This is a genomic window from Streptomyces sp. NPDC050535 (assembly GCF_044457665.1).
Lineage (GTDB): Bacteria > Actinomycetota > Actinomycetes > Streptomycetales > Streptomycetaceae > Streptomyces.
This window is the reverse complement of record NZ_JBITHE010000003.1, coordinates 396546-453601: the sequence shown is the minus strand read 5'-3', so window position 1 is coordinate 453601 and position 57056 is coordinate 396546. Positions and strand designations below refer to the sequence as shown.

Here is a 57056-nt window from a genome sequence, read left to right as displayed (position 1 = left end):
CGACCGTCTGCGTGCCAACGGCGCGTACCTCGTCCCGGCCGCCGCTCCGCCGCGCGCCGGCGGACGCCCAGGCCGCCCGGCGGTTCCCCCGAGGCCCCGTGATAGCTTGCCGAGGCCAGTCGAACCCATGTACGTGGGTCAGGGAATCCGGTGTGAACCCGGAACTGACGCGCAGCGGTGAGGGTGACGGGCGGGGCATCGGCCACTGGACCGCGTGAGGTCCGGGAAGGCGCCTCGTCCGGGTGATCCCGAGTCCGAAGACCTGCTGGCGGCCTCCGCGGTCCTGAGGGCGCGGGGGAGCACCGTACGACCGGGCTCCGCGCTTGAGTCCTCGACGACAAGGGATCGCCTTCCGTGCCTTTCGCGCGCCTTGCCCGCCACGCTGCCCTGCTGACCTCGGGGGCACTGCTCCTGACCGGCTGCGGATCCGGTTCGTCCGGCACCACTGCCGACAAGGGCGCCGTCACACTCGACAACTGCGGGCAGGCGGTGCGCGTGGACACGCCGCCGCGGCGCGCGGTCTCCCTCAACCAGGGCACCACCGAGATCATGCTCGCGCTCGGACTCGCCGACCGGATGGCCGGGACGGCCACCTGGACCGACCCCGTGATGAAGGGGCTGGAGAGGGAGAACGCGAAGGTCGAGCGGATCTCCGACAACAACCCCTCCTTCGAACGCGTCCTGGACGCCGAACCCGACTTCGTCGCCGCCTCCTTCGTCTCCACCCTGGGCAAGGGCGGGGTGGCGACCCGCGAGCAGTTCGAGAAGCTCGGCGTGCCGACGTACGTCTCGCCCTCCGACTGCGCCGGCAAGGACAACTCCGGTGACGGGGACGGCGCGCGGCAGCGGCCGCTGACGTTGGACACCGTCTACGGCGAAGTGCGCGACCTGGCCGAGGTGTTCGGGGTGGAGGAGCGCGGCGAGAAGCTCGTCACGTCGCTCAAGAAGCGGGTGGAGACCGCCACGTCCGGCGTCGACGCCTCCGACGTCACCCTCCTGTACTGGTTCGCCAACTCCGAATCGCCCTACATGGCGGGCTGTTGCGGCGCCCCCGGTGCCATCACCCGCACACTCGGCGCACAGAACGTCTTCGACGACACCCACGACGAATGGCCCCAGATCAACTGGGAGACCGTCGCCGACCGTGACCCCGACGTCCTCGTCATCGGCGATCTGACGCGCAGGTCGCAGACTGCCGAGTCCGCCGCGAAGAAGATCGAGTTCCTGGAGTCCGACCCGGTCACCAGGAACATGTCCGCCGTCAGGCACAGGCGGTACGTCCTGCTCAGCGGCCAGGCCATGAACCCGACCATCCGCACCGTCGAGGGTGTGGAACAAGTCGCCGCGGGCCTGCGGGAGTCCGGGCTCACCGGGTGACCGTCAGAGGACTGCTGCTCGGGGCGGCCGGAGCCGCCGCGCTCTGTCTCTCCGTCGCCGTCGCGATCACCGTCGGACCCGCCGACATACGGGTCGGCGACGTCTGGTCGACGGTCGGGGCCCATCTCGGCTGGGGGAGTACGGATCTCTCACCGATCCGGGACGGCATCGTGTGGCAGCTCAGGCTGCCGCGCACGCTGCTCGCCGCCGTCTGCGGGGCCGGACTCGCCGTCTGCGGTGTGGTGATGCAGTCGCTGCTGCGCAATCCGCTCGCCGATCCCTTCGTGCTCGGGGTGTCCTCCGGGGCGTCGACGGGCGCGGTCGCCGTGGTGGTGCTGGGAGTCGGCGGCGGCGTGGTGTCGGTGTCCGCCGGTGCCTTCGTGGGCGCGGTCCTGTCCTTCGCGCTCGTACTCCTGCTCAGCCACACACTCGGCGGCACGACCGACCGCGTGGTCCTCGCGGGCGTCGCCGCCATGCAGCTCTTCTCCGCGCTCACCTCCTTCGTCATCATGACCGCTGCCGACGCCGAGACCACCCGCGGGGTGCTGTTCTGGCTGCTCGGCTCGCTCAGCGGCGCCGACTGGACGGACGTGTGGGCCGGCTTCGGCGTCCTCGTCCTCGCACTCGTGGTCTGCCTGGGGTACACCCGGACACTCGACGCCTTCGCCTTCGGGCAGGACGCGGCGGCCTCCCTCGGGGTGTCCGTCGCACGCACCCGGCTGGTGCTGCTGAGCGTCACGGCGCTGCTCACCGCCGCGCTCGTCAGCTCCTCGGGCGCGATCGGCTTCGTCGGCCTGGTCCTGCCGCACGCGGCCCGCGCGCTGGTCGGACCGGGCCACGCCCGGCTGCTGCCGGTGTCCACGCTCGCCGGAGCGGTGTTCCTGGTGTGGGTCGACACGCTCGCCCGCACCGTCCTCGACCCGCAGGAGGTGCCGGTGGGCGTGGTGACCTCGCTCATCGGGGTGCCGGTGTTCGTGCTGGTGCTCTACCGGTCGAAGGCCGCCTCGGGGGGAGCCGGATGACCGACAGGACGGCTGACAGGGGGACGACCGACGAGCGGAGGCACGCAGGCCTGCGCGCCGACCGTGTCACCCGCGCGGCCGGCGGCCGGCTCATCCTCGACGGGGTGAGTCTCGCCCCGGAGTCCGGCTCCACCGTCGGACTCCTCGGCCCCAACGGCTCCGGCAAGTCCACCCTCCTGCGCCTGCTCTCCGGTGTGCTCACCCCGGCGTCCGGCGTCGTCACGCTCGACGGCGAACCCCTCGCCGGACTGCGCCGCCGGGACATCGCCCAACGGGTCGCCGTGGTCGAGCAACAGAGCGACACCCAGGTCGAGTTGACCGTCCTCGACGTCGTACGACTCGGACGCACCCCGCACCGCCGCGCGTGGACCCCCGCCTCGGCGGACGACGAGGCCGCCGTGTGCGCGGCCCTCGAACGCACCGGGCTCGCCGAGCGCGCCCACCAGTCCTGGCACACGCTGTCGGGCGGCGAACGCCAGCGGGTGCAGATAGCCCGCGCGCTCGCCCAGGAGCCGCGCGAACTCCTTCTGGACGAGCCGACCAATCACCTCGACATCCAGCACCAACTCGACCTGCTCACCCTGATCACCGGCCTCCCGGTCACCACCGTGGTCGCCCTGCACGACCTCAACCTCGCCGCGATGTACTGCGACCGGCTCGTCGTCCTGCGCGAAGGCCGAGTCGTGGCCTGCGGCGACCCGCGCGAGGTACTCACCGAGGAGTTGATCGCCAGGGTCTACGGGGTACGGGCCGCCGTGACGTGCTCCGGGCCCGAAGAACGGCCGCACGTGCGGTACTTGGGGACGGTCGGCTGAGCACGTCCCCCGGTGGTGGGCGCCCCGGCGCTGTCCGGAATGGGGCCACCGACCTGCGCCCGGCCTCCCGCCCGCCTACGCTCACCCCGTGCTGCGTATCACCGATGTTCGAACAGGCGAGTCCACCGATGCCGTCCGCGCCCGCCGCGGTCCGGTCCGTGTCCAGGCGCATCCACTCGGGGCCGACACCTCCGCGCTGCGGGTGCTGCTGGTCGCCGACGTCCTCGCCCGGGCCCTGGAGCTCGGCGGGACACCCGCCGTCACCGCGGCCGATCCGCCCGCGGACCTCCGGGCGCGCGCCGACGCGCTCGGCATCCGCCGCGCCGACGCGGGTTCGGCAGGCGCCGGACCGGCCCTTCACGTCCTCGCGCCGGGCGACACCGTCGTGGAGGGCATCCGGGTCGAGGTCGCCCCGGTCACCGGCACGGCCGATCCGGCGCTGCTGCGTCTGCTCCTGCTCGCGACCCCGCGCCGGGAGCCCGTCGACCTCGACGCCGCCGACCTCGACGGCGCCCGCGAGACCCTCACACGCTGGCGGACGGCGGTCGCCACCTGGGCCACCCGTCCGTCCAGGCCCGTCCCCGAAGCCGTGAAGCAGGAACTGCGGGCCGCGTGGGAGGACGACCTCGACGTGCCCGCCGTACTCGACGTGCTGCGGCGTCTGGAGAGCGCCGAGGACGTGCCGTACGGCGCCCGCTTCGAGACGTACGCCTACGCGGACCGCCTTCTCGGGCTCGAGCTCACCCGCGACATCGGGTCGGTGCTGTGATCGCGCGCTCCGGGGCCGGCCCGCTGCGCAGGCTCGTCGTCCTGCGGCACGCCAAGTCCGCCTGGCCCATCGGCGTGGCCGACCACGAACGACCACTCGGACCGCGCGGCCTCCGCGACGCACCGGCCGCCGGACGTGCCCTCGCCGACGCCGGCTGCCTGCCGGACCTCGCGCTGTGCTCGACCGCTGTACGGGCCCGGCAGACAGGGGAGCTGGCCGCCGCGCAGTGGGGCACCGCGCCGCCTGTGCGTCTTGACGGGCGGCTGTACGGCGCCGACGCGGCGGAGTTGCTGGCAGTCGTTCGTGAAGTCCCGGACGAGGTGCGGACGTTGCTGGTGATCGGCCACAACCCCGGCCTCGAGGAGCTGGTGCTCGAACTGGCCGGGGACAGCCTCGATGACGCCCTGGACGACGTACGGACGAAGTTCCCGACCTCGGCCGTCGCGATCCTCGCCTGGCACGGCGGCGCGTGGAGCGAACTCGCCCCCGGCGCGGCGCTGTTGACCGACATGATCGTGCCGAGGGGCAAGCCGCAGGGCTAACCCACGTGAATCCGGGGCCTGCGCTCCGGATCCGGTTCGGCGCGGCGGAGCACCTCGCGGGTGACCGGGGCGACCTCGCCGTCGCCGAAGACGAGGAAGCGTACGAGGTGGCTCAGGGGGTTGCCCTCCGTCCAGTTGAAGTACGCGTCGGGGACCGAGCCGGTGCGCTCGCGCAACTGCATCAGGACGGCCGCGATGGTGTTGGGCACGGTCGCGCCCCTGACACGCAGCCTGCGTACACCGTGCTTCTCCTCGCCGTGCACGGTGAGTTCGGTGGTGAAGTCCGAGGAGTCGGTGACGAAGACCTCGAGGAAGAGCACCGGGTGGCCGTCGGGGATGCGGGTGTGCTCGCGCTGGCTGTGCTCCTTGGCGCGGTACTCCCGCGAGCTGTGTTCCTGCGGCTCGTTGGCGATCAGCTGGAGCCGTCCGCTCGCCGCCGCCTCGTCGATGAGGCGGCCGGCCGTCTCGTCGAACGTGACGGCGGCGGCCCGGAGTTCGAAGGCGCGGCGCACCCGGGAGGCGAACGAGGTGAGCAGGATCGCGAGGATGAAGATCCCCGCGATCTTGATGCCGTCGGGCCGCTCGATGACATTGGTGACCAGGGTGTACGCGAAGACCGCGGTGATCGCGCCGAAGCCGGCCGTGGCGCCCCGGTGGTCCCGTCTGTGCACGGCGACCGTGGAGGCGAAGGACGCGGACAGCATCAGGACCAGTACGCCGGTCGCGTAGGCACCGCTCTGGTCGTCGACGTCCGCGTTGAACCAGAGCGTGATGAAGACCGCGGCGGCCATGAAGACCAGGACCAGCGGGCGCACGGCGCGGGTCCACTCGGGAGCCATGCCGTAGCGCGGCAGATAGCGCGGCACGAGGTTGAGGAGCCCGGCGAGCGCGGAGGCGCCGGCGAACCAGAGGATCGCGATGGTCGCGATGTCGTAGACCGTGCCGAAGGCCTCACCGAGGTGCTCGTGCGCGAGATACGCGAGGGCACGGCCGTTCGCCGCACCGCCGCTCTCGAACTCGTCCTGCGGGATCAGGATCGTCGTCGCCAGGCTGGACAGCAGCAGAAAGCCGCTCATGATCACGGCGGCGGTGGTGAGGAGCTTGCGGGTGTCGCGGATCCGGCCCGTCGGCTTCTCGAACGTGTCCGTCTCGTCGCCCTTGACCTGCGGCATCACCGCCACACCGGTCTCGAAGCCGGACATGCCGAGGGCCAGCTTCGGGAAGACGAGCAGCGCCACGCCGACCATCGCGAGCGGCGAGGAGTGCTCGGCCGTCATCGCGTCCGTCCAGTCGCCGACCTTGACCGGGTTGCTCAACACCTCCCAGGCGGAGGTGGCCAGCACGACGACGTTGAGCGCCAGATAAGCCCCCACGAGCACCACGGCGATGCCGATGGCCTCCTTGAAACCCTTCAGGAAGACCGCGCCCAGCGCGGCGACCAGGACGAGCGTGATCCAGACGTTCCCACCGTGCATCCAGTGCGGGGTGAAGGGGTTCTCCACGACGTGCGCGGAGGCGTCCGCCGCCGACAGCGTGATCGTGATCATGAAGTCGGTGGCGGCGAAACCGAGCAGCACGAGGACGAAGATCTTCCCCGACCACCAGGGCAGCAGCCGCTCCAGCATCGCGATCGAGCCCTCGCCGTGCGGACTCTCGTGCGCCACCCGGCGGTACACCGGCAGCGCGCCGAGCAGGGTCAGCGCGATCAGCACGAGCGTCGCGAGCGGCGAGAGCAGTCCGGCCGCGAGAGCGGCGATCCCCGGCTGGTAGCCGAGCGTGGAGAAGTAGTCCACGCCGGTCAGACACATCACGCGCCACCACCTGTGGCCCTGGTGCTCGGCGTCCGGCGTGGCGTGCGGGCCCGGGTGCCGTGCCGACCGCTCGCTCAGGCCGTCCAGGAGCCACGCCCGCCAGCGGGGTGCGGCCGTAGAGGGTTCGGGACGGTCGGGCGCGTCCGCGTCGGAGCTGTCCACCTGAGTGCCGGTCATGCTGCGATCTCCCTGCGATCGGTCGGGCCGGCGATCCGGCGTCGGTCGAACTGTCGCCCAGGCCTGCGTCCCGCGCCTCTCGGGCAACGACGAGCGAGTATCCACCACGTACCCACGCGCACGTGCGCCGGGGGCGACCGCGCCCGGACGCCGGTGTGCTCCATGTGCGCACAGGGCGCCTACGCTGGCCCGATGCAGGACGAGTACCGCACAGTGGCCCGCCCGGGCGTGCACGAGACCGAGGTCAACCGCTCCCGTTTCCTGTGCGCCCTCTCCCCGGCCGCGACCGAGCAGGAGGCCCAGGACTTCATCGCCGCCATCCGCAAGGAGCACGCCGCCGCCACCCACAACTGCTTCGCGTACGTCATCGGAGCCGACGCCGCCGTCCAGCGGGCGAGCGACGACGGGGAGCCGGGCGGCACCGCGGGCGTCCCCATGCTCCAGATGCTGCTGCGCCGCGACATGCGTTACGTCGTCGCGGTCGTCACCCGTTACTACGGCGGGGTGAAGCTCGGCGCGGGTGGACTGATCAGGGCGTACGGAGGCTCGGTCGGTGAGGCGCTGGACACCCTGGGAACCCTCACACGTCGCAGGTTCCGGCTGGCCACCGTGACGGTCGACCACCAGCGGGCCGGCAAGGTGGAGAACGATCTGCGGTCGACGGGACGCGAGGTGCGTGACGTCCGCTACGGCGAGGCGGTCACCATCGAGATCGGGCTGCCGGACGCCGAGGTGGAGCCGTTCCGATCGTGGCTGGCCGATGTCACCGCCGGGACGGCCGGGTTGGAACTGGGCGGGGAGGCGTACGGGGACGCGTGATCCGGGGCCGGCGCTCCCGGTGACTCGGCGGATCGGTGACTCGGATGATCGGCGACCTGGCCACCTGGCGGATCGGCGACCTGGCGGATCGGGCCGGCCCTTCCGGGGCACCGGCCGCTCAAGGGGTATGGCCCGAAAAGCCGGTGGACAAATATGCGGATATCGTGCAATCGGTGCGTCCTGGGCGAGTGACGTACGGCCACGTCTCTGAGTAGGGAGTCCAAGCATGGCGAAGGCATACCTGGTGGGAAGTGGCATCGCGGCGTTGTCGGCGGCGGCGTTCCTGATCCGGGACGGGGGCTTCGCGGGCTCCGACATCGTGATCCTGGAGGAGCAGGAGCGTGAGGGCGGCAGCCTGGACGCGGCAGGCTCGCCCGAGACCGGATACACGATGCGCGGCGGGCGCATGTTCGAGGTGCACTTCGACTGCACCTACGACCTGCTCGGCTCGATCCCCTCCCTGGACGATCCGTCGAAGTCGGTCACGCAGGACACCTTCGCCTTCCACGAGGACTTCGCCTGGGGCGACCACGCCCGGCTGGTCGACGCCTCGGGCAAGCTCGTCGACGCGCACTCCATGGGCTTCTCCGAGCGCGATCGCGTGGAACTGGTCAAGTGCGTGGCGACACCCGAGCGGCAACTGGACGGCAAGCGGATCACCGACTGCTTCAGCGAGGGCTTCTTCCGCACCAACTTCTGGTGGATGTGGTGCACCACCTTCGCCTTCGAGCCCTGGCACAGCGCGATCGAGTTCCGCCGCTACCTGAACCGGTTCGTGCACCTCTTCAAGACCTTCGACTCCATGTCGGGGATCTACCGGACCCGGTTCAACCAGTTCGACTCGATCGTGCGCCCACTGCTGAAGTGGCTCACCGACCAGGGCGTGAGCGTTCAACTCGGCACCCGGGTCACGGATCTGACGTTCGCCGAGGCGGGGGACGGGCTCACGGTGACCGCCGTCGCCCTGACCCGGGGAGGCCATGACGAGGTGATCTCCGTCGGCGCGGACGACCTGGTCCTGGTGACCAACGGGTCGATGACGGCCAACTCCGCCCTGGGCTCCACCGACACCGCGCCCGCGCTGGACACATCCCGCTCCAGTGGCTCGTGGCGCCTGTGGGAGACCCTCGCGGCCAAGCGGCCCGGCCTCGGAAACCCGGCGGTGTTCGACACGTCCATCGAGGACTCCTGTTGGGAGTCCTTCACCGTCACCACCAAGGACCCCACCTTCTTCAAGCTGATGGAGGACTTCAGCGGCAGCGAGGCCGGCAAGGGAGGCCTGATCACCTTCAAGGACTCCAGCTGGCTGCTGACCATCGTCCTCAACCACCAGCCGCACTTCCGCGAGCAGCCCGACGACACCTTCGTCTGGTGGGGATACGCCCTCTTCCCGGACAAGGAGGGCGACTTCGTCGAGAAGCCGATGCGGGAGTGCTCCGGCCGGGAGATCCTCGACGAGGTCCTGCACCACCTCCGCTTCGACGAGGGCCCCCGGATCCTCGACAACTCCATCGTCATCCCCGCCGTGATGCCCTACATCACCAGCCAGTTCCTGGTGCGCAGCCACGGCGACCGGCCGCCCGTCGTACCCGAGGGATCCACCAACCTCGCCTTCATCGGCCAGTACGCCGAAGTCCCCGACGACGTCGTCTTCACCGTCGAGTACTCCGTGCGCACCGCCCGGACCGCGGTGGCCACCCTGCTCCACCTCGACAAGCAGCCACCGCCGGTCTACAAGGGCGGGCACGACCCGAGGGTCCTGATCGAGGCGCTGGAGACACTCCACCGGCGCTGACCCGGCGCTCACCTCGGGCCGAGTTTCGACCCCCGGCCCGGCCGCGTGGTCGGCATCACTGACCCCAATCCGGACATCAAGGGAAAATTGGTGCCGGATGCGGGTGGCATGCGGGCATCCGTGGTGGTTCAGGTGCTGACAGCGGCTAGCGTGGTCGGTGCTGACAGCGGGGCCCGTGCTGTTCAGTGCCGGGTCCAGGGGCGCAACAAGGGGGAACCATGCAGGTCGGAGCGGCTTCTTGAAACTGCTGCACACCTCCGACTGGCACCTCGGCCGGGCGTTCCACCGGGTGAACATGCTCGGTGCCCAGTCCGAGTTCATCGGCCACCTCGTCTCGACCGTGCGGGAGCGCGAGGTCGACGCGGTGGTCGTGTCGGGGGATGTGTACGACCGGGCGGTGCCCCCGCTGGCCGCGGTCGAGCTCTTCGACGACGTCCTGCACCGGCTGGCCGACCTCGGCGTGCCGACGGTGATGATCTCCGGGAACCATGATTCGGCCCGCCGGCTCGGGGTCGGCGCCGGGCTCATCGGGCGGGCCGGCATCCACCTGCGGACCGACGCCTCGGCCTGCGGCACCCCCGTGGTGCTCGCCGACGCGCACGGCGACATCGCTTTCTACGGACTGCCCTATCTCGAACCGGCCCTGGTGAAGGACCAGTTCGGGGTGGAGAAGGCGGGCCACGAGGCGGTACTCGCCGCCGCGATGGACCGGGTCCGCGCCGACCTCGCCACGCGGGCGCCCGGCACCCGTTCCGTGGTCCTCGCCCACGCCTTCGTCACCGGCGGCCTGGCCAGCGACAGCGAGCGGGACATCACGGTCGGCGGGGTCGCCGCCGTGCCCGCCGGGGTCTTCGACGGGGTCGACTACACCGCGCTCGGGCATCTGCACGGCAGCCAGACCATCACCGAGCACGTCCGCTACTCGGGCTCCCCGCTGGCGTACTCCTTCTCGGAGGCCGACCACCGCAAGAGCATGTGGCTCGTGGACCTCGGACCCGGGGGCCTGCTCGGCGCGGAGCGCGTCGACTGCCCCGTCCCCCGGGAACTCGCCCGCCTCCGGGGAAAGCTGGAGGAACTGCTCGCCGATCCCGGCCTCGGGCGCCATGAGGAGGCGTGGGTCGAGGCGACGCTCACCGACCCGGTGCGCCCCGCCGATCCCATGGCCCGGCTGGCCGACCGCTTCCCCCACACGATCAGCCTCGTCTTCGACCCGGAGCGGGCACCGGAGGACCCGGACCTCTCCTACGCCCGGCGTCTGGCGGGCCGCGGCGAACAGCAGATCGCGGAGGACTTCGTCGCCCACGTGCGCGGCGCGGGACCCGACGCCCGTGAACAGGCCGTGCTGCGGGACGCGTTCGACGCGGTCCGCGCCGACGAGTCCGTAGGGGAGGGCGCCCGGTGACGACACATCCCCCGCGGACGGCACGTCCGGCGGACTCGCGCCGGACTCGTCGGGTGACGCCTCATCCCCCCTTGACGGCACGTCCGGGGGAGCAGTTTTCGGGCCGCCCGATGATGACGCACCTTCCGCGGACGGCAGGTTCGCGCGGGGGTCGTCGGGTGGCGACGTGTCACCTGTGGGCGGTTCGTCCGGCGGGGCTGCACAGGGGCCGCCCGCTGACGACGCGTGCCCCTCGGATGCCGCGTCCCGCCGCCTGCTCTGGGGTCGCCGAATGAGACTGCACCGCCTGGACATCACCGCGTTCGGGCCCTTCGGGGGAGCCCAGCGGGTCGACTTCGACGAGCTGTCGGCGGCAGGGCTCTTCCTGCTGCACGGACCGACCGGCGCGGGCAAGACGTCCGTGCTCGACGCGGTCTGCTTCGCGCTGTACGGAGCGGTGCCGGGCGCCCGGCAGGGCGGTTCGCTGCGCAGCGACCACGCGACACCCGCCACCCGCACCGAGGTGACCCTCGAACTCACCGTAGCCGGACGCCGGTTGGAGATCACCCGGCAGCCGCCCTTCGAGCGGGCCAAGAGGCGCGGCGCGGGCACGACGACCGAGAAGGCGCAGAGCTGGCTGCGCGAGTACGACGCGTCGGCCGGAACCTGGAAGGACCTCAGCCGCTCCCACCAGGAGATCGGCGAGGAGATCACCCAACTGCTCGGTATGAGCCGCGAGCAGTTCTGCCAGGTCGTGCTGCTTCCCCAGGGCGACTTCGCACGCTTCCTGCGGGCGGACGCCGAGGCCCGCGGCAAACTCCTCGGACGCCTTTTCGACACACACCGGTTCGCCGAGGTCGAGAAGCGGCTCGCGGAACGCCGGCGCGCGGCCGAGGCGGAAGTACGTGATGGGGACACGGCGTTGCTGGCCGACGCGCACCGCATGCAGCAGGCGGCGGGCGACGCCATGGAGCTGCCCGAGCTCGCGCCGGGAGACCCCGGTCTCGCCGACGCCATCCTGCGCGCGGCCGCCGTCGCCCGCAGCGCCGCCCGCGAACGGCTCACCATCGCCCACTGCGCCCGTACGGCCGCCGAGTCCGCGCAGGCCACCGCGGACCGGGTACTGGACGACGTACGGGAGGCGGCCCGGTTGCAGCGCCGGTTCGCCGAGGCGCGGGAGCGGGCCGAGCGTCTGGAGGAGCGGGCAGGAGCCCATGATGAGGCCCGGGCGCGGATGGAACGCGGCCGTAAGGCCGAGGCGGTGGCCCCGGCGCTCGACCTGCGCGACGACGCCGAGGCCGGGCACCGGCGCGCGAGCACCGAGGAGGTACGCGCGCGCGCCGCTCTGCCGGAGACGTTCGCCGGAGCGGGCGTGCCCGGGCTGGGGTCCGCCGCGCGAAGGGCGGCCGAGGAGCTGGGCGGCCTGGAGTCGGCGCGCCGCGCCGAGCGCCGACTGACCGAACTCGCCACGGAGCGCGTCGAGCTGGACCGGCAGGAGCGTGCCGACGAGGACGTGCTCCAGGACGCGGAGAGCTGGCTCTCCAACTGGGAGGCGACCCGCGCCGCCTTCGAGGCACGCATCGAGTCCGCGCAGGAGGCCGCGGCTCGCGCCGAACAGCTCGCCGTGCAGCGCGACCCGGCACGGAGCCGGCTCAACGCGGCCCGCCAGCGCGACGCGTTCGCCCGCGACACGGACGACGCCCAGCAGCAGGCCCTCGCCTTCCGCGAGCGTGCCACGAAGGCCCGCGAACACTGGCTCGACCTGAAGGAGCAGCGCCTCCAGGGCATCGCCGCGGAACTCGCCGCCGGTCTCGTCGACGGGGAGCCCTGCGCGGTGTGCGGGGGCACCGAACACCCGGCGCCCGCACGGAAGATCGCCGGACACGTCGACCGGGAGGCCGAGGAACAGGCTCTCGCCGCCTACCAGTTGGCCGACGAACAGCGCACCGAGGCCGAACGGAGGCTCGGTGTGGTCCGGGAGGCGCTGGCCGCCGCGAGCGCGGAGGCGGGGGACGCGCCCACCGCGCAACTCGCCGAGCGGGCAGCGGAGTTGGAGCGGGAACACGCCGAGGCGCACAGCACCGCCTCCGGGCTGCACACCGCGCGTGAGCGGCTCGCGCAGGCCGGACTCGAGCACGAGCGACGGGTGGCCGCCCGGCAGCAGGCCGAACTCCGCGCGGCGGCCCGGGTGTCGTACCGCGACCGGAACGAGAAGGAAAGGGCCTCCCTGGAGGAGGAGTTGGACCGGGCCCGGGGCGCCGCGGGCAGCGTATCCGCGCGAGCCACGCAACTGGAGCGGCAGGTCGCGCTGCTCACCGAGGCCGCCGACGCGGTGCGCGCGGCCGAGGACACCGCGCAACGGCTCAAGGACGCCGACGCGCGACTCGCCGACGCGGCCTTCCGCGCCGGGTTCGACACGCCGACGGCGGCTGCCGACGCGCTGCTCGACGACGAGGCGCACCGGGACCTCCAACGACGGCTCGACGCCTGGCAGTCGGAGGAGGCGGCCGTACGGGCCGTACTCGCCGAGGCCGACACGGTGGCTGCCGCCCAGCAGCCGCCCGCCGATCTGTCGAGCGCCGAACAGGCCGCCGAGTCCGCCGACCGCCGGCTGCGGGACGCCGCTTCCGCGCAGGACGCGGCGGCCCGGCGCTGCGGGGAGCTCGACCGGCTGTCCGCGCGCGCGACCGCTTCCGCCCGCCGGCTGGCGCCGCTCCGGGAGGTCTACGACCGGGTGGCCCGCATGGCCGGTCTCGCGGCCGGCACCTCGGCGGACAACGAGCGCAAGATGCGCCTGGAGGCCTACGTCCTGGCCGCCCGGCTGGAACAGGTCGCCGCCGCCGCGACCGTACGGCTGCGGCGCATGTCCTCCGGCCGCTACACCCTCGTCCACTCCGACGACCGCGCCGGACGTGGCCGCAGCGGGCTCGGACTGCATGTCGTGGACGCCTGGACCGGGCGCGAGCGCGACACGGCGACACTCTCCGGCGGCGAGACGTTCTTCGCCTCCCTCGCGCTGGCCCTCGGCCTCGCCGACGTCGTCACCGACGAGGCGGGCGGAGTGCGGCTCGACACGCTCTTCATCGACGAGGGATTCGGCAGCCTCGACGACCAGACCCTCGACGAGGTCCTCGACGTACTCGACTCACTGCGCGAGCGCGACCGCAGCGTCGGCATCGTCAGCCATGTCGCGGACCTGCGGCGCCGCATCCACGCCCAGTTGGAGGTCGTGAAGGGGCGAACGGGTTCGGTCGTACGGCAGCGGGGCGACCAGGACTGAATCGGCCGGCCGGCACGGGCACCGCCACCGCCGGCCGACGTCCGTCACCCAACACCACCGCCCCGCATCCGTCACCCGCCCCCACGATCGTTCAGTGCCCCAACGGCCGCCGGGGAAGCGGCGAGGAGTAGACGACGCTCGTGGTCACCGAGCCCAGGGTGCCGATCTTGCCGGCCACCTCCTCGAGGTGACTCATCGAGCGCGCGGCGACCTTGATGACGAAGCAGTCGTCGCCGGTGACGTGATGCGCCTCCAGGATCTCGGGCGTCGCCAGGACCAGGTCGTGGAAGGGCTTGTAGTTGCCGTTCGGATACCTGAGCCGCACGAACGCGAGGATCGGCAGGCCCAGGTTCTCCGGGGCGACGACAGCCGCGTACCCCTGGATGACACCCGCCTCCTCCAGGCGCCGGACGCGCTCGGTGACCGCGCTCGCGGACATGGAGACGGCACGGGCCAGCTCGGCGAAACTGGCCCGGCCCTCCCGCTGGAGGACATCGAGGATGCGCCAGTCGGTGGCGTCCGGGGAATAAGCGGTCATGTGCGATGGATAGCAGGGAAATCCCCGGTCGATCAAGAGTGAGGCCGTGGATCGCCACTTCAGGGAGTGGGGCGCCGGACGTAGATTTCTGGGAAGGAAATCCCGAGCGGGCGATGCGGACGGCATAGGTCCGGCGGGACCGGGAGGCAGGACAGGACCATGACTGTGACCGCTGTGACCAGCACCTCTACCGCCGGGAACGCCGTTCTGCGCGTCGCGCCGGCGACTCCGGCCGAGGCCGCCGCCTACTTCGGCGCGAGCCTCGCGTTCCACGCCGACGTCTCCGATGTCGCCGCCGCCCTCGCCGCCGACGGCGACCCCGGCTTCGTCCTCCTCGACTCCCGCTCGCCCGAGTCCTGGGACCAGGGCCATGTCCCCGGCGCGATCCACCTGCCGACCGCCCTCATTCCCGACCAGGCCGAACAACTCCTCGACAAGGCCGTGCCGGTCGTCACCTACTGCTGGGGCCCCGGCTGCAACGGCGCCACCCGCGCGGCCCTCGCCCTCGCCGAACTCGGCTTCCAGGTCAAGGAGATGCTCGGCGGTTTCGAGTACTGGGCCCGCGAGGGCTTCGAGTTCGAGACCTGGGAGGGGACCGAGCGGCGCGCCGTGGACCCGCTGACGGCGCCGACGGACGCGGAGGACTGCGGCTGCTGACCCCTGTGAGCGCGTTCGGGCGCCTGTAAGCGAGTTCGGGGCCGGAGAGCGCCGGGGGTGCTGTTTCGGACAGCGGAGGCAACGGCGAACTCCCCCTGGATCAACGGCGTGTAGCTTCTGCGCATGGCGAGAAACGACGGCTTGGGCACGGTCGAGTGGGTGGAGTCGGGCGGCGGGCCGCTCATAGTGATCCCGGAGATCGTGCTGCCCTTCTGGTCGGGTGCGGACGGCGACGAGATGTACTCCGACTACGACCGGGCCTGTGACGTGGACGGCTCCATCGGCCTCGTCCCCGTCGGCGACACCCGGGCCCTGGTCCTCGGCGACGAACCGGCCTCGACCTCCTACCTGCCCGAGCACGGCGCCTTCGTACGCTGGTGCGCGGCCGACTCCGAGGACGACCTGCTCAAAGGCGTTCCGGCGGCACTCGAAACGGCGGTCTGGGAGCCGGAGGTGCACTGGAACGTGCCCGGCGCCGTGATCCTGTTCGACGCGGCCTGGCCCGGAACCACCTCGACGCGGACGGAGCACATCAGGGTCGCACTGGAGCCGGGCCGGTACGCGGTGCGCTCGACGTACGCGGAGCCTGGACCCGAGACGTGGGTGGGCCTCGTACAACTGCGGCGGCTACCCGATTAGAGAGCGCTCTCATCGCCTCCGGCGCCCATGGAACGGCCCTGCTCCCCCCGTTTGCACCAGGGGGAGCGGGGCCGCCGTAGCCGCTCTCAGAGCCGGGACAGCTCGTCCACCAGGTCGTCCAGGCCCAGCGACCCCTGCGACAGGGCCGCCATGTGCCAGGCCTTCGCGTCGAAGGCGTCGCCGTGACGCTTCCGGGCGTTCTCGCGGCCCAGCAGCCAGGCACGCTCGCCGAGCTTGTAGCCGATGGCCTGGCCCGGAATGGTCAGGTAGCGGGTCAGCTCGCTCTCCACGAAGTCGGCCGGACGGCTGCTGTGCGCGCCGAAGAACTCCTGCGCCAGCCCGGGAGTCCAGCGCTCACCCGGGTGGAAGGGCGAGTCCGCCGGGATCTCCAGTTCCAGGTGCATACCGATGTCGACGATGACCCGCGTCGCGCGCATCATCTGCGCGTCCAGGTAGCCGAGACGCTGCTCAGCGTCGGTGAGGAAGCCGAGTTCGTCCATCAGCCGTTCCGCATACAGCGCCCAGCCCTCGGCGTTGGCGCTGACTCCGCCGATGGTGGCCTGGTAGCGGGAGAGGTCCCCCGCGACATGCACCCACTGCGCGAGCTGGAGGTGGTGCCCGGGAACGCCCTCGTGGTACCAGGTCGAGACCAGGTCGTACACGGGGAAACGGGTCTGGCCCATCGTCGGCAGCCAGGTGCGTCCCGGGCGCGAGAAGTCCTCCGACGGTGCCGTGTAGTACGGCGCCGCGGCGCTGCCGGGCGGCGCGATACGCGACTCCACCTTCCGTACCCGCTCGGCGAGTTCGAAGTGTGTCCCGTCCAGCGCCTCGATCGCCTGGTCCATCAGGTTCTGGAGCCAGGCCTGGACCTCGTCCACGCCCTCGATGTGCGTGCCGTGCTCGTCGAGGTGCGCGAGGGCCACCCAGGGGGTCTCGGCGCCGGGCAGAACCTTTTCGGCCTCTTGCCTCATCTCGGCGGACAGGCGGTGGTACTCGGCCCAGCCGTACGCGTACGCCTCGTCGAGGTCGAGATCCGTACCGTTGAAGTAGCGCGACCAGCGAGCGTACCGCTCGCGGCCGACCGTGTCCGGCGCGCCCTCGACGGCCGGCGCGTACACGTCGCGCATCCAGTCCCGCAGGGACACCAGGGCCTCGGTCGCGGTGCGGGCGGCGGTGTCCAGCTCGGCGCGCAGTGCCTCGGGACCCGGGGCCACGAAGTCCTCGTACCAGCCGCGGCCCTGCCCGTCGGAGTCGGTCCACTCCGTGAGCTGCTCGATGAACGTCGCGGTCGGGCGCGGGCTCCCGTACAGCTTGCGCTCCAGGCCGAGGGCGAGGGACTGGCGGTAGCCGGCCAGCGCCGCCGGCACCGCGCGCAGCCGTTCCGCGACCGCGGCCCAGTCCTCGTCCGTCTCGGTGGGCGTGATCGTGAAGACCTCGCGCACCGAGTGCGCGGGCGTGTGCATGTTCCCGACCAGACGCAGGTTGTCGTCGGCGTCGTGGACGCCGAGTTCGGCGCTGAGCCGCTCGCGCAGCAGACGGCCGCAGCGGCGCTCGATGTCACTGTCCGCGCCCGGCTGCCGTTCCGCCTCGTCGAGCCGCTCCAGCGTCCTGCGCGCCAGGTCGGCCAGAGCGTCCTGGCCCGCGGGCGAGAAGTCCGGCAGTCTGCCGGAACTCGCCGTGTCGCCGAGATAGGTGCCGGTGACCGGGTCGAGGGCGATGAGATCGTCGACATACGCGTCGGCGACCTCGCGGGGCAGCGGGCTCTTCGTCTGTGACATGCGGCCATCCTCGTACGAGGACACGGTCCGCGTCACCAGGGATTCGCCGAGGGCGTGGCCCCTCCGGTCAGCCCTCGCGGCGCGGTGGCAACAGGGGACCGCAGTCCCACTGCTGGAAGATCAACCGGGTCTCGACGCGGGCCACCTCACGCCGGGAGGTGAACTCGTCCAGGACCAGCCGCTGCAGATCAGTCATGTCGGCGACCGCGACATGGACCAGATAGTCGTCGGGCCCGGTGAGATGGAAGACGGTACGCGACTCCGGTAACGCCCTGATCCGGTCCACGAACGGCCCGACCAACTCCCGCCGGTGCGGCCTGACCTGCACGGACAGCAAGGCCTCCAGGCCCCGCCCCAGCTTCGCCGGATCCAGCCGCAGCTGATGGCCGAGAATGACTCCCGCACGGCGCAGTCTGGTCACCCGGTCCAGACACGTCGAGGGCGCGACACCCACCTGCGCGGCGAGATCGCGGTACGTCGTCCGGGCGTCGTTCTGCAACAGCCGCAGCAGATGGAGATCCACCGGATCCAGTACGACGGAATCAGCCATGCGGCGAACGTAGCACGGGTTTTCCCGCCATCTTCCCGGTCTCTGTTCAGGCTCATGCCATGGACTCCGTCAGCTACGGCACACGCGACCCGAGACCGACGACGACACCCTCCTCCCATGGCGCCGGCCGTACCCGCGCACTCGCCACCGAGGCCGTACACGCCGGGCGCGAGGACCTCGCCCGGCAGGGACTGCACGCGGCACCGATCGATCTCTCCACGACCTATCCGTCGTACGACAGCCGCGGCGAGGCCGCCCGGATCGACGCGTTCGCCACGGACGGTGCCGAACCGCAGGGTCCGCCCGTCTACGGCCGGCTCGGGAACCCGACCGTCGCCCGTTTCGAGACCGCCCTCGCCCGCCTCGAAGGCACCGGGAGCGCCGTCGCGTTCGCGAGCGGCATGGCCGCGCTGAGTGCCGTACTGCTCGTACGCAACGCGCTGGGGCTGCGCCATGTCGTCGCCGTACGGCCCCTGTACGGCTGTAGCGACCACCTGCTCACCGCCGGGCTGCTGGGCTCGGAGGTGACCTGGGTCGACCCGGCCGGAATAGCGGACGCGCTGCGCCCCGACACGGGCCTGGTGATGGTCGAGTCCCCGGCGAACCCGACGCTCGCCGAGATCGACCTGCGGGCCGTCGCGCACGCCTGCGGGTCCGTGCCCCTGCTCGCCGACAACACCTTCGCCACGCCGGTGCTGCAACGCCCCGCCGAGCAGGGCGCGCGGCTGGTGCTGCACAGTGCCACCAAGTACCTGGGCGGCCACGGCGACGTGATGGCCGGGGTGGTGGCCTGCGACGAGGAGTTCGCCGGGCGGCTGCGGCAGGTGCGGTTCGCCACGGGAGGCGTTCTGCATCCGCTGGCCGGCTATCTGCTCCTGCGCGGCCTGTCGACCCTGCCCGTACGGGTCCGGGCCGCGTCCTCGAACGCCGCGGAACTGGCCCGCCGGCTCACCGCCGACCCGCGGGTGGCCCGCGTCCACTATCCGCGCGTCGGCGGCGCCATGATCGCCTTCGAGGTGCACGGCGACCCGCACGCCGTCATCGCCGGGGTCCGGCTGATCACTCCCGCCGTGAGCCTCGGCAGCGTGGACAGTCTCATCCAGCATCCGGCGTCCATCAGTCACCGTGTCGTCGACCCGGCGGACCGCCGCGACGCCGGGGTCGGCGACCGGCTGCTGCGGCTCTCGGTGGGGCTGGAGGACGTGGACGATCTGTGGGCCGACCTGGACGGGGCGCTGGGCGGGCCCGGTGCTCGGTCCTGACCCGCCCGGGGTTCTCAGGCAGGACGGACGGCGAACGGTCCGCCGGTGCGGAAGGCCAGTTCGGCGAAGCGCTCGCCGATACGGCGGTGGGCGGCGGCGTCCGGGTGGAGCTGGTCGGGCAGTGGCAGCTCGGCGGAGTCCGCCTCGCCGTAGAGCTCCCGGCCGTCGAGGTAGTACAGGTTGGGGTCGTCGGCCGCCCGCTGCTTCACGATGCGGGCGAGCTCGTCCCGGATGACGTTGAGCGTCAGCTTCCCGGCGGCGACCTCCGCGGGGTCTCCGGCCGCCATGAACTGGAGCTGCCCCTCACCGAGATTGCTGAAGTCCGGGAGGCTCGGGCCGGGGGTGTCCTCGTGGATGGGACACAGGATGGGGGAGGCGAGCAGCAGCGGCGTGCTGGGGTGTCCCTCGCGGATGGTGTCGAGGAAACCGTGCACCGCCGGGGTGAAGGCACGCAGGCGCATCACGTCGGCGTTGACCACGTTGATGCCGATCTTGACACTGATCAGGTCGGCGGGAGTGTCACGCAGCGCGCGGGCGGTGAACGGGTCGAGCATGGCGCTGCCGCCCAGACCCAGGTTGATCAGTTCCACTCCGCCGAGCGAGGCGGCCAGCGCGGGCCAGGTCGTGCTGGGGCTCTCCGCGTTGGACCCGTGGCTGATCGAACTGCCGTGGTGCAGCCACACCTTGCGACCGCCGTCCGGCACGGGTTCGACGGGGGCGTCGGTGCGCAGCTCGACCAGCTGGGTGATCTCGTTGTACGGCAGCCAGATCTCGACGTTCTTCTCGCGGTCGGGCAGTCCGTCGAACCGGACGGTGCCGACGGGTCCGGGCCGGGTCTCGGCGGAGCCGGCCGTCATGTCCACGGTCAGGACATTGCCGCCGGGCGCGCTCGTCCGTTCGGTCAGCTCGCCGTCGACGAGCAGGTCGTACATCCCGTCGGGACGCGGCGGGGCGCCCTGGTAGACGGTCTTGGTGGGGAGCGTGTCCAGTTCGACGGCGGTGGCCCGGGTACGGAAGGCCAGCCGTACGCCGGACGGCTGGGCCTCCGCCATGGCCAACTGCCCCTCGGCGTACTGAGCGCGCGCCCGGGCGGGCAGCCGGTGCGGCAGCACCCCGTGCTCGGTGCGCTCCAGATCGAGCGCACCGCGCACGAGGTCGGCGGTGATGGGCGTGGAGATCCAGTCGCGCTGATGGTTCATGGCCTCAGCATGTCAACGGGATAGCTGGTCCGCACACGAATATCGGGGTTGCGGAGGCCGGATGGGCGGGGCGCGGGGGTGGAGTGGGTGACGCCCCGCCCCGTACCCATGGAAAACGGGCCCGCGCCAGCGGGACTAGTCCCGTACGACCCGCTCCCCGCGCTGCCCCTCGTCGTGCGGCAGTCGTGACGTCACCGGTGCGGCGTCCAGGCGGGCCGTGATGACCAGGGTGCCTTCCTCGATCTGGTAGTCGAGGGGAAGGCCGAGGCCGCGCATCGCGGCGACCATGCCGGTGTTGGAGGCCTGCGTGACGGCGTACACGCTCTCGCAGCTCGCCTCGACCGCCATCGCGACCAGCCGGCCGAGCAGTTCGGCGCCGATACCGCGGCGCTGCCAGTCGTCCTCGACGAGGAGCGCGATCTCCGTCTCGTCGCCGTCCCAGAGGAGGTGACCGAGCCCGACGACGCGCCCGGAGGCCGTCTGTACGGCGAGGGTGCGGCCGAAGCGCGGGCTGAGCAGGTGGTTGAGGTAGCGGTCGGCGTCGCCGACGGGACCGTGGTAGCGCATGCTCAGGGTGCGCGGCGAGCAGCGCTCGTGCATGGCCTTGGCGGCCTCGACATCGGAGGCGTCGGCCCGCCGCACGCTGATGGCGTTGCCCTCGGGCAGCGTCAGCACGTCCTGGCTGCGCGGGATCCGCGGGCCCAGCCGCGCGTCCAACTCGACCAGTGCCCGAGCCCGCGCGAACTCCGTCGGCGTGAACGGCAGATACGGCCGCTCCACCGTGATCATCCCGCCCTCCGGAACCCGCAGACGCATCACCGTGCCCTCGAGTGCCCCCTCGACGGGTGCGCCCTCCTCGGCCCGACCGGACCCCGGCGACCTGGCGGGCAGCGAGCGGATGGTGCACCTGCCGAGCAACTGCCTGAGCGCGAGGGGCAGTTCGGCCGCGTCGAGGGCTGTGCGGGTGGCCAGACCCAGTACCCGTGTCGGCGCGTCGACCAGGTCGTGGGCGTCGGCCCGCTCGATCCAGGTCTCCGTGCCGCCCGCCAGCGAGACGGCGCGCGTCATGTCGGAGGCGGCCAGGTCGCCGGGCGAGCGCAGCAGGAACTCGTCCACGGTGCCCTCTGCCAGCGGATGCGTCTGGAGGCTGAGGATGTCGACCCGGTGCCGCGCCAGTGCCGAGCACAGTGAGGCCAGCGATCCCGGCGCGTCCTTCACCGTCGTCCGCATCCGCCACAGCGTGGTCACCCCGGGGACGGCTTCAGGAGCGGCCGCGGAGTCCTCGGACTGCTCTGCCCGGCGTACGTCGGGTAGCGGCCCGGCGCCCGTATGGCCCGCCGGGGGCGCGTGACCGTGGTGTCGTGCCCACCATGTGTGGAAGGCGGCCGTGGCGACCAGGACGACGGCCGAGATCATCAACAGGGCCTTGCCGTCGGGACCGTGCCCGATCAGGTTGGCGACGCCGTCCGCGACCGCGACGGCCGTGAACAGGGCGGCGAGCTCCACGAGGTCCCGCCGCCAGTGGTGAACGGGTCGCCCGTGCTTCGTTCGCGTCACGTCAGTCATGTCTGGAGTCATACAGTCACTGTGAAGGAACCGTGTTGCGTGATCACGAACGGTCTGTGACTGATCGGTAAAGTGTCCTTCTGTACCTTTTGTTGTTTTTTTAACGACTTCATTGCCCTCAGGGAGGGGACCGCGAACAAGACCGCGCACCGGGGGATGACTCCGGTGCGCGGTCGGCGGTTCAAGGTTAGGGGAGAGTCATCGGTCACGACGACCCGTCACCCCGGCTCCCGGGTGCTACTGCCCCACGCGCCCGGGCTGGAGTACCCGCGTGAACAGCACACTTCCGTCCTGCTCGCGCAGCCGCACCGTCAGTTCGCCGCTGTGGCCGTCGATGTCGACCTCGCCGAAGAACTGGTAGCCGCCCGCGGGCGAGACGTTCGAGGCGGTCGGCGCCTTCACGAACACCCGCTCCGGACCGAAGGTGTTGTCCAGCGCGCTCGCCGGGAAGGCGCCGGCGTTGAGCGGTCCTGAGACGAACTCCCAGAACGGTTCGAAGTCGGTGAAGGCAGCCCGGGACGGCTGGTAGTGCTGCGCCGAGGTGTGGTGCACGTCGGCCGTCAGCCACACCGTGCCCGTGATCCGCCGGTGCTTGACGTACCGCAGCAGCTCCGCGATCTGGAGCTCGCGCCCGAGCGGCGCACCCGGGTCGCCCTGGGCGACGGCCTCGATGTTCGGCTGCCCCTCGGTGGTGTCCGGCACGACCAGGCCGATCGGCATGTCCGCGGCGATCACCTTCCACACCGCTCGCGACCGCGACAACTCCCGCTTGAGCCACTGAAGTTGCTCGGCGCCGAGAATGCCCTGTGGGTCGGTGGTCTGGGTGCCGGGGGAGTTGGCGTTGCGGTAGGTCCGCATGTCCAGCACGAAGACGTCCAGGAGCGGGCCTTGGCGCAGGACCCGGTACACCCGGCCGTCCTGGTTGTCCGGCCGCAGCGTCGGGAGGGGGAAGTACTCGCTGAACGCGCGGCGGCCCCGGGCGGCCAGGACGTCGACGCTCTTCTCGGTGTAGCGGGTGTCCGAGGCCGCGATCACCTCACCGGGGTACCAGTTGTTGCGCACCTCGTGGTCGTCCCACTGGATGACCGACGGAACCTGGGCGTTGAAACGTTTGAGGTTCTCGTCCAGCAGGTTGTAGCGGAAGTTGCCGCGGAACTCTGCCAGCGTCTCGGCGACCTTTGACTTCTCCTCGGTGGTGATGTTGCGCCAGGTGCTGCCGTCCGGAAGCGCCGCCGTTGCCGTGATCGGGCCGTCGGCGTAGATGTTGTCGCCGCTGCACAGGAAGAAGTCCGGGTCGAGCCTGGCCATGGCGTCGTAGATCCGGTAGCCGCCGAGGTCCGGGTTGATGCCCCAGCCCTGTCCCGCCAGGTCGCCCGACCACAGGAAACGCACCCCGTCGCGCCGCCCGGCGGGGGCCGTCCGGAAAGTGCCGGTCACCGGCTCGCCGGTACGACGCGGGTCGTCGGGGTCCGCGAGCAGCACGCGGTAGTGGATCTGCTCGCCCGCGGGCAGCCCGTGCAGCCGGGTCGTCCCCGTGAAGTCGGTTCCCGCGCCGAGCAGCGGCCCCCGCCACCTGCGGGTATGGCGGAACGACTCGGTCGCCGACGTCTCGACGATCATCCGGGCCGGGCGGTCGGACCGTACCCACACCAGCCCGGAGTCGGCGGTCACGTCTCCGGTCTGGACGCCCCACCCCGCCTTCGGCCGGCCGGACAGGGCGAACGCCGGTGCCGCGCCGAGCGTGGTGGGCAGGGCCAGCGCGGCGGAGGCGGCGAGGGAGCCGCGCAGAACACCTCGGCGGCCGGGGAACGGATTCTGCGGACGGTGTGACATTGCGCGCCTCCAGGGACGGATTCGGCCAATGGGCAATGCCACAACTACTGGTGCGCCGCAGCGCGCACGGAAACCACAAGTGAACACCTGACCGTCAGGGCGATGGAACCGGTGTGCGGTTCAGGGGCGCGCGTCTCGGATCCGGACGGCGTCGGCCATCAGCCGTACCCCGTCGCGGATCCGCGCGGGGGAGAGGTGCGCGTACCCCAGCACCAGCCGTACGCCGTCGTCCACAGCCTCCCCGTAGTGCGCCAGCGGACGTACGGCCACACCCTCCGCCGCCGCCCGCCGCAGGAAACGGTCCCGTGGCCCGTACCGCGCGGGCAGCACGGCGATCACGTGCAGGCCCGCCGCGATCCCGGACACCTCCGTGCCGGGGAAGTGCTCCTCGAGAGCGGCTACGAGGGTGTCGCGCCGTTCCCGGTAGGCGCGTTGGCAGCGGCGCAACTGCCGGTCGTAGTCGCCCCGTTCGACGAAGCGGGCCAGGAGTGCCTGGTCGACCACGGGGTTCCCGAGATCCATGGTGCGCTTGCGCTCGACGACCTCCTCGGCCAGCGACTCCGGCACGAGCAGCCAGCCGAGCCGCAGCCCCGGCGCGAGGGACTTGCTGACCGACCCCGTGTAGGCGACGTGCTCCGGGTCGAGCCCCTGGAGCGAACCCACCGGGGGACGGTCGTAGCGGAAGTCCCCGTCGTAGTCGTCCTCGATCACCAGGCCGTCCGAGGACCTCGCCCAGTCCAGCAGTTCGGCCCGGCGCTCCGCGGAGTACGCGATCCCCGAGGGGAACTGGTGGGCCGGCGTCGTCACCACCGCCCGTACGCCCGAGGCCTCCAGCGGTCCAGGGGCCAGCCCCTCTCCGTCCAGCGGCAGCGGTACGGTGCCGACGCCGGCCGAGGCGAACAGCGCGCCGTGCTCGGGGCTGCCCGGATCCTCGACGCCGACGTCACGCACCCCGCGCGCGTGGAGCACGAATCCGAGCAGCGTCATCGCCTGCGCGACCCCGGAGACCACGACGATCCGCTCCGGTTCGGCGACGACACCACGGCGTCGCGCGAGCAGCTCGGCGAGGGCCGTGCGCAGCCGGGGCAGCCCGCGCGGATCCGGGTAACCCAGTGCGTGGTGCGGGAGTTCGGCGAGCACCCCGCGCTGCGCGGCCGTCCACGCCGCTCGCGGGAACAGCGACAGGTCGGGCGTACCGGGAACGAAGTCGGCGCGGGCGTCGGCGGGTCGCGGAGCCAGATCACGCGCGCGTGGACGGGCGGCCCGCGCGGCCTCGCCGACCCAGGTCCCGGCACCCCGGCCACTGCGCAGATAGCCCTCCGCGGTCAGCTGCTCGTACGCCTCCGTGACCAGCCCCCGGGACACCGCGAGGTCGGCCGCGAGTTCACGGCTCGCCGGCAGCCGGGTGCCCGGCGCGAGCCGCCCCGAACGGACCGACTCGCGCAGCGCCTCCTGAAGCGTGCGCCCACGCGCGCGTGCCGGTGCCGACGCGGCCGGCAGAAGCAGCTCCCAGGCGGCGGCCCAGGGGGTCGGCGCCGGTCCCTCGGACCCGAGGGGTGGGGTGTCCCTCGCATTGGTCCCCGATGACGTCATGGAAGTGGACCTTAAACCGGACCGCGTCCGTTCATAGCGTCGCTGCCATGAACGTCACCCCCGTCCGGGGCGCCCTGCTCGCCGCCCTCGCCTGTGTCCTCGTCGGAGCCTCCTTCACCGCCAACAGCTTGCTGGGCCGATACCCGTACGCGGGCGGCCAGTTCCTTCGCTACGGACTCGCCTGCGTGCTCCTGCTGCCGCTGGTCGGCCGAGGCGGCGCGGCACCGCTGCGCAGGCTCGCACCGCGCCAGTGGGGCCGCCTCGCGCTGCTCGCGGCGGTCGGCATGGTCGGCTTCAACCTCGCGGTGATCGCCGCCGAACGGACGGCGGAACCAGCGGTTCCGGGCGTCTTCGTGGGCTGCGCCCCGGTGGTCGTGGCCGTCGTCATCCCCCTTCGGGACGGCCGCCGCCCGCAACGCCTGGTCCTGTACGGGGCGTTGCTCGTGGCGGTGGGCGCCTTCGCCGTCCAGGGGTGGGGCCGTACGGACGTCACGGGGATCGCGTACTCCGTGGGCGCGCTCGTCGGCGAGGTGGGCTTCGCGGTCCTCGCCGTGCCCCTGCTCCGTCCGCTGGGTCCACGGCTGCTGTCGGCCACGGTCTGCGGGATCGCCGCGGCCGAGTCGGCGGCGGCCGGCGTGCTCGTCGACGGCGGCGCCTGGCTGCGGCGGCCGGACGTGACCGAGGCCGCCGCGCTGCTGTGGCAGGCAGTGGTGGTCACGGTCGTCGGCTTCGTGTGCTGGTACACGGGCATGCGACGGATCGGCGCCGAACGCGCCACGCTCTTCTCCGGGCTCATCCCCGTCGCGGCGGCCGGCACCGCGCCGCTCGTCGGCACGGGCTCCTACGGCGCCGCACAGGCCGTCGGGAGCGCGCTGGTCGGCGCCGGGGTCGCCCTGGGGTCGGGTGTGCTGGCGCGCGTCGGCCGCCGGTCAGCGGCTGCCGTCGAGGATGACGCGGGCGACGAGCGCCGGATCGTCGTTCATCGGGACGTGCCCGCAGCCGGGCAGCCTGACCAGCCGGGCGCGCGGAATGATCCGCTTCGCGCGGATCCCCTGGCGGCGCACCAGCAGCCGGTCCCTGGTGCCCCAGGCCACGGTGACCGGAAGTCCGGCGACGTCGTCGGTGAACCGGACGGAGCCGCCCGCCCGGAGAGTCGGGGTGAAACCCTCGGCGCGGGCCAGCGCGAGGGTCTCCGCGACGACGGCCTCGGGTGAACGGCGGGCCGGGCGGGCGTAGATGGTGCTCGTCAGCACCGCCCGTCCCGCCGCCGTACGCGAGAGCCGCTCGACCAGCGGGACGGGCATGCCCCGCGCGGCCTGCCGCATCGCGAGCAGCACACCGAAGGCGTACCGCCGCTCGGCCTGCGACCAGAACCCGGCGGGCGAGAACGCCGTGACGGACCGTACGAGCTTCTCGCGGCCCAACTCCAGTGCCAGCAGGCCGCCCAGGGAGTTGCCGGCCACATGAGGCCGCTCGATCTCCAGCGCCTCGCACAGCGCGGCGAGCGCGGGCACCACTGTCTCCAGATCGTGCGTGAGCCCGTCGGGCAGCGCCGGGGACTCGCCGAAGCCGGGCAGATCGACGGCTATGACGTCGCGCTCGGCCGCCAGCAGGTGGACGACCGGGTCCCAGGCCTGCCGGTGGTGGCCGATGCCGTGCAGCAGGAGCAGCGGCTCGCCCGTGCCCACGCGCGCGTAGGACAGCGTCACGGTCCTCGGGCCGCGCGGAGAGGGGAGGCTGAAGGAGACCGTGGCGGACATGATGCTGCTCCTTGTCTGGGACGCTGACGGGCCGTCTCGTAGACAGCGTGTCAGCAAATGTTACCGATGGGTAGACCTCGGTGGACGCGATCCGCGCGGGCCGATGTCACGAACCGCGCGGGCCGACATCACGAACCGCCCACGCGTACGCCCTGTCGATCCATCCCGCCTGGACACGGGCATGGCGAGTCGGATGGGATGGAGCCGTGGCCCACGACACCGTGACTGACGTCTTCGAAGAGCACCGCCCCGTTCTGATGGGCGTCGCCTATCGCATGCTCGGCCGGGTGGCCGACGCGGAGGACGTGGTCCAGGAAGCCTGGCTGCGGTGGTCCGGCGCCGACCGGTCCGAGGTGCGCGAACCGCGCGGCTACCTGGTGCGGGTCGCCACCCGGCTCGCGATCGACCGGTTGCGCCAGTTGGGGTCGCGGAAGGAGGCGTACGTGGGACCGTGGCTCCCCGAGCCGTACGCCACCGACTTCGGGGACACCGTCCCCGACACCGCGGAGCGTGCCGTGCTCGCCGATTCCGTCTCGCTCGCCGTCCTCGTCGTCCTGGAGTCCCTCTCGCCCCTGGAGCGCGCGGTGTTCGTCCTCCGGGAGGCCTTCGGGTTTCCGTACGCGGAGATCGCCGCCATCCTCGACCGGGGCGAGCCCGCCGTACGCCAACTCGCCGGCCGGGCCCGCCGGCACGTCGACGAACGGCGCCCGCGCTACGAGGTCGACCCGGCCGAACGCCGCGAGCTCACCGAACGGTTCCTCGCCGCGGCGACCGAGGGCGACTTGGCGAGCCTCATGTCGCTGCTGGCCCCCGACGTGCGGCTGATCGGCGACAGCGGCGGACTGTCCAAGGCGCCGTCGCGGGTCATCGAGTCCGCCGACAAGGTGGGGCGGTTCCTCAACGGAGTGGCCCGCAAGGGCGTCACCGACGTGTCGTTCCGCTTCCTGGAACTCAACGGCGGCATCGCGATCCTGATCCTGTCCGGCGGCAAGCCCGACAGCGTCTTCCAGTTGGACGTCGGAGACGGCCGGATCCAGCGCGTATACGTCATGCGCAACCCCGAGAAGCTGCTGTCACTCGCCGAGGAGTAGGCCGGCGGTGAGCCGGTAGCAGGTCAGCGGATTCCCGGGCCCGGCTGCCCGGCCCGTGCGGTCACCGCGAGCCCCCGCCTTGTCGACGGGGGCTTTACGGCGTTGTGTCGGGAACGTCACCCCGCACGAACGCCCCGTGAACGCTCTGCGGCAACACCCTGTGCAATCCGTCAGGGATTGAGGATTGGTCTTGACCAAGGGTGGGGGCGGACATATGGTCGCAGGGATAGTGCAGGAACCTTTAATAAACAAGGGCGCTAAAACGCCGCCGGGACACGGCGATTGCGGAGGACCAGGGTGGGGACCCAGCAGCTGGAAGCGGTGCCGGAGCCGAAGTACTGGCATCTGAAGACCGTGCTGACCGAGGCATTGGACTCCGAGTTCTCGGTGGGCGAGGTTCTGCCCAACGAGCGGGACCTGGCGGCCCGGTTCGGGGTCGCCCGAGCCACGCTCAGGCAGGCTCTCGAACAACTCGAACTGGAAGGCCGGCTACAGCGCCGCCGTGGCGTGGGCACCACTGTCGCCCCGCCGCGCGTGGGCGTGGCCGTCGGATCCGAACAGCGTGTGTGGCCGGGCGCGGTCGGCGACGCCTGGCAACCCGTGGACTGCACGGTGGCGGTCCCGCCCACGGGCGTCGTCGGCATCCTCGAGTCGGCGGAGGACGAGCAGGTGCACATGGTGCGCCGCTCCCGGGTGACGCACGGCCAGCCGGTCGCCGCCGAACTGCTCTACATCCCGGCGTCCTCGGTGCCCGACCTGTCCGCGATCGACGCACCCTCGGGTGCCGCACGCGCGCGTGCGGTGCTGCGTGAGCTCCAGCGCCTGGACCTGGACTCTCAGGACAGCGCCGTGGAGCTCGGCTCCGCCCGCGCGGACGACGCCAAGGAGCTCGACCGGCTTCCCGGAGCGCCCGTCCTCGTCGTCACGACCCGCTTCTTCGCCGGGGGACGCACCGCGGCGGTCTCCGTCGCCACGTACCGCGCCGACACCTGCCGGCTGACCTTCGGCGACTCGGGTGGCGTGGAGATACACCACGACCCGGAGCGCAAGGCTTCCTGAGCCGCGGGCGGTCCGGCGTCGAGCGCCGAATCCGTCGTACGAAGGCGTCCCGCCCCGGAGGGTTCCGGCGCGGGACGCCTTCGTCTGCCCGATGGGCTGGTTGTGCTCAGCGGTGCGGCCTGGTGGGCGGGTTGTGCCCGACGGTGCGGCTTGGTCGGCGGGTCCCGCTCGACGGGGCGGCTCGCGCGCTGGGTCCGCTAAGTGGCGGAGGGCTGCACCGGGGCTACGGGGGGCGCGGCGGGCGAGATCGGCGCCCTGGTTCCGCTCAGTTGCGCTGTCCGGTGGACCGGTTGCGCTAAGTGCCGCTGTCCGGTGGACCGGCTGTGCCCGGCGACGCTGCCCGGCGGACCCGTTCCCCTCGTGGCGCTGCCTGGCAAGCCGGTTGCGCTCGTGGCGCGGCCCGGTGGACCGGTTGCGCTCGGCGGCGCTGCCCGGCGGGCTCGTTCCGCTCGTGGCGCTGCCTGGCAGACCGGTTGCGCCCGGCGCCGCTGTCCCGGCGGGCCGGTTCCGCTCAACGGCTCGGACGGGCAGGCCCGTTCCGCTCAGCGGCGCGCGGTCACGGTGCCCTCGACAGCGAACAACTGCTCCTCCACATGGTCGAGAGCCAGCCGCAGGGCGCCCGTCGCCACGGCAGCCTCGCCCAGGAGCGAGAGGGTCACCCTCGGCGGGCGCAGGCAGTAACGCGCCAACTCGCGCCGCAGCGGCTCCAGTACGCCGTCCAGACCGGCCGCCCAGCCGCCGATGACGACGAGTTCGGGGTCGAGCGCCAGGACCAGCGCCGCGACATCGTGCACCAGACGCTGGATGAAGCGGTCGACCGCCGCAACGGCCCGCTGATCACCGCTCCGGGCATACGCGAACACCTCGGCCACGGCCTGTTCGTCCAGCGGGTGCAACGGCTCGTCCGTGGTGGACAGCAGCGTCTCCGGCGTCACCTCGCGGCCCAGCAGATGCAGCGCGCCGATCTCGCCCGCCGCGCCCCCGTAGCCCCGGTGCAGCCGTCCGCCGATCAGCGAACCGGCGCCCGGGCTCAGCCCGGCCAGCACGAACACGACATCGTCCGACTCGGTGGCCGCGCCCTTCCAGTGCTCGGCGACCGCCGCCGCGTTGGCGTCGTTCTCGACCAGCACAGGGCACTTGAAGGACCGGCTCAGCCGTTCACCGAGGCGCAGGCCCGTCCACTCCGGCAGCGCCGTGCCCAGGCGTACGGTCCCGTCCGCCTCGACGATCCCCGGGCTGCCCACCCCGACCGCGCGCAGCGAGCTGCGGGCGACCCCCGCCCGGCGCAGCAGCTCGGCGACGGCCGTACGCAACCGCTCCAGCCGCTCGTCGGCCGACGCCGTCTCCTCCACGTCCTTCGACATGGCGCCCAGCACCCGGCCGTCCAGGTCCGAGAGGAGCGCGGCGACCCGGTGCGGGCCGATCTCCAGGCCCAGAAGATGACCTGCCTCGGCCCGGAAGCGGAACCTCCGGGCCGGCCGTCCCTGGCGCCGGGCAGCGCCCTCCTCGGCCGCCTTCTCGACGACGAGTCCGGCCTCCATCAGTCCCTCGACGACTCCTTCGACCGTGGGCCGGGACAGCCCGGTCACCCGGGTGATCTCGGTGAGGGTCGCGCAGTCCGTGGTGCGCAGCGCGTGCAGCACCACCGCGGAATTGATCCTTCGCAGCAGAGAGGGGTCCCCGCCGGTCAACTGCCCCAACGTCCGTCCTCCCAGCTCGTGCGCGTGTTGGCCGGATCGTACTCGGCCGCGGCGGACCCCGGCGAGTGCCGGGGGTCAGTTACCTACCGACGGGTCGGAATCATCCCGGCGCCACGAAGCCCGACTCGTACGCCGCGATGACCGCCTGCGTGCGATCCCGGGCCCCAAGCTTGGTCAGTACGGCGCTGACGTGGGACTTGACGGTCTCGCCCCCGACGATCAGCCGGGTGGCGATCTCCGCGTTCGACAGACCCCTGGTCATCAGCCGCAGCACCTCCGCCTCCCGCTCGGTCAAGGCGGCCCGCTCCATGGCGGCCCGCGCGGCGGGATTCCCGGCGCTGTCCCCGTATTCGGCGGCCAACTGCCGTACCGAGGCGGGGAACAGCAGCGACTCGCCCTCGGCGACGAGCCGCACCGCGTGCACGATCTCGGCGGGCCGCGCCCGCTTCAGCAGGAACCCGTCGGCTCCGGCGCGCAGCGCCTCGTAGACGTACTCGTCGTTCTCGAACGTCGTCACCACCAGGATCTTCGGCGGATCGTCCACCGTCCGCAGCACCGCGCGGGTGGCCTCGATGCCGTCCATCAGCGGCATCCGTACGTCCATGGCGACCACGTCGGGCCGCAGCTGCCGCACCAGGGGGATCACCGCGGCACCGTCGGCCGCCTCCCCGACGACCTCGATGTCGGGCTGGGCCTCCAGCACGGCACGCAGACCGGCGCGTACGAGGGGTTCGTCGTCGACGAGCAGAACGGTGACCGGCATCCGGCCAGCGTAGATCAGCGCAGCGGCAGCTCTACATGCACCTGCCAGTCACCCTCCTCGGGTCCCGTCCGTGCCCGCCCGCCGAGCAGCGCCGCACGCTCCCGTATCCCCCGCAGCCCGCTGCCCCGGCCGGGCCCCGGTATCTCCGCGGTGAGCGCATTGCGGACCTCCAGAACGAGGCTGTCGTCCCGGACCTCGATACGGACCCGGGCCGGGACGCTCCCGGCATGCCTCAGGACGTTGGTGAGCGATTCCTGAAGGATGCGGTAACCCTCGCGGGACACCGGTCCCGGCACGGTCTCCACCGGACCCGTCACCTCCGCGTCGACCTTGGCGCCGGAGGAGCGCGCCGACTCCAGCAGCCGGTCCGCCTCCGCCAACGAGGGACGGCTGCTCACCGGACGCTCCGCCTCCCGCAGCACGCCGAGTACCCGCTCCAGGTCCTCCAGCGCGGCCCGGCCGGTGTCCTCGATGGCGCCCAGCGCCCGGTCGGTGAACGCGGGGTCGCCGGCCGCCCGGGCCGCACCGGCCTGCACCACGGCGACGGTCAGCGCGTGACCTATGGAGTCGTGGAGCTCGCGCGCGATGCGGTTGCGCTCCAGGAGCTGATCGGTGCGCTCCTCCAGGGCGGCGAGCCGCTCGCTGGAGGAAGGGCCGAGGAGACGGCGCCCTATCGCCGTGATCAGCTCGCCGAGGCCCACGACCGCGCCGTACAGGGCGAGCAGCGGCAGCGGGAAGAGCAGTGCGTAGGCCCAGTGCGGGTCCGAGACCGGCACGAAGGGGTTGTCGGTCGTGTCGTGGCCGGTCGCCGCGTAGACGAGATCGAAGGCGATCAGCGGCAGCCAGACGGTGACCCCACAAGCCACCCACCCGCCCACCAGCCGGACCTCCAGCCAGAGCACGGTCCGCCACCGGTCCCGCCAGGTGCGCGAAGGCGCGACCGAGAAGGCCGCCTCGCCGCCGCCGCGCGCCAGCATGAACTGCGCCTGCACACCCTCGCCCCGTCGTACGGCCGGCACCAGCCCCAGCGGGATCAGCAGCACCGCGGGCACCCAGGGCTTCGTCATGTCGATGAACAACCACACGCTGACGAACAGCATCGGCACCCACAGGTGCAGCAGACGCGTGTACGTGGTCCCCCGGAGCAGCGGGCGCAGAAATCGGGCCATTGGGTCATCGTGGCAGGCCGCACCGACGACGTGCGTCCCCCGGGCGGGGGAGACGTTTTCCTCCCGCGGGGGAGGTGACGGCCCCTCACCGGAGGCCAGGCTGGGGCCATGACCAGCATCGACGTCCAAGACCTCACCAAGGAGTACGGCCGCACACGCGCCGTGGACCGGCTCAGCTTCAGCGTCCTCCCCGGCCGTGTCACCGGATTCCTCGGACCCAACGGCGCCGGGAAGTCCACCACCATGCGGCTGGTCCTGGGCCTGGACCGGCCCACGTCCGGCACCGCCACCGTGGGCGGCCATGCCTACGCCACCCTCCGGGAGCCCCTGCGCCACGTGGGCGCCCTGCTCGACGCGCACGCTCCGCACGGATCCCGGACAGCCCGGGACCATCTGCGGGCGCTCGCCGCGAGCAACCGTGTCCCGGAGCGCCGCGTGGACGCGGTGCTCGAGGAGGTGGGGCTCGCCTCCGTCGCACGGCGCCGCGTGAAGACGTACTCCCTCGGCATGCGCCAGCGGCTGGGTGTCGCGGGCGCGCTCCTCGGGGACCCGCCCGTGGTGCTGCTCGACGAACCGTCGAACGGCCTCGACCCCGAAGGGATCATCTGGGTGCGGGAGTTGCTGCGCACACTGGCCCGCGAGGGCCGCACCGTGCTCGTCTCCAGCCACCTCATGAACGAGACCGCGTCCTACGCCGACCACCTCGTCGTCCTGGGCCGGGGCCGACTGCTCGTCGACACGCCCATGCGGGGTTTCATCGACACCCGCGTACAGCCCCGCGTGCGGGTGCGCACCACGGACGACGGCGCGCTGGGTCGGCTGTTCGCGGACCACGGCATCGAGGCCGTCGAGGGTGAGGGCGGACGCTGGGCCGTGCTCCACGCGCGCGTGGAGGACATCGGGCGCCTCGTCTCGGCCGCGGGCCTGACCGTCCTCGAACTCGCCGCGGAGGAAGGCACGTTGGAACAGGCCTATCTGGATCTGACCGCCGCCGAGACCGAGTTCGCCGCCACCCCGTCCCCGACGCGGCCTCAGGAGGCCTGACCATGACGTTCTCGCCCGCACTCCGCTCGGAGTGGATCAAGATCCGGACGCTGCGGTCGCTGGTCGGAGGACTCTGCGGCGTCCTCCTCGCCACCGCGCTCTTCTCGGCGCTCGCCGGACTCGACAGCGAGGGCGAGGAGTTCGACCCGCTGTTCTCGGCGTTCTTCGGAGTCAGCTTCGGACAGATCGCCGCGATCACCTTCGGCGCGCAGGCCGTCTCGGCCGAGTTCCAGGGCGGTGCGCTGCGGGTGTCGCTGGCCGCGGTACCCGACCGGACGCGGTGGTTCGCGGCCAAGGCCGTGGCGATCGCGGTTCCCGTGCTGGCTGTCGGCCTGCTCACCGGAGCCGTGAGCCTGGCGTTGGGCAAGGCGGCACTCGGGACGAAGGCCGACGGGCTGACCTGGAGCGAGGGACTCCGTGGCGTCGTCGGCTGCGGCGTCTACCTGATGCTCATGGCCCTGTTCGCGGCAGGCCTCGCGGCCGTCCTGCGCAGCGGTGTCGCCACGCTGAGCATCCTGATCCCGTTCCTCCTGATCGTTTCCTTCGTCGTCGGGAGCGCGTCGGCCGGCGTCGCCGACTTCCTGCCCGACAAGGCGGGCCAGGTGGTCTTCCACGAGACGTGGGACGGCCCCCTCGGAGCCTGGACGGGACTCGCCGTCACCGCGGCCTGGGCGACGGCGGCCCTGGTGGCCGGCGGGTGGAGCGTTCGGCGCCGCGACGCCTGATCCGTCAGAAAGACAGATGCGGACGTCGCCCCGCCGAGGGCAAGGAGGGTCCCAACCCGCTAGCCCTCGGCGGCAGCCGCCCGCAACCGCCCGTACTCCTCCGCCATCGTCGCCGCCGTCCAGTGCGCGTTGAGCCCGCTGGGGTTGGGCAGCGCCCACACCCTGCTGGCCCCGATCAGCCGTTCCTGCGGACCGATGGCGGCCTTGCGGTCGTCGAAGGCCACCCGGTACGCGGTCACGCCCACCACGGCCAGCCAGCGCGGCCGCAGCCGCTCCACCTTGGCGGTCAGCAGCCGCCCGCCCTCGCGGTACTCCTCGGCGGTGAGCTCGTCCGCGCGAGCGGTGGCGCGGGCGACGACGTTCGTGATGCCCAGCCCGTACGACGGCAACTCGCCCTGCTCCGACGGCTTCAGCAGCCGTGGCGTGAACCCCGAAAGGTGCAGCACCGGCCAGAACCGGTTGCCGGGACGCGCGAAGTGGTGGCCCGTGGCGGCCGTCGTCAGCCCCGGGTTGATGCCGCAGAAAAGGACGTCGAGACCGTCCGCGACGATGTCCGGCACCAGCCGGTCGCGGGCGGCCTCCAGGTCCGCGGGGGTGAGCCGTGTCAGAGGATCGCCCCCGGCGTGTATCCCGCGGCCTCCGGGTGCTGCTTCACGATCTCCTCGACCCGGCCGACGACGGCGGCGACCTGGTCGGCGGCGGCACCCGTGAAGGACAGCTTGTCGGCCATCAGCTCGTCGAGTCCGGCGCGGTCCAGGGGGATGCGCTCGTCCGCGGCGAGCCTGTCGAGCAGTTCGTTGCGCTCGGCGCCCTGCTCACGCATGGCCAGGGCGGAGGCGACCGCGTTCTCCTTGATGGCCTCGTGCGCGACCTCCCGGCCGACACCGGCGCGCACCGCGGCCATCAGGACCTTGGTCGTCGCCAGGAACGGCAGGTAGCGGTCCAGCTCACGCGCCACGACGGCCGGGAAAGCGCCGAACTCGTCGAGGACGGTGAGGAAGGTCTCCAGCAGTCCGTCCAGCGCGAAGAACGCGTCGGGCAGCGCGACCCGGCGGACGACCGAGCACGACACGTCACCCTCGTTCCACTGGTCGCCCGCCAGTTCCCCGGTCATCGACGCATAGCCGCGCAGGATCACCATCAGGCCGTTGACGCGCTCGCAGGAGCGGGTGTTCATCTTGTGCGGCATCGCGGAGGAGCCGACCTGGCCCGGCTTGAAGCCCTCGGTCACCAGTTCGTGCCCGGCCATGAGCCGGATCGTCTTGGCGGTCGAGGACGGCGCTGCGGCCAGCTGTACCAGCGCGGTCACCACCTCGTAGTCCAGGGAGCGCGGGTAGACCTGGCCGACGGAGGTGAACGCCTGCGAGAAGCCGAGGTGCCGGGCGATCCGCTGCTCCAGGTCGGCGAGCTTCGCGGCGTCGCCGCCGAGCAGGTCCAGCATGTCCTGAGCCGTACCGACCGGGCCCTTGATGCCGCGCAGCGGGTAGCGGCCGAGCAGCTCCTCGACCCGGCCGTACGCCACCAGCAGCTCGTCGGCGGCGGTCGCGAACCGCTTGCCGAGAGTGGTCGCCTGCGCGGCGACGTTGTGCGAACGGCCGGCGACGACCAGCTCGCCGTACTCGCCCGCGAGCTTGCCCAGCCGCGCCAGGACAGCGACCGTGCGGTCGCGCACCAGCTCCAGCGAGAGCCGGATCTGCAACTGCTCGACGTTCTCCGTGAGGTCCCGGGACGTCATGCCCTTGTGGACCTGCTCGTGCCCGGCGAGGTCGTTGAACTCCTCGATCCGCGCCTTCACATCGTGCCGCGTGACCTTCTCGCGCTCGGCGATCGAGGCCAGGTCGACCTGATCGAGAACCCGCTCGTAGTCGGCGATCGCGGCGTCCGGCACCTCGATACCGAGGTCCTTCTGGGCCCGCAGCACGGCGACCCAGAGCTGACGCTCCAGACGCACCTTCTGCTCGGGGGACCAGAGCGTGGCGAGCTCGGCGGAGGCGTAACGTCCGGCGAGGACGTTGGGGATACGGGGCTTTGCGGGCGAGGCAGTCACGTGCACGGATTCTACTGTCGATTCCCGCAGGCCAGCGCCGCGGGTCGGTTCGTCGGAACCTACGAGACGGGGCCGGTGCCGTCCGCGATCCCGGCCAGGATGTCCGCGTGGCACAGCTCGGGGGCGCACCAGCAGGCCAGGGTCCTGCCGCGCAGGGCGGGCACCTGGGCGAGCAGACCGGGGCGTTCGAGGAGATACGCCCGGTATTTGTCCATGACCTCGGCGCGGGTGCCGTCGCGCTTCTTGGTGGCCGTGTCGTAGGCGAACGGGTTGAAGAGCGGGTGCCGGGGGAGGTCCCAGTGGCCCATGGTCCAGCGGCGGCCGACGTAGACGAGGTCAGCGGGGGCGTGTTCGAGCCGTGGGCCGAAGTCGTGGATGCGGCCCTTGAGGTTGATGACGGTGGCGCCCACACGGCTCCGTTCGGTCGGACGTGACCTCGATGATCCGGCGTGCCGGGACCTACGCCGGCGGCTCCTCGTACGGATAGAGGCCAGGGCGCTTCGGCGGCAGGCCGTCCCCCGAGGAGCGTCCCGTCAGACGGCGGCCGATCCAGGGCAGCAGGTGCTGCCTGGCGAAGCGGACGTCGTCGGTCCGGCGGGAGATCCAGCCCGGCGGGTCCGTGGGCGGCATCGGAGTGTGCCAGTCCGCGTCCTCAGGGTCGTATCCGAGCACCTGCCAGACGGCCTCGGCGACGCGGCGGTGCCCCTCGCCGGTCAGGTGCAGCCGGTCCAGGTCCCACATACGGGGGTCGCCCAGCGAGGGCGCTCCGTACAGGTCGACCACGAGCGCGCCGTGCCGCTTCGCGAGGTCGTCGATGTGGGTGAAGAGCTCCTCCACGCGGGGCCGGAACCGTTCGAAGACCGGCCCGGTGCGGCCAGGGCTGTGCATCAGGACCAGCTGCTCGCAGGCGGGGGCGAGGCGCTCGACGGCCTCGTCCAGGAGCCCGCGGACGCGTCCCATGTCGACCTTGGGCCGCAGGGTGTCGTTGAGCCCGCCGACCAGGGTGATCACGTCGGGCGACATCGCGGCCGCCACGTCGACCTGCTCGTCGACGATCTGCCCGATCAGCTTCCCGCGCACGGCGAGGTTGGCGTACCGGAAGCCGGGCGTCCGTGCGGCCATCCGGCCCGCGAGGAGATCGGCCCAGCCGCGGTAGGTGCCGTCGGGCAGCATGTCCGACATGCCCTCGGTGAAGGAGTCGCCGACCGCGACGAGACTGGTGTAGTTGGCATTCGTCTGCATGGCGAAAAAGATGTTAACCCGCTCGCACATCTGTCAGCGGGTCGGGCCGTCGTACCGCGGTCCGGACCGGGGTACGGCCGTCGCCCTCCGGTCGTCCCCGGTTCCGGACCGTCGCTGGCGCGGATCAACCCTTACCGCACAGCCGAGTGCGTGCCCCCGTCCCCGGCCGTACTCCGCGTGGATCGCCCCTGGCCACGACACGACAGGCGGGCACCCTCACACCGGCTGCCCGAACAGCTCCCGGAGCACGTCCTCCATCGTCACCAGACCCGCGAGCCGGCCGTCGCTGCCCAGCACGGCCGCGAGATGCGTACGGCTGCGCCGCATCGCGGTGAGCACGTCGTCCAGCGGAGTGCTCTCGCGGACACTGGCGATGGACCGCATGTCCCGCACCTCGAAGGGACGGTCGCGCGGCGTCGCGTCCAGGGCGTCCTTGACGTGCAGGTAGCCGACGATGCGGCGCCCCTCGTCCACCACGGGGAAGCGCGAGAAGCCGGACTCGGCGGACAGCCGCTCCAACTGCTCGGCGGTGACACCCACGCGCGCGTAGACCACGCTTTCCAGCGGCAGGACGACGTCGCGGACGGGTCGCCGGCCGAGCTCCAGAGCGTCGTGCAGGCGCTCCTGGGCGCGGGCGTCGATGAGCCCCGCCGCGCTGGAGTCCTTGACGAGACGGGCCAGCTCGTCGTCCGTGAAGGTCGCGGCCACCTCGTCCTTCACCTCGACCCGGAGCAGCTTCAGCAGCGTGTTGGCGAAGGTGTTGATGGTGAAGATCACCGGGCGCAGCGCCCGCGCGAGCCACACCAACGGCGGCCCCAGCAGCAGGGCGGTGCGCACCGGCTCCGCGAGGGCGACGTTCTTCGGCACCATCTCGCCGAGCAGCATGTGCAGATACGTCGCCACGGCGAGCGCGATCACGAAGGACACCGCGTGGCCGGCGCTGTCCGGGACCCCGACGGCGTGGAACACCGGCTCCAGGAGATGCGCGATCGCGGGTTCGGCGACGATACCCAGGACCAGGGTGCACAGGGTGATGCCCAGCTGGGCGGCCGCCAGCAGCGCGGACACGTGTTCCAGCCCCCACACGACGCTGCGCGCCCGCCGGTCGCCGCTCTCGGCGTGCGGCTCGATCTGGCTGCGGCGCACCGAGATCAACGCGAACTCGGCGCCCACGAAGAAGGCGTTCACGACGAGCGTCGCGAGGCCGATCAGCAGTTGTACGACGGTCATCGTTTCCCCTCCTCCTCGGCAAGCGGTGCGTGCAGCAGCAGGCGAGCGGCCCGTCGGCCCGAGGCGTCCACCACGTCCAGCCGCCAGCCCGCGACGTCGACGCCGTCCCCGTCGGCCGGAATACGGCCGAGCTCGGTCGCGACAAGGCCCGCCAGGGTCTCGTACGGCCCGTCGGGCACCCTGAGCCCGACCCGCTCGAGCTGGTCGGTGCGGACGGATCCGTCCGCCGAGTACAGCTCGCGCCCGTCGTCGTCCGTGCCGGCCGGGGCCAGGTCGGACAACTCGTGCGGGTCGTGCTCGTCGCGAACCTCGCCGACGACCTCCTCGACGATGTCCTCCAGGGTGGCGACCCCGGCGGTGCCGCCGTACTCGTCGATGACCACGGCCATCGTGCGCTTGCCGGACAGCCGGTCGAGCAGCCGGTCCACGGTCAGTGAGCCCGGTACGAACAGCGGTTCACGCGTGATCTGGGAGACCGTGGTGCGGGCGCGGCGCTCGGCCGGCACGGCGAGCACGTCCTTGATGTGCACGACGCCGACGACCGAGTCGAGACCGCCGCGGTAGACGGGGAACCGGGACAGGCCCGTCGCCCGGGTCGCGTTCGCCACGTCCTCGCAGGTCGCCTGTGCTTCCAGTGCGATGACCTGGACACGCGGGGTCATCACGTTCTCCGCGCTGAGGTCGGCGAGGTTCAGGGTCCGGACGAACAGTTCGGCGGTGTCCGCCTCCAGGGCACCCTCTTTGGCGGAGTGGCGGGCGAGGGCCACCAGCTCCTGCGGTCCGCGCGCGGAGGCCAGCTCCTCGGCGGGTTCGAGGCCGAAGAGCCGTACGACCCGGTTCGCCATGTTGTTGAGATGCGTGATGAACGGGCGGAACGCGGCGCTGAACCAGCGTTGCGGCGTGGCCACCCGTTTGGCCACCGCCAGCGGTGAGGAGATCGCCCAGTTCTTGGGCACCAGCTCGCCGACGACCATCAGGAAGACCGTCGACAGGGCCGTACCGATGACCAGCGCCACCGTGTGCGACGCGGAGGTGGAGACACCCGCCGACTCCAGCGGGCCCGCGATCAGCTTGGCGATGGACGCCTCGGAGAGCATGCCGACGACCAGGTTGGTGACGGTGATGCCGAGCTGGGCGCCGGAGAGCTGAAAGGTCAGGTTGCGTACGGCCTTCAGGGCGCCGGAGGCGCCCACCTCGCCGCGCTCGACGGCCCGCTCCAGCTCGCTGCGCTCGACCGTGGTCAGCGAGAACTCCGCCGCGACGAACGCGCCGCAGGCCAGTGAGAGCAGGACCGCCACCAGAAGGAGGAGCAGTTCGGTCATCGGGTCACCTCCGTCCCATGATCGGCCAGGGTCGGGGGGACCGCGCGATGTCGGCCGGCGCCGCGAGGATCACGGGGCCGGCGGTTGGGGGGCTCGCCCATGGGCGGACGTTCACGCACCTCTCGAAGGGCCGACTGATCGGCTCATGGTAAAGGGTCGGCAAAGTCGGCTCAGCCGCCGAGAGGTTTCACCCAACGGCGCCACTGCTCCTCGGGCGCATACCCCGCAGCCCGCCACGCATGTTGCGCGCTCGCGTTGCGCTGGAGCACCATCGCGTCCCCGCGCCGCCCGCCGAGCGCGACGAACCGCTCCTCGGCGGCCGTGAGCAGCGCCGAGCCGATTCCCAGCCGGCGCCGCTCGGGATGCACCGCGAGCCGGTACAGATGGCAGCGCCAGCCGTCGAAGCCCGCGATCACCGTGCCCACCACCTCGCCGTCACGCTCTGCCAGGATCAGCGCCTCGGGGTCGCGGGCGACCAGCCGTTCCACACCGTCGCGGTCGTCGCTGATGCTCGTGCCCTCCGCGGCCACCTTCCAGAAGGCCAGCACGGTGTCGAGATCGTCGGGCGTCGCGGCCCGTATCCGCAGCTCAGTCATGCCACGATCTCATCACGCGCGGCACCGGAGCACACGGAACTCCGTCATCAGGACCGCGGGTTCACTGTCCGCGCAGCGCCTCGACCACCACTCCGAACGCCTCCATGTAGGGCTCCAGTACGGTCAGATAAGAGAACCCGTACCGCTCGCGCTGTGCCAGCACCTGCGCGGTGAGCTGTTCCGGCGTACCGAGCAGCAGGATGGGAAGATCCAGGGCCTGTCGCGCCGTCAGATGGGGTACGCGCGGGAGCAGTTCCCGTACGGCGGCCTCGCGGTCGTCGGTGGCGACGACGAGTTGGATGAGCACGTTCAGCTCCGCGGGTTCCGCACGGCCTGCCGCCAGCCGCCGGTAGGCCGCCACCCGCTCGTCCAGCTCCTCCGCGGTGAGCGCCGCCAGCGCCCCCGTCGTGCTGCCGGGCACCGACCGCGCCCCCGTGAACGCCGCGATGTCGGCGTGCTCGGCGGCGAGCCGCAGCAGACGATCGCCGTTGGCCCCGATCAGCAGCGGCACCCGCGGCTGGTCCTCGGCCGGCCCGAGCAGCCGGTCCAACTCCTGGACCGTATGCCGGAGATGGTCCACCCGCTCGCGGGCGGAGCCGTACGGCAGGCCCGCGGTGTCGTGTTCCGCCTGTACGTAGCCGGTGCCGAGCCCGAGTTCGAGGCGGCCGCCCGTCAGCGCGTCCGTGGTGGCGACCTCGCGGGCCAGCAGCGTGGGATTCCAGAAGCCCGCGTTGAGCACGAAGGTGCCGAGCCGGGGCCGGCTCGTCGCCTCGGCGGCGGCCACCAGCGCCGGGAACGGCGCGGGCATGCCGAGATGGTCGGGGACCAGGATCACGTCGTAGCCGAGCTGTTCGGCCCGACGGCACTTCGCGCGCCACTCGTCGGCGGGCACGGGATTCATCAGGCTGACACCGAAACGGAAGGCGCGCGGCATGAACTCTCCTCAGTCATGGTCGACTTGGCCCGAGTGCCTGACGTGCCTGGGGTGGGGTCTCACTCGTGCGCGATCGCCGCCAGTACGTTCATCCGGGAGGCGCGCAGGGCGGGCAGCAGCGCCGCCACGATGCCCACGACCGCCGAACCGATCACCACCGCGAGGATCGTCGTCCACGGAACGGCGAACGCCCTCATGCCCTGAAGGGCGAGCACCTGCTGCACACAGACACCCCAGACCAGGCCGAGCGCCAGGCCGAGGACCGCGCCGAACACGGCGATCACCACCGACTCCAGCCGGATCATCCGGCGGAGCTGACGCCGGGAGAGCCCGATCGCGCGCAGCAGCCCGATCTCGCGGGTGCGCTCCACGACCGACAGGGCAAGGGTGTTGACCACGCCGAGCACCGCGATGACGATCGCCAGCCCGAGCAGCGCGTACACGAGGTAGAGCAGCACGGCGATCTGGTCGTGGACCAGCTTCTTGTAGTCGGCCAGGTCGCGTACCTGCACCTGCGGGTACGGATCGAGCGTCTCGTCGAGATTCGCGCGCAGCTGGTCCTCGCTGGTGCCGGAGGCCGCGTTCACGTACAGCACGGAGTCCTGGCCGCCCGGCACGTACTTCTCGATCGTGGCGAAGCCGAAGAAGAGTCCGCCCTGCGTGCCGAATCCTTCTGCGGCCTCCAGGTCGGTGAGCGCGGCCACCTTCAGCTCGGTCTTCCGGCCGGCCGGGAACTCGACGGGGATCGTGCTGCCGAGACGTACGCCGTGGTCCTTCGCGAAGTCCACGTCCATGCCGAAGTTCCCGTCGCCGAGCGCCGCCGCGGTGTCTCCCTGCGCGTACTTGACGCGGGCGACGTCGTCGAGCCGCGGATCGTAGCCCGCGGCGGTCGTCTCGATCCGCCTGCCGTCCGGCAGCCGCACCGCGACCGGCGAGAAGCGCTGGCGGACCACGAGTCCGGCGCCCTCCGTGCCGCGCACCTTGTCGGTGACCTCCTGCGAGAACGGCACGAAGTTGCTGTTCTGGATCACGAAGTCGGCGCCCAGCGTCTTGTCGATCTGCTCGTCGAACGACTTGGACATGGACGCGCTGGCCACGGACATCCCGCCGACCAGGGCGAGACCCACCATCAGGGCGGCGGCGGTGGCGCCCGTGCGGCGCGGATTGCGCAGCGCGTTGCGCTGGCTCATCCGGCCGACCGAGCCGAACAGGGCGGGGAAGGCCCCGCCCAGGACCCGGATCACCGGCCGCACCAGCAGCGGACCGGCGATCACCGTGGCGATCAGCGTCAGCACGACACCAAGTCCCAGCAGGGAGGCGGAAGTCGAGGTGCTCGACGACGCGACGCATCCCGCGAGCGCGCCGACGCCGGCCGCCCCGACCAGTGAGCCGACCCACGCGCGCACCCGCAACGGCCGTCCCGCACCGGCGACTTCGGCGTCCGCGAGGGCAGCCATGGGGGAGACGCCCGACGCGCGCCGAGCCGGGAGATAGGCCGCCACGAAGGTGACGCCGATCCCGACGACGTACGCCGAGACGGGAGTCGCCACCCCGATCACCATCTCGGTGGACTTGAGGTTCATGCCGAACGCGCTCATGAGCTCGATCAGTCCGGCCGCCAGCCCGATCCCCGCGGCGAGGCCGAGTGTGGAGCCCACCAGGCCGAGAAGGAGCGCCTCGGTCAGCACCGACCGGCGCACCTGACGGCGGTCGGCGCCGAGTGCGCGCAACAGGCCGAGTTCGCGGGTGCGTTGGGCGATCAGCATCGAGAAGGTGTTGACGATCAGGAAGACGCCCACGAGCACGGCGATTCCGGCGAAGCCGAGCATGACGTACTTGATGACGTCCAGGAATCCGCCGAGTTGGGCGGCGGCGTCCTCCGCCTGCTCGTCGGCTGTCTGCAAGTCATAGGCGCCCGTGCCGAGTTCGGCGGCGATGCGCTGTTTCAGTACGGCGTCGGTGACGCCTGGGGCCGCGTCCACCGAGATGCTGGTGGCGGTGTCCGGACTCCCGAGCAACTGGTCGGGCGCGGTCCGACTGTCCAGGAACAGCAGCGCGGCACCGGGGTTGGTGGTGGTGAAGGTGGCGATGCCGACGATCTCCACCTTGAACGTGCCGGGCTGCGCGAGCACCGTCAGGTTGTCGCCGACACTCACGTCCTTGCTCTTGGCGGTGTCCGCGTCGAGCAGTGCCTCACTGGCCCCCTCCGGGGCACGGCCGGAGGTCAGCTCCAACGGGCTGCGGTCGGTCTGATACCAGTCGGTGGCGACGGTGGGGGCGCCCGTGGTCGGGCCGACCGACTCGTTCTCGCTGTCGACGACCGTGATGTTCTCCACGGACGTGTCCGCGTGGGCGGACTCGACGCCGTCGACCTCCGCGATGCGGCCGGCCAGTGCGGCCGGCACCGTCTCGGCGGCGCCGGAGGGGATCTGCGAGTCGAGATCGTCCTTCGGGCCCACCGTCACGTCGGCGGAGGTGGAGGCGAAGAGCCGGTCGAAGGTGTGCGTGACCGTGTCCGAGAAGATGAGGCTGCCCGCGACGAAGGCCACGGACAGCACGACCGCGAGCGCCGAGAGGAGCAGCCGCCCCTTGTGCGCGAGAAAGCTCCGCAGTGTCGCCTTGAGCACGACCGCCTCAGTCCTTGTCGAGGGTTACGTCGCGGGAGTCGCCGTCGGTGGGTGCGGGACCCGCGCCCGTGCCGGCGGAGGAGCCGTCAGGTGTCGTGGCGCCGGTGCCGTCCCCGTCGTCGCGGGCCGCCGGGATCGGGCCGGTCCCGGGGTTCTGCTGGTGCCCGGACCGCCCGGTGGAGCGGCGCAACCGCTCAAGCACCGCGTCCGCAGTCGGCCGCTCGATCTCGTCCACGATCCGGCCGTCCCCGAGGAAGAGCACCAGGTCGGAGTGGGCGGCGGCGCTCGGGTCGTGCGTGACCATGACGACGGTCTGGCCCAGTTCGTCGACCGCCTCGCGCAGGAAGCCGAGGACCTCGAGCCCGGCGCGGGAGTCGAGGTTGCCGGTCGGCTCGTCCGCGAAGATCAGCTCGGGGCGGGAGGCGAGCGCGCGGGCACAGGCCACCCGTTGCTGCTGGCCACCCGAGAGCTGGGACGGCCGGTGCTTGAGCCGGTCCCGCAGGCCGAGCGTGTCGATCACCTGGTCCAGCCACTTCTGGTCGGGCTTCTGGCCCGCGATGTCCATGGGCAGCGTGATGTTCTCGACCGCGTTCAGCGTCGGGATCAGGTTGAACGACTGGAACATGAAGCCGATCCGGTCGCGCCGCAGCCGGGTCAGCTCGCGGTCCTTCAGACCGGTGATCTCGGTGTCCCCGAGCCACACCTGTCCGGCCGAGACGGTGTCGAGCCCGGCCAGGCAGTGCATGAGGGTGGACTTTCCCGAGCCCGAGGGCCCCATGACCGCCGTGAAGCGGCCCCGCGCGATGTCGACGTCGACCGCGTCGAGTGCGAGCACGGTCGTCTCGCCCGAGCCGTACGCCTTGGTCAGGCCGCGGGCGCGAGCGGCGGTTCCCTCGGCCTCCGCCAGGCCGAGAACGTGCTCCGCAGCAGGTGTGGACAAGGCCGCCTCCTCAGTGATGGACGTCCCGACTTCCTTGTCGCGGCCGAGCCTAGTGTGATCCTGGGCACACCCGGTATCCCCCCGAGGTGTCGGGCCTTCTCCGCCCCAGGTCGTGCCCCTGATACCCGTGTAAGGGGCAATCTCCACCTTGAGGACCCCTCGTTCACGGGATGCCCTCTTGCCGGTGCTAGCAATTCGGCGCTAGCTTCGAGGTATGGCGAAGACTCAGCTGAACGTACGGGTGGACGAGGGCACGGCCCGCGCCGCCCGCGAACGAGCGCTGGCACGCGGCATGAGCGTGAACCGCTACATCGAGGAACTGGTCAGACAGGACACCGGGGAGGTGGGCCACACCTTCGTCGACGCCGCCGCCGACTTCATGAAGCAGTACGAATCCGTCTTCGCCGAGGAGTTCGGCGCGGACCGCGAAGGCAGCCGGGAAGCCGGTCCGGCCGGCGGCCGGGCGGACAACTTCGAAAGCGCGCGCGAAGGTCGTCGTTGATCCCTTGAGCAGTCTCAGAGTCGACCTTGCCTGGCTCCTCATGATCGCCGAACGGAAAACGCCCGGAGACCCCCAGGTCACCGACTGGGGAGCCCTCGTCGCGGCGGTCAGTCGGCACGAGGCGGAGATATTCGGCATTCCCGTCTACGACAGCCCGCACGCCCGCGCCGCCGCGCTGCTCCAGCTCCTCCTGCACGTACCGGCGCTCGAACGCTCCAACGCGATGTTCGCCTCGGCCGTCGCGTACGGCTATCTCGTCGCCAGCGGCCTCAAGGTCGTCACCTCACCCGAGCAGGTGCGTGAACTCGCCCGCCTGGTGAAGGGCGGCGACACCACCGTCCACGACATCGCCGAGGAACTCCGGCAGTGGAGCCTATGAGGCCTCCGCCGAACGTTCGCTCTCCCCGTGAGCCGGGCGCCGGGCGGTGCCCAGCACGCAGTACGAAGTGGGCAGCCGGGGCCCCTTCTCGGGCATCAACACCCTCCTGTACGGGCCCAGTTCGAACCCGGCGTCCCGCAGCGCGGCGATCGGGTCGCGCGCCAGATGGCAGCCGCCGCTGAGCCGCGGCCACACCGTGCGGTCCAGGCCGCGCTGGACGTAGGTCATCGCGTGCCCGCCGCCCACGCCGTGTTCGAAGAACCGCAGCGTGCCCCCGGGCCGCAGCACGCGCCGCAGTTCGGCGAGGGTCCGCGGCACATCGCGCACGCTGCACAGCACCAGCGAGACCACGGCCCCGTCGAAGGCCTCGCTCTTGACCGGCAGCGCCTCCGCCGCACCAGGCACCACGTCCACCGGCACCTCGGCGCGCAGGGCCGCCTCGACCGCCAACCGCCGCAGCAGTCGCTCGGGTTCGATGGCGACGACCTCCGAGACGGTGCTCGGATAGCGCGCGAAGTTCAGGCCGTTGCCCGCGCCGATCTCGATCACCCGCCCGGAAAGGCCGTCGAGCAGCCGGTCGCGTACGTCTGCCATCCCCATCCGGGTCTCGGCCGCGACGCTGACACGGGCGTAGTAGCGGGCGAACAGCGGATGGTGCACGGCGTCCCGCGACACCTTGCCCGAGCTGGTGGACCGGAGCGGCATGACGGACCTCCAGGGAGGACGGGCCTTACCGCGATTCTCCCCCGAACAGGTCCGTCGCACCCCCGCTGCGCGGTCCCGTACCCGCGGGACCGCACAAGCAGGGGTGCGACGGCTGCTCAGGGGCGTCAGGCGATGAAGTCGCGCACCTGCGTGTATATGCCGGGGTCGTTGTTCATGTCGGTGTGCGAGACGCAGCCGACTCCCACATTCGTGGCGCCGTTCAGCAGCGCCGTGCTGTCCGGGTTGAGGTAGTCGTCGCAGTTCGACCAGTAGGCGGCGTAGGACACACTGCCCGGTGTCTCGTCACCCGAGTTCAGCGCGGTGAGGAAGGAGCTGCCGGTGTACATCTCGGCGCAGGACGTGTAGAGCCAGGCGCACAGCCCGGCGACGCTCGTCCCGTGGTTCGTCCCGCCGATCGAGACGAAGTCGTCCACGTACGTCGTGCCGCCGAGGTTCTTGAGGTAGTAGCGGCCGCTCATCGGACCCATGGAGTGGGTGACCAGGTCGACCTTGGAGGCGCCGGTCTGCGCGAGCACGCTCTGGACCTTGGCCGAGAGCTGCTGCGCGGTCGTGACGTTCGACTGGCCCCAGCTGTACGACCACGCGTACAGCTCGGAGTCGGTGTAGCCGTCCGCCTTGAAGTCGGCGATCCAGTCGTCCCAGCTGCTCGACGAACTGCTCAGACCGTGGACGAAGATCACGGGGTTGTGGGTCGCGGCCTGTGCGGGCGCGGAGAGGGAGAGCGACAGAAGGAGCGCTGCGGCCACGGTGGAGAAGAACGCGGCGACGCGACGCATGCGGGGTTGCATGGTGCCTCCTGAGACATGTGGGGTAATCAGGAGTGTCAACCGGGGTCTACGCGCGGCGCATCGGTGAACTCGCCGGTCTTTACTTGTCAGTTAACTCACCAGTAACGTGATACACGTGGTGACTCCGGTGAACCCCCCACCTCTCCCGCGCACTTCGCCACCACCGCTCACACACGCGCGTCGGCGCCCTGAACCGGAACGGCCCGAGTCCGCCCAGCTGCCAGGGCTCGGCGCCTCACTCTCCGAAGGTGTGCGAGTACGACTGCTGCGTGCCGCGCACGGCGACCGTAGCGCGGCCGCGGAACTCGTCTCGGTACTGACCGAGCGTCAACTGACCGGCCTCGACCCGCTCCCGGCGCGACCGCCCGCGCTGCTGCGCGCGTACCGCCAGGAACTCCGCGCCCTGCCGGACCGCACCCGTTTCCTCCTGCTCCTCGCGGCGGCCGACCAGCACCCGGTGACCACCCACGCCTATCTGCGCGCCGTCACCGCGGCCCGGCTCGACACCCGGTCCCTCGACGCCGCCGAGGCGGCGGGGGTGGCTCATGCCACCGCCGACGGGATCGTCTTCCGCGACCCGTGGACCCGGATCGCCGCCTACGAGACGGTCCGTCCGTCGGACCGGCGCGAGGTCCACCAACTGCTGGCCCGCGTCCTGCGCGGCGAGGGCGAGGAGCCGCGCCGCGCCTGGCACCACGGCGCCGCCGCGCTCGGCCCCAGCCGAAGGCTGGCCGCGCGGCTCCGGGTGGCCGCCGACCTCGCGCGTGTCGCGCGCGAACACGCCCTCGCCTGCGCCCTCCTCGAACGCGCCGCCGTGCTGGCGCCCGACCCGCGCGACCGCGCACACCTGCTCGCCCGCGCCGCCACCGACGCCTGGCACTCCGGCGACACCGACCGCGCCCGCCGCCTCGCCGCGTCCACCGAGGCCGACGGGCTCAGCGGTCTGCTGGCACTGCGCGCGGGCAACGCGACCGACGCGTTCGACGCACTGCTCACGGCCGTGGCCCACACGGGCGGTGTGGAGGGTGGCCCCGTCGCCGGAGGCTCAGGCGACTTACCGGCGACCTCCGTACCCGGCAGTCGCCGCGCGCTGTCGCCGGCGGAGGCCCGATCCATTCCCGCGGGCGGTTCGCCGACGGCCGCGGCGGGCCGTGCGCCCGGTGTCCGTGCCGTCGGCTCCGACCGGTCGATGGCCGAGGATCCCGCCGCACCCCGTGCCGCCGGCTCCGACCGATCGATGGCCGAGGATCCCGCCGCACCCCGGCCCGCCGTCACTCTGCTCGCCCGGGTCACCGAAGCCGCCATCTACACCGGGGACCTGCGCCGGTGCCGGGAGGCGGCCGCCGTCGCCGACCGGCTCGGGATCGTGCCGCCGGGCACGCTGAGCGGGCTGGCCGCCGCCTCCGAGGGGCGCTACGAGGACGCGCGGGACGTGCTCGAAGCGGCGGCCGAGCGGTGCGGACCCGGCGGAGACCCCACTCTGCTCATCCACGCCGGAATCGCGGCGCTGCTCCTCGGCGACCACACCCGAGCCGCCTCCGCCACCGTGCGGGCCGCCGCCTCGGCCCGAGCCAGGGGCGAGACGATGATAGTGCCGCAGGCGATGGAGTTCAGGGCGTACGCCGAGTTCTGGACCGGCCGCTCCCGTGCCGCGGAGGCGGACACGCTCGACGCACTGCGCCAGGCGTACGCCACCGGCCAGGACAACGGGGCCTGCCACCTCCAGGCCGCGCTGGCCATGTTCGCCGCCCTCACCGGTGACGAGGAGGTGTGCCGGGCGCGCGCCGAGGCCGCCCGCTCCTACGCCCTGGCCCGTGGGCTGGGTCTGCCCGCCGCGCTGACCATGTTCGCCCTCGCCTTCCTGGACCTCGGCGCCGGCCGGTTCGCCGCCTCCGCGGCCCGGCTGCGTGCCCTCGCCGGATTCGGACCGGGCCACGGGCACCGCGCCATCCGTCACATCGCGACCCCGCTCTACGTCGAGGCGGCCGTCCGCAGCGGTGACAGCCGCGTCGCCCGGGTCGCCCACGCCGACTACGACCGCTGGGCCCGCACCATCCGCAGCCCCGACGACCTGGCCCTCAGCGCCCGCTGCCACGCGCTCCTCGCCTCCGGCCCCGAGGCCGTCGGGCACTACCGCGCCGCCCTCGACCTGCACGCCGCCGGTACCCGTGACTTCGAACGTGCCCGCACGGAGCTGCTGTTCGGCAGTGCGTTACGGCGGTTGAGGCAGCGCACGGAGGCACGGGACCGGCTGCACAGCGCCCTCGCGGCGTTCGAGCACTTCGGGTCACCGCAGTGCGCGGCACAGGCCCGCGCGGAACTCCGAGCCCTGGGGGAAGCGGCCACCCCCGCGGGCGGTCGGGCGGACCCCGTGCCCCGGCTGACCGCGCAGCAGCTCGTGGTCGCCCGCATGGCCGCGGAAGGAGCCACGAACCGCGAGATCGGCGCCCGCCTCGCCCTCAGCCCGCGGACGATCGACCACCATCTGCGCGGCGTCTTCACGCGGTTGGGGATCCGGTCACGGATCGAGTTGGTGCGGGTGCTGGACGACGGGTGACGGGGGTGACCCCGCCAGGAGGCGGGAGCCTCCCGGCACTACAGCGCGACACCCGGCATCCAGCCCCCGTCGCCCGGGGAGCCGCCCGGCATGCGCCGCGTCGCTCGCAGGACCGCCTGGGTTCACAGGGCTGCGGGGCTCGCGGAGCCGTCCGGCACCACAGCGCCGCGATGTTCGCAGCGCCGCCTGGCACCACAGCCCTACGTGGCTCACGGAGTTGCCCGGCCTCGCAGGGTCGCGTGGCTCGCGGAGCCGCCCGGCGCCACAGCGTCGCGTCGCCCTCACCCTGCCTGGCATCTAGCCCCACCCGGCATCCAGCTCTACCCGGCATCCAGTCCCGCCCGGAACGCAGCGCCGCGTCGCCGTCGGAGCCATGTCGCTTACGGGCCCGCGCCTCCTACAAGGCGCACCGCGCGCTGAACGCGACCGCGTCCCAGGTTCCGCCCAGCTCGGGTGACAGCCAACTCGGGGCCGCCGTGCGGAAATCGGCGGGTGTAAGTGCCCCCGTACCGGACGGCACCGCCCCGAGCAGCGGGGCTCCCGTCACCACCGGCAGGTCCGCGACGTTGCAACGAGATGCCAGGTCCGGGTCGTTGGGCCAGCTGCCGATGACCACACCGGCGAAGTCCAGCCCCCGGTGGCGTAGTTCACGTGCCGTCAGTTCCGTCGTGTTCAGGGTGCCGAGACCCGCCGAGGCGACCACCAGTACCGGCGCGCCCAGCAGCCGTGCCGCGTCGGCCAGCGTTCCGCCCTCGTCGTCGAACCGTACGAGGAGCCCGCCCGCTCCCTCCACCAGCACCAACTCGTGCCCGGTGGCCAGTTCGGCCGCCGCCTCCGCGACCTCATGGGCACGCACCGGCGCGAGCCCCGCCCGGCGCGCGGCCGTCGCGGGCGCCAACGGCTCCGGATACCGGGCGAGTTCGAGGGTGGTCACGGCGCCGGCGAGCCGGGCCACCTCGTCGGCGTCGCCGCGCTCGTCCGGACGTACGCCGGTCTGCGCGGGCTTGAGCACGGCCACGGACCGCCCGGCCGCGAGAGCCGTGCCGGCGACGGCGGCCGTGGTGATCGTCTTGCCGACCTCCGTGCCCGTCCCCGTGATGACCAGGACCGTCATGTCATCCCTCCCGTGCCGCCGCGCACACCGCGCGCGTGATCCGTGCCAGGTCCGCGTCGCCCGTGACGTACGGCGGCATCGTGTAGACGAGGTCGCGGAACGGCCGCAGCCAGACGCCCTCGCGGACGGCGGCTCGCGTCGCCGCCCCCATGTCCACCTCGTGGTCGAGCTGGACGACGCCGATCGCCCCCAGGACACGTACGTCCCGGACGCCCGGCAGTTCGAGCGCGGGGTCAAGACCCTCCCGCAGCCCCGCCTCGATCCGCTTCACCTCGGTCCGCCAGTCCTGCCCGAGCAGCAGATCGATGGAGGCGCAGGCCACGGCCGCCGCCAGCGGGTTGCCCATGAACGTGGGCCCGTGAGCCAGCACCGGGACCTCGCCCCGGGAGATCCCGTCGGCCACCCGCGCCGTACACAGCGTCGCCGCCATCGTCAGATAACCGCCGGTCAGCGCCTTGCCGACGCACATCACGTCGGGTGTCACGCCCGCGTGCTCCGCCGCGAAAAGCGTGCCCGTGCGCCCGAACCCGGTCGCGATCTCGTCGAAGACGAGGAGCACGTCATGCGCGTCGCACGCCTCGCGCAGCACCCGCAGATACGCGGGGGAGTGGAACCGCATCCCGCCCGCGCCCTGCACCACCGGCTCGACGATCACCGCGGCCAGCTCGTCGGCGTGCCGCTCGACGAGCGAGCGGAGCTGATCCGCGTACGACTCCTCGTACGCGGTCGGCGGCGCGTCGGCGAAGATCTGCCGTGGCAGCACGCCCTGCCACAGCTCGTGCATCCCGCCCTCGGGATCGCACACCGACATCGGCTGCCAGGTGTCCCCGTGGTACCCGCCGCGCCAGGTCAGCAGGCGTTGCTTGGCCGGGCGGCCGAGCGAGCGCCAGTGCTGGAGGCACATCTTGACGGCGACCTCGACCGAGACCGAACCGGAGTCGGCGAGGAAGACGTGATCGAGGCCCTCCGGCGTGATGTCGACAAGTCGCTTCGCCAGCCGTACGGCGGGCTCGTGGGTGAGCCCGCCGAACATGACATGGCTCATGCGCTCCAACTGGCCGCGCGCCGCGTCGTTGAGCACCGGGTGGTTGTAGCCGTGGATGGCCGACCACCAGGACGACATGCCGTCGATCAACTCGCCCGAGCCGTCCGCCAGTCGCAGCCGTACCCCGCTCGCCGACTCCACGACGAGCGGTTCCTGCCGGCCGGGCATCGGCCCGTACGGATGCCACACGTGCCGCCGGTCGAGGTCGAGCAGCTCGCGTACGGGCAGGTCAGGCATTGGGCGCGAGGTCCGTTCCGGCACCACGGCGGCGCACGGCGACGAGGTCCGTACGCGCCTCGGCGACCTGTTCCGGCGACGCGGAAGCGGACACCGGCGCGGAAGCCGAAGCGGAGGCGCACACCGACGCGGAACCCGGCGCGGCAGCGGAACCGCACGCCCCGCCGCCCTCGTGCGAGCCGCACCCCCCGCCCTCGGACACCCGGTGCTCCGGCAGCGTCACCTCGCCCGCGTCCTCCACCTCGAACCCGGCGTCCGCGATCATGTCGAGGTCGGCCTTGCCCGCCTGGCCCTCGCTGGTGAGGTAGTCGCCGAGGAAGATCGAGTTGGCGAGGTGCAGCGCCAGCGGCTGCATCGTGCGGAGATGGACCTCGCGGCCACCGGCGATCCGCACCTCGGCGTCCGGGCAGACGAACCGGACCATCGCCAGGATCCGCAGACACCGCTGAGGCGTCAGGTTCCACTCCTTGGCGAGCGGAGTGCCCTCGAACGGGATCAGGAAGTTCACCGGAACGGAGTCGGGGTCGAGCTCGCGCAGCGCGTGGACGACGTCGACCAGGTCCTCGTCGCTCTCGCCCATGCCCGCGATCAGACCGGAGCAGGCGGACAGGCCGGCCGCGTGCGCCTTCTGGACGGTGTCCACCCGGTCCGCGTACGTGTGGGTGGTCGTGATGTCCCCGTACGTCCCCTCGGACGTGTTCAGGTTGTGGTTGTACGCGTCCGCGCCCGCCGCGCGCAGCCGCTCGGCCTGGCCGTCATTCAGCAGGCCGAGGCAGGCGCACACCTCGACGTTCTCGTTCCCGTCCTTGATGGCCTTGATCGTGTCGGAGACCCGGTCCACGTCACGGTCGGTCGGACCGCGTCCGCTGGCCACCAGGCACACCCGCTTGGCGCCGCCGGCCAGGCCCGCCGCCGCGGCCCTGGACGCCTCGTCCGGCTTGAGCCAGGTGTACTTGAGGATCCCGGCCGTCGACCCCAGCCGCTGCGAGCAGTAGGAGCAGTCCTCGGGGCACAGACCCGACTTGAGGTTGACCAGGTAGTTGAGTTTCACCCGTCGGCCGAACCAGTGCCTGCGCACCTTCCCGGCCGCGGCCACCACGTCGAGCACGTCGTCGTCGGAGGTGGCCAGCACGGCCAGAGCTTCGTCCCGGGTCGGCAGTTCGCGCCGAAGCCCCTTGTCCACCAGCGTGTTCAGCAGGTCCATGAGGTCCGATCCTGGCGTATGGGACCGCTCGCGGCCAAGGAGAGTTCGTACAAGACAGACGGTTCGACGTGTGGGGTATGTAACACGACCACCCCAGTACGTAGGGTCAACAGAGAGCATGGAAGACCAGGTCAGAGGCCCAAAGTCCGCATCTCACCGCCGATTTGGTGAGAGACATGAGTGAGACGAAAGGGCCAGTGGATCAGTATGGAGGGTTCCTACAACACCCCTGAAGGGGCTGTCCCTCAAGCGCCGTGGGTGACTTGATTCGGGCTGTTCTGGAAGCTCTCGACATCCCCACCCTGCGACCGTAGGGGACCGCGAGGTGCATGACCGGATCTTGAGCGAACGGGCCATGCACGCGGCAATCGCGCTCCGCAGCACGCTGGACGGGTGCCCTCTTGAAACCGAGTGGACAACCGGATATCTGCGAGAATGGCTCCCTGAGCATCCCGCTACCGGCTATGGCCGGTGGGCGGGTCGGTAGCTACAGAGGCCCAGTATGGCTCTCTGAGACGCAAAGGAACCCTAGCGTTATCCGCTGGGGTTCCTGTCTGCGTGAAGCCCCTTCAGGGTATCTCTAGGTGGTTCACGGCCCTAACGAGGAACGGCCGCCATACGGACCCGTAAGTAGTCATCAGGAAACGCCATGGCTGAGGCGTACTAATGTGTTCTCGCGTTCCGCAAGTCGATTAGGTGGAGCCGTCCAGCAACTTCACAAGTAATGACGTGATGACGCGTATGGTTCCGACTCTGATAGTGGATAGCGGAGCCTCGTTGGTTCGGATGAGGTCGTATAGTTGAGATTTACTGATACCGAGAGCTGTGGCCGCTTCCTTCACACTCACGGTTGCTGGCCAAGATCGGACATCATCGAGGGTTGGTGGTCCGTCCATGTCGGTCCTGTCCATGTCGATATCTGAACGGAATCACGCTTATTTTCGGGTGTCGAATCCTCCCGTAGAGGCTTGATCGCCGGAGTGTTAGGGGGTCTGGTTCCCGAGCCGGGCGGGAGGGATTCTGAGGCCCGTATGTAATTTCCCGGAGGGTTCATCTGAAGCCGATACCAGCTCATGTAGGGGTGTCGGCCCTGCGGCACGTTAGACGTCATTTCAGTTGGCGTGATCTTGCGGCAGTCTGGAGTAATGGCTGCTGCACTTGTCGAACGGTTGGCACCGGAGAGCCTGTGGGAGTTGTTCCAGCGGGTGGTCCCGCCGGCTCCGGAACGCCCGCAGGGCGGAGGGCATCGTCGCCGAGGTGACCGCGAGGTGCTGGCCGCGATCATTTTCGTGGCCACCTCGGGCTGCACCTGGAATCAACTGCCACCGGGCTGCGGCGTGTCGGGAGTGACGGCCTTCCGCCGGTTCAGCGAATGGAGTGAGGCCCGGGTGTGGGCCAAGCTCCGCCGCCTGGTCCTGGATGAACTCGGCTCCCGCGGCGACCTGGACTGGTCCCGGTGCGCGATCGACTCCGTCAGTGTCCGGGCCGTCAAAGGGGGCAGTTGACGGGACCGAATCCGACCGACCGCGGCAAGAAGGGATCGAATATCCACCTCATCGTGGACCGCAGCGGTCTGCCTCTGTCGATCGGGATATCCGCGGCGAACCTCCACGACAGCCAGGCCCTGATCCCGCCCATCCGCTCACGCCGCGGCCCCCGGCGCCGGAAGCCCGGCAAGCTACACGGGGACAAGGGCTACGACTACCGACATCTGCGACGATGGCTCGCTTCCCGCGGCATCCGCCATCGCCTCGCCCGCAGAGGCATCGAGTCGTCCCGACGCCTGGGCAGGCACCGTTGGGTCGTGGAACGGACCGTGTCCTGGCTGTCCGGCTGCCGACGCCTTCACGGCCGCTACGAGCGCAAGCCGGAACACTTCCTCGCCTTAACCGCCATCGCCGCAACCCTCATATGCCACCGCAGACTCACCAACTGAAATGACTTCTTACGGGAAGCTCGACTTCCCCTTGGGCCACGGCCATATCCACGGTGACGCATATCCAGGTAATACCCTCTGGGACGGCCAGGGAATCAGACTTGGCGACTGGGATAAGGCGACATTCGGCCCGCGTGAGATCGACTTGGCCAATACGTTCCAAGGGGTCCGCTTCGGGCGAACCGCCGGAGAACTGGATGACTTCAGCGAGCGGTACGGCTACGACATCCGGCAGTGGTCCAGCCTTTCGACTCTCTGCGAAATCCGAGACCTTCACACACTTGGATCCTTCATTCGGCGTGCGGATCAAGGAGATACTGCTGCGGCGCCCAGTAATTGACGCATCGCATCGAGACGCTCAGAAACATGGATACCCAAGCTCAATGGGGCGCCGCCTGAAAGAGCACAGAAGTCTCGAACCGGCGCGGTTGGTCGCGGCAACCTGTAAATCAGGGCGTTCAGGACAAACTTCCACGCCCGCATCGCCATCCCTTTAATTTTCCCTTGACACTTATTGACCCTTACATGTGTCATGAGCACCAACTGTGTGGATCATGTGTGGGCAAGGGGTGGGGTAGTGGGGGACGGTCGACAGCGTGCCCGAAGCAGGGGTGGCAGGCGCCGGGGCGGCTTGGTCTGGCTGACAGTGCTCGCCGTACTAGCGACGGTTCCGACGGTGACACCGGTGCTGGCCTCGCAGACGGTAGTTGCCGCGGAGAGCGGCGATCTGACGGAGTCGGAGCGCGCGCAGGAACAGGCTGCCGAGTCGGGCAATCAGGTCGAGGTGGTGGGGGAGCGCACCGAGCGGGAGACGGTGTTTGCCAACCCGGACGGCAGAACGTTCACGCTTCAGAAGTCGATTGTTCCGGTGCGGGTGCAAGTGCCCGATGGTGGTTGGACTGCCCCGGATGCGACG

Annotated in this window: 48 protein-coding genes, 2 pseudogenes and 1 riboswitch (1 of these 51 only partly in view); of the genes and pseudogenes, 23 read left to right on the top strand and 27 right to left on the bottom strand. The window is 71.5% G+C overall.

Annotated features, from left to right (window positions below):
• Positions 1–99: 99 nt before the first annotated feature.
• Positions 100–285, top strand: a riboswitch (cobalamin riboswitch).
• A gap of 69 nt (positions 286–354) precedes the next feature.
• From ACIBLC_RS10075 to ACIBLC_RS10055, 5 genes are all read left to right on the top strand, one after another.
• Complete coding sequence (locus tag ACIBLC_RS10075; RefSeq protein ID WP_399210289.1) at positions 355–1377, top strand: ABC transporter substrate-binding protein; 1023 nt, start codon at positions 355–357, stop codon at positions 1375–1377.
• Positions 1374–2399 carry a FecCD family ABC transporter permease gene (locus ACIBLC_RS10070; protein WP_399210288.1) on the top strand — a complete coding sequence of 342 codons (1026 nt, stop codon included), beginning with the start codon at positions 1374–1376 and terminating at the stop codon, positions 2397–2399. Before ACIBLC_RS10075 ends, ACIBLC_RS10070 begins: the two co-directional genes overlap by 4 nt.
• A complete protein-coding gene (locus ACIBLC_RS10065) occupies positions 2396–3214 on the top strand; it encodes an ABC transporter ATP-binding protein (RefSeq protein WP_399210287.1) in 819 nt (272 codons plus the stop codon). The genes ACIBLC_RS10070 and ACIBLC_RS10065 overlap by 4 nt, the downstream gene beginning before the upstream one ends.
• A gap of 88 nt (positions 3215–3302) precedes the next feature.
• Positions 3303–3983, top strand: a complete 681-nt coding sequence (locus ACIBLC_RS10060) for a hypothetical protein (RefSeq protein WP_399210285.1) — start codon at positions 3303–3305, stop codon at positions 3981–3983.
• Positions 3980–4525 (top strand): SixA phosphatase family protein, encoded by a 546-nt coding sequence (locus ACIBLC_RS10055; RefSeq protein ID WP_399210283.1) that lies wholly within the window; start codon positions 3980–3982, stop codon positions 4523–4525. Before ACIBLC_RS10060 ends, ACIBLC_RS10055 begins: the two co-directional genes overlap by 4 nt.
• Here ACIBLC_RS10055 and ACIBLC_RS10050 read toward each other — a convergent pair.
• Positions 4522–6513, bottom strand: a complete 1992-nt coding sequence (locus ACIBLC_RS10050; protein WP_399210282.1) for an APC family permease — start codon at positions 6511–6513, stop codon at positions 4522–4524. The genes ACIBLC_RS10055 and ACIBLC_RS10050 overlap by 4 nt on opposite strands.
• 192 nt (positions 6514–6705) lie before the next feature.
• Here ACIBLC_RS10050 and ACIBLC_RS10045 point away from each other — a divergent pair, with 192 nt between their 5' ends.
• From ACIBLC_RS10045 to ACIBLC_RS10030, 4 genes are all read left to right on the top strand, one after another.
• On the top strand, positions 6706–7332 hold the full coding sequence (locus ACIBLC_RS10045; protein WP_399210280.1) for a YigZ family protein: 627 nt from the start codon (positions 6706–6708) through the stop codon (positions 7330–7332).
• Between the two features lie 226 nt (positions 7333–7558).
• Positions 7559–9127 (top strand): oleate hydratase, encoded by a 1569-nt coding sequence (locus ACIBLC_RS10040; RefSeq protein ID WP_399210278.1) that lies wholly within the window; start codon positions 7559–7561, stop codon positions 9125–9127.
• Positions 9128–9365: 238 nt separating this feature from the next.
• A complete protein-coding gene (locus tag ACIBLC_RS10035) occupies positions 9366–10529 on the top strand; it encodes an exonuclease SbcCD subunit D (protein WP_399210276.1) in 1164 nt (387 codons plus the stop codon).
• Positions 10530–10800: 271 nt separating this feature from the next.
• Entirely contained in the window at positions 10801–13788 is a 2988-nt protein-coding gene (locus tag ACIBLC_RS10030; protein ID WP_399210275.1) for an AAA family ATPase, read from the top strand.
• 91 nt (positions 13789–13879) lie between these two features.
• Here the strand turns inward: ACIBLC_RS10030 and ACIBLC_RS10025 are convergent, their stop codons facing one another.
• Positions 13880–14326 (bottom strand): Lrp/AsnC family transcriptional regulator, encoded by a 447-nt coding sequence (locus ACIBLC_RS10025; protein ID WP_399210274.1) that lies wholly within the window; start codon positions 14324–14326, stop codon positions 13880–13882.
• A gap of 159 nt (positions 14327–14485) precedes the next feature.
• On the opposite strand from ACIBLC_RS10025, the gene ACIBLC_RS10020 reads away from it, so the two are divergent.
• Both ACIBLC_RS10020 and ACIBLC_RS10015 read left to right on the top strand, forming a co-directional pair.
• A complete protein-coding gene (locus ACIBLC_RS10020) occupies positions 14486–14983 on the top strand; it encodes a rhodanese-like domain-containing protein (protein ID WP_399210273.1) in 498 nt (165 codons plus the stop codon).
• 123 nt (positions 14984–15106) lie between these two features.
• Positions 15107–15622 (top strand): immunity 21 family protein, encoded by a 516-nt coding sequence (locus ACIBLC_RS10015; protein ID WP_399210272.1) that lies wholly within the window; start codon positions 15107–15109, stop codon positions 15620–15622.
• A gap of 86 nt (positions 15623–15708) precedes the next feature.
• On the opposite strand, the gene ACIBLC_RS10010 is transcribed toward ACIBLC_RS10015, so the two are convergent.
• Both ACIBLC_RS10010 and ACIBLC_RS10005 read right to left on the bottom strand, forming a co-directional pair.
• A complete protein-coding gene (locus ACIBLC_RS10010; protein WP_399210271.1) occupies positions 15709–17400 on the bottom strand; it encodes a DUF885 domain-containing protein in 1692 nt (563 codons plus the stop codon).
• Positions 17401–17467: 67 nt separating this feature from the next.
• A complete protein-coding gene (locus ACIBLC_RS10005) occupies positions 17468–17950 on the bottom strand; it encodes an Lrp/AsnC family transcriptional regulator (protein ID WP_383685499.1) in 483 nt (160 codons plus the stop codon).
• Between the two features lie 59 nt (positions 17951–18009).
• Here ACIBLC_RS10005 and ACIBLC_RS10000 point away from each other — a divergent pair, with 59 nt between their 5' ends.
• The gene (locus ACIBLC_RS10000) at positions 18010–19212 is read left to right on the top strand and encodes a trans-sulfuration enzyme family protein (protein ID WP_399210269.1); all 1203 of its coding nucleotides are present in this window, start codon (positions 18010–18012) and stop codon (positions 19210–19212) included.
• Positions 19213–19226: 14 nt separating this feature from the next.
• Here ACIBLC_RS10000 and ACIBLC_RS09995 read toward each other — a convergent pair whose 3' ends face one another.
• The 4 genes from ACIBLC_RS09995 to ACIBLC_RS09980 form a co-directional block, all read right to left on the bottom strand.
• Positions 19227–20411 carry a GDSL-type esterase/lipase family protein gene (locus ACIBLC_RS09995; RefSeq protein ID WP_399210268.1) on the bottom strand — a complete coding sequence of 395 codons (1185 nt, stop codon included), beginning with the start codon at positions 20409–20411 and terminating at the stop codon, positions 19227–19229.
• A 135-nt stretch (positions 20412–20546) separates the two neighbouring features.
• Complete coding sequence (locus ACIBLC_RS09990) at positions 20547–21977, bottom strand: GNAT family N-acetyltransferase (protein WP_399210267.1); 1431 nt, start codon at positions 21975–21977, stop codon at positions 20547–20549.
• 237 nt (positions 21978–22214) lie between these two features.
• Positions 22215–23810, bottom strand: a complete 1596-nt coding sequence (locus ACIBLC_RS09985; protein ID WP_399210266.1) for an alkaline phosphatase D family protein — start codon at positions 23808–23810, stop codon at positions 22215–22217.
• A gap of 120 nt (positions 23811–23930) precedes the next feature.
• On the bottom strand, positions 23931–25403 hold the full coding sequence (locus ACIBLC_RS09980; RefSeq protein ID WP_399210265.1) for a PLP-dependent aminotransferase family protein: 1473 nt from the start codon (positions 25401–25403) through the stop codon (positions 23931–23933).
• Here ACIBLC_RS09980 and ACIBLC_RS09975 point away from each other — a divergent pair.
• Positions 25394–26239 (top strand): annotated as a pseudogene (locus tag ACIBLC_RS09975) (EamA family transporter); the annotation flags it as partial. The gene ACIBLC_RS09980 and the pseudogene ACIBLC_RS09975 overlap by 10 nt on opposite strands.
• 93 nt (positions 26240–26332) lie before the next feature.
• Here the strand turns inward: ACIBLC_RS09975 and ACIBLC_RS09970 are convergent.
• Positions 26333–27163, bottom strand: coding sequence for an alpha/beta fold hydrolase (locus ACIBLC_RS09970; protein ID WP_399210264.1), 831 nt, complete (start codon positions 27161–27163; stop codon positions 26333–26335).
• Positions 27164–27369: 206 nt separating this feature from the next.
• Between ACIBLC_RS09970 and ACIBLC_RS09965 the strand changes: the two genes are divergently transcribed.
• Both ACIBLC_RS09965 and ACIBLC_RS09960 read left to right on the top strand, forming a co-directional pair.
• Positions 27370–28254, top strand: a complete 885-nt coding sequence (locus ACIBLC_RS09965; RefSeq protein WP_399210262.1) for an RNA polymerase sigma-70 factor — start codon at positions 27370–27372, stop codon at positions 28252–28254.
• A gap of 297 nt (positions 28255–28551) precedes the next feature.
• Entirely contained in the window at positions 28552–29313 is a 762-nt protein-coding gene (locus tag ACIBLC_RS09960) for a GntR family transcriptional regulator (protein WP_399210261.1), read from the top strand.
• Positions 29314–29855: 542 nt separating this feature from the next.
• Here the strand turns inward: ACIBLC_RS09960 and ACIBLC_RS09955 are convergent.
• The 3 genes from ACIBLC_RS09955 to ACIBLC_RS09945 all read right to left on the bottom strand — a co-directional run bounded on the left by ACIBLC_RS09955 (position 29856) and on the right by ACIBLC_RS09945 (position 32945).
• The gene (locus tag ACIBLC_RS09955; RefSeq protein WP_399210260.1) at positions 29856–31013 is read right to left on the bottom strand and encodes an ROK family transcriptional regulator; all 1158 of its coding nucleotides are present in this window, start codon (positions 31011–31013) and stop codon (positions 29856–29858) included.
• 100 nt (positions 31014–31113) lie between these two features.
• The gene (locus tag ACIBLC_RS09950; protein ID WP_399210259.1) at positions 31114–31776 is read right to left on the bottom strand and encodes a response regulator; all 663 of its coding nucleotides are present in this window, start codon (positions 31774–31776) and stop codon (positions 31114–31116) included.
• 14 nt (positions 31777–31790) lie between these two features.
• A complete protein-coding gene (locus ACIBLC_RS09945; protein WP_399210258.1) occupies positions 31791–32945 on the bottom strand; it encodes a sensor histidine kinase in 1155 nt (384 codons plus the stop codon).
• A gap of 108 nt (positions 32946–33053) precedes the next feature.
• Here ACIBLC_RS09945 and ACIBLC_RS09940 point away from each other — a divergent pair, with 108 nt between their 5' ends.
• Positions 33054–33989 carry an ATP-binding cassette domain-containing protein gene (locus ACIBLC_RS09940; protein ID WP_399210257.1) on the top strand — a complete coding sequence of 312 codons (936 nt, stop codon included), beginning with the start codon at positions 33054–33056 and terminating at the stop codon, positions 33987–33989.
• 2 nt (positions 33990–33991) lie between these two features.
• Entirely contained in the window at positions 33992–34714 is a 723-nt protein-coding gene (locus ACIBLC_RS09935) for an ABC transporter permease (protein ID WP_399210255.1), read from the top strand.
• A gap of 59 nt (positions 34715–34773) precedes the next feature.
• Here the strand turns inward: ACIBLC_RS09935 and mug are convergent, their stop codons facing one another.
• From mug to ACIBLC_RS09885, 10 genes are all read right to left on the bottom strand, one after another.
• On the bottom strand, positions 34774–35322 hold the full coding sequence (mug, locus tag ACIBLC_RS09930; protein ID WP_399210452.1) for a G/U mismatch-specific DNA glycosylase: 549 nt from the start codon (positions 35320–35322) through the stop codon (positions 34774–34776).
• The gene (gene purB, locus ACIBLC_RS09925) at positions 35319–36761 is read right to left on the bottom strand and encodes an adenylosuccinate lyase (protein ID WP_399210254.1); all 1443 of its coding nucleotides are present in this window, start codon (positions 36759–36761) and stop codon (positions 35319–35321) included. The genes mug and purB overlap by 4 nt, the downstream gene beginning before the upstream one ends.
• 59 nt (positions 36762–36820) lie before the next feature.
• On the bottom strand, positions 36821–37171 hold the full coding sequence (locus ACIBLC_RS09920) for a DUF4326 domain-containing protein (RefSeq protein WP_399210253.1): 351 nt from the start codon (positions 37169–37171) through the stop codon (positions 36821–36823).
• 49 nt (positions 37172–37220) lie between these two features.
• Positions 37221–38003, bottom strand: coding sequence for an SGNH/GDSL hydrolase family protein (locus tag ACIBLC_RS09915; RefSeq protein ID WP_399210252.1), 783 nt, complete (start codon positions 38001–38003; stop codon positions 37221–37223).
• 216 nt (positions 38004–38219) lie between these two features.
• Complete coding sequence (locus tag ACIBLC_RS09910) at positions 38220–39233, bottom strand: hemolysin family protein (RefSeq protein WP_399210251.1); 1014 nt, start codon at positions 39231–39233, stop codon at positions 38220–38222.
• The gene (locus ACIBLC_RS09905) at positions 39230–40555 is read right to left on the bottom strand and encodes a hemolysin family protein (RefSeq protein ID WP_399210250.1); all 1326 of its coding nucleotides are present in this window, start codon (positions 40553–40555) and stop codon (positions 39230–39232) included. Before ACIBLC_RS09905 ends, ACIBLC_RS09910 begins: the two co-directional genes overlap by 4 nt.
• 170 nt (positions 40556–40725) lie before the next feature.
• A complete protein-coding gene (locus ACIBLC_RS09900) occupies positions 40726–41151 on the bottom strand; it encodes a GNAT family N-acetyltransferase (RefSeq protein ID WP_399210249.1) in 426 nt (141 codons plus the stop codon).
• 61 nt (positions 41152–41212) lie between these two features.
• Positions 41213–42085: an LLM class F420-dependent oxidoreductase gene (locus ACIBLC_RS09895; protein ID WP_399210248.1), complete on the bottom strand. Its 873-nt coding sequence runs from the start codon at positions 42083–42085 to the stop codon at positions 41213–41215.
• Between the two features lie 59 nt (positions 42086–42144).
• Positions 42145–44712, bottom strand: coding sequence for an ABC transporter permease (locus ACIBLC_RS09890; protein ID WP_399210246.1), 2568 nt, complete (start codon positions 44710–44712; stop codon positions 42145–42147).
• A gap of 7 nt (positions 44713–44719) precedes the next feature.
• Complete coding sequence (locus tag ACIBLC_RS09885; RefSeq protein WP_399210245.1) at positions 44720–45652, bottom strand: ABC transporter ATP-binding protein; 933 nt, start codon at positions 45650–45652, stop codon at positions 44720–44722.
• 214 nt (positions 45653–45866) lie between these two features.
• Here ACIBLC_RS09885 and ACIBLC_RS09880 point away from each other — a divergent pair, with 214 nt between their 5' ends.
• Both ACIBLC_RS09880 and ACIBLC_RS09875 read left to right on the top strand, forming a co-directional pair.
• Positions 45867–46154: a toxin-antitoxin system HicB family antitoxin gene (locus ACIBLC_RS09880; protein WP_399210244.1), complete on the top strand. Its 288-nt coding sequence runs from the start codon at positions 45867–45869 to the stop codon at positions 46152–46154.
• 4 nt (positions 46155–46158) lie between these two features.
• A complete protein-coding gene (locus ACIBLC_RS09875) occupies positions 46159–46533 on the top strand; it encodes a fic family toxin-antitoxin system, toxin component (RefSeq protein WP_399210243.1) in 375 nt (124 codons plus the stop codon).
• On the opposite strand, the gene ACIBLC_RS09870 is transcribed toward ACIBLC_RS09875, so the two are convergent.
• Positions 46528–47238: a class I SAM-dependent methyltransferase gene (locus ACIBLC_RS09870; protein WP_399210242.1), complete on the bottom strand. Its 711-nt coding sequence runs from the start codon at positions 47236–47238 to the stop codon at positions 46528–46530. The two genes, ACIBLC_RS09875 and ACIBLC_RS09870, sit on opposite strands and share 6 nt — an antisense overlap.
• A 125-nt stretch (positions 47239–47363) precedes the next feature.
• Complete coding sequence (locus ACIBLC_RS09865) at positions 47364–48047, bottom strand: esterase/lipase family protein (protein ID WP_399210241.1); 684 nt, start codon at positions 48045–48047, stop codon at positions 47364–47366.
• Positions 48048–48297: 250 nt separating this feature from the next.
• Between ACIBLC_RS09865 and ACIBLC_RS09860 the strand changes: the two genes are divergently transcribed.
• The gene (locus ACIBLC_RS09860) at positions 48298–50604 is read left to right on the top strand and encodes a LuxR C-terminal-related transcriptional regulator (protein ID WP_399210240.1); all 2307 of its coding nucleotides are present in this window, start codon (positions 48298–48300) and stop codon (positions 50602–50604) included.
• A 397-nt stretch (positions 50605–51001) separates the two neighbouring features.
• Here the strand turns inward: ACIBLC_RS09860 and bioD are convergent, their stop codons facing one another.
• The 3 genes and pseudogenes from bioD to bioB form a co-directional block, all read right to left on the bottom strand.
• Positions 51002–51718 (bottom strand): dethiobiotin synthase, encoded by a 717-nt coding sequence (gene bioD, locus ACIBLC_RS09855; protein WP_399210239.1) that lies wholly within the window; start codon positions 51716–51718, stop codon positions 51002–51004.
• Position 51719: 1 nt separating this feature from the next.
• Complete coding sequence (locus ACIBLC_RS09850; RefSeq protein WP_399210238.1) at positions 51720–53000, bottom strand: adenosylmethionine--8-amino-7-oxononanoate transaminase; 1281 nt, start codon at positions 52998–53000, stop codon at positions 51720–51722.
• A 144-nt stretch (positions 53001–53144) separates the two neighbouring features.
• Positions 53145–54204: pseudogene (bioB, locus tag ACIBLC_RS09845) on the bottom strand (biotin synthase BioB); the annotation flags it as partial.
• Between the two features lie 1145 nt (positions 54205–55349).
• Here bioB and ACIBLC_RS09840 point away from each other — a divergent pair.
• The 3 genes from ACIBLC_RS09840 to ACIBLC_RS09830 form a co-directional block, all read left to right on the top strand.
• Positions 55350–56140 (top strand): IS5 family transposase gene (locus tag ACIBLC_RS09840; protein ID WP_399210237.1). Its coding sequence is split into 2 segments (ribosomal slippage): positions 55350–55697 and positions 55700–56140, totalling 789 coding nucleotides; the frame shifts between segments, so codons are not numbered across the junction.
• 1 nt (position 56141) lies between these two features.
• Entirely contained in the window at positions 56142–56480 is a 339-nt protein-coding gene (locus tag ACIBLC_RS09835; protein ID WP_399210236.1) for a phosphotransferase family protein, read from the top strand.
• A gap of 336 nt (positions 56481–56816) precedes the next feature.
• On the top strand, positions 56817–57056 hold the 5' end (the start) of the coding sequence (locus tag ACIBLC_RS09830; RefSeq protein WP_399210235.1) for a LamG domain-containing protein. It continues 3453 nt past the right edge of the window; only the first 240 of its 3693 coding nucleotides appear in the window; its start codon is at positions 56817–56819; its stop codon lies beyond the right edge, outside the window.

What these genes read in the sequence shown, in the direction of transcription:
- ACIBLC_RS10065 (WP_399210287.1), top strand. Translation starts at nt 2,396, where the DNA reads ATGACCGACAGGACGGCTGACAGGGGGACGACCGACGAGCGGAGGCAC.
- ACIBLC_RS10050 (WP_399210282.1), bottom strand. Translation starts at nt 6,513, where the DNA reads ATGACCGGCACTCAGGTGGACAGCTCCGACGCGGACGCGCCCGACCGT.
- ACIBLC_RS10045 (WP_399210280.1), top strand. Translation starts at nt 6,706, where the DNA reads ATGCAGGACGAGTACCGCACAGTGGCCCGCCCGGGCGTGCACGAGACC.
- ACIBLC_RS10040 (WP_399210278.1), top strand. Translation starts at nt 7,559, where the DNA reads ATGGCGAAGGCATACCTGGTGGGAAGTGGCATCGCGGCGTTGTCGGCG.
- ACIBLC_RS10030 (WP_399210275.1), top strand. Translation starts at nt 10,801, where the DNA reads ATGAGACTGCACCGCCTGGACATCACCGCGTTCGGGCCCTTCGGGGGA.
- ACIBLC_RS10025 (WP_399210274.1), bottom strand. Translation starts at nt 14,326, where the DNA reads ATGACCGCTTATTCCCCGGACGCCACCGACTGGCGCATCCTCGATGTC.
- ACIBLC_RS10020 (WP_399210273.1), top strand. Translation starts at nt 14,486, where the DNA reads ATGACTGTGACCGCTGTGACCAGCACCTCTACCGCCGGGAACGCCGTT.
- ACIBLC_RS10015 (WP_399210272.1), top strand. Translation starts at nt 15,107, where the DNA reads ATGGCGAGAAACGACGGCTTGGGCACGGTCGAGTGGGTGGAGTCGGGC.
- ACIBLC_RS10010 (WP_399210271.1), bottom strand. Translation starts at nt 17,400, where the DNA reads ATGTCACAGACGAAGAGCCCGCTGCCCCGCGAGGTCGCCGACGCGTAT.
- ACIBLC_RS10005 (WP_383685499.1), bottom strand. Translation starts at nt 17,950, where the DNA reads ATGGCTGATTCCGTCGTACTGGATCCGGTGGATCTCCATCTGCTGCGG.
- ACIBLC_RS10000 (WP_399210269.1), top strand. Translation starts at nt 18,010, where the DNA reads ATGGACTCCGTCAGCTACGGCACACGCGACCCGAGACCGACGACGACA.
- ACIBLC_RS09995 (WP_399210268.1), bottom strand. Translation starts at nt 20,411, where the DNA reads ATGAACCATCAGCGCGACTGGATCTCCACGCCCATCACCGCCGACCTC.
- ACIBLC_RS09990 (WP_399210267.1), bottom strand. Translation starts at nt 21,977, where the DNA reads ATGACTGACGTGACGCGAACGAAGCACGGGCGACCCGTTCACCACTGG.
- ACIBLC_RS09985 (WP_399210266.1), bottom strand. Translation starts at nt 23,810, where the DNA reads ATGTCACACCGTCCGCAGAATCCGTTCCCCGGCCGCCGAGGTGTTCTG.
- ACIBLC_RS09980 (WP_399210265.1), bottom strand. Translation starts at nt 25,403, where the DNA reads ATGACGTCATCGGGGACCAATGCGAGGGACACCCCACCCCTCGGGTCC.
- ACIBLC_RS09970 (WP_399210264.1), bottom strand. Translation starts at nt 27,163, where the DNA reads ATGTCCGCCACGGTCTCCTTCAGCCTCCCCTCTCCGCGCGGCCCGAGG.
- ACIBLC_RS09950 (WP_399210259.1), bottom strand. Translation starts at nt 31,776, where the DNA reads ATGCCGGTCACCGTTCTGCTCGTCGACGACGAACCCCTCGTACGCGCC.
- ACIBLC_RS09945 (WP_399210258.1), bottom strand. Translation starts at nt 32,945, where the DNA reads ATGGCCCGATTTCTGCGCCCGCTGCTCCGGGGGACCACGTACACGCGT.
- ACIBLC_RS09940 (WP_399210257.1), top strand. Translation starts at nt 33,054, where the DNA reads ATGACCAGCATCGACGTCCAAGACCTCACCAAGGAGTACGGCCGCACA.
- ACIBLC_RS09935 (WP_399210255.1), top strand. Translation starts at nt 33,992, where the DNA reads ATGACGTTCTCGCCCGCACTCCGCTCGGAGTGGATCAAGATCCGGACG.
- ACIBLC_RS09915 (WP_399210252.1), bottom strand. Translation starts at nt 38,003, where the DNA reads ATGCAGACGAATGCCAACTACACCAGTCTCGTCGCGGTCGGCGACTCC.
- ACIBLC_RS09910 (WP_399210251.1), bottom strand. Translation starts at nt 39,233, where the DNA reads ATGACCGTCGTACAACTGCTGATCGGCCTCGCGACGCTCGTCGTGAAC.
- ACIBLC_RS09905 (WP_399210250.1), bottom strand. Translation starts at nt 40,555, where the DNA reads ATGACCGAACTGCTCCTCCTTCTGGTGGCGGTCCTGCTCTCACTGGCC.
- ACIBLC_RS09900 (WP_399210249.1), bottom strand. Translation starts at nt 41,151, where the DNA reads ATGACTGAGCTGCGGATACGGGCCGCGACGCCCGACGATCTCGACACC.
- ACIBLC_RS09895 (WP_399210248.1), bottom strand. Translation starts at nt 42,085, where the DNA reads ATGCCGCGCGCCTTCCGTTTCGGTGTCAGCCTGATGAATCCCGTGCCC.
- ACIBLC_RS09880 (WP_399210244.1), top strand. Translation starts at nt 45,867, where the DNA reads ATGGCGAAGACTCAGCTGAACGTACGGGTGGACGAGGGCACGGCCCGC.
- ACIBLC_RS09870 (WP_399210242.1), bottom strand. Translation starts at nt 47,238, where the DNA reads ATGCCGCTCCGGTCCACCAGCTCGGGCAAGGTGTCGCGGGACGCCGTG.
- ACIBLC_RS09865 (WP_399210241.1), bottom strand. Translation starts at nt 48,047, where the DNA reads ATGCAACCCCGCATGCGTCGCGTCGCCGCGTTCTTCTCCACCGTGGCC.
- bioD (WP_399210239.1), bottom strand. Translation starts at nt 51,718, where the DNA reads ATGACGGTCCTGGTCATCACGGGGACGGGCACGGAGGTCGGCAAGACG.
- ACIBLC_RS09850 (WP_399210238.1), bottom strand. Translation starts at nt 53,000, where the DNA reads ATGCCTGACCTGCCCGTACGCGAGCTGCTCGACCTCGACCGGCGGCAC.
- ACIBLC_RS09835 (WP_399210236.1), top strand. Translation starts at nt 56,142, where the DNA reads ATGACTTCTTACGGGAAGCTCGACTTCCCCTTGGGCCACGGCCATATC.